Below are 57,671 nucleotides of genomic sequence, written 5' to 3' on the forward strand. Positions count from 1 at the left end.
GTAGTTCCAGTAATGGTTCCAGCACAAGCATCAGTTGTCGTTGGTGCGGTAAGTGTTCCGTTACAATCAACCGTTAGGTTTGGTAAAGTTGGAGTTGTTGGACTTAAATTGTCTAATACCGTAACAACAGCTGTGCATGTATCATTATCATTACTATCTGTAACCGTAACGGTTACTGGAGTTCCTATGTCGGAACAAGTAAAACTAGAAATATCTAATGAGAAATTTGAACCAATATTAGCGGGATCTATATCAACGGGTGTGATACTAATATTTCCTGTCGCATCTAAAAATACGGTAATGTCATTACAGGTACTAACTCTATTTTCAGAATATCCTGGTCGTAACGATACGTAGTCGTTTATCGGATTATTAAAAAATGATACGTAGTCATTATTTGTAGAAAAAATATCTGAACTTACTGGTCTAGAAAAACCTTGAATACTAAAAGTAATAACAATTAGTAATAACGTGTAGAAAGTAATTTTTTTCATAATGTTGGTTAATTTTCATATAATAATCAAAAGGCCGTCGCTAAAATCTTGGTGATTGTAAAATCGATTAGAAATGACCTAACGCTGCTATTATTAATTATGTAAACTGAGGGAGGGTCAAAAATAACCCATGGAAATGCAGTCGAGAAATTTATTCGGTAAACGGCTTAATTACTCTTTGTATTAAATTATTTTGGAGATAATAGAGTCTTTTTAAATGTAAAACATGGATAATCAGGTGTTTATGTAAAGTCATATTCAAATGTAAAACTATAAAAGGCATAACTCGTTTACTAGTACCGAGTAACGATATAAAAAATCCGACGAAATGCATTTTGCTTTTTTGAAATCCTAAAACTTTTAATTTATATGTAAAAGATTATCAAAAAAGATATTAGAATTCTTTTAATTTAAATACCAACTTCAAATTGTTTATTTAACTGAAAATACCCATGACAATGATGTATTATCAGTCAACTATTTTTTGTATCCAGTCAAAAAAAAATAGGTATCACGGATAGGTAAAAACTAAAAAAAAGTAACTTTACCGTATGGCAATACTAGGAAACATTATTAAAGGATTTATTGAGATAAAGGATACATTTTCTTCAGAGGTAGATCCTGTAGAAGCACAAAAAAACGTATTAAAGGAATTACTTAATACAGCGAAAGACACCGACTTTGGAAGGTATTATGATTTTGATAAAATTCTTAAATCAGATGATTTAACAACGGCTTTTTCTGAAAAAATTCCGTATTTCGATTATAATAAGATCCATAAGGAATGGTGGTCTAATTTACAAGAAGGTGCCGAGAATGTGACATGGCCTGGTCATCCAAAATATTTTGCATTGAGTTCAGGAACCACAGGAAAAACAAGCAAACGCATTCCAGTAACAAACGATATGATTGATGCCATTAAACAAGCAGGCATTAATCAAGTGTTTTCATTAAGTCACTTTGATTTAGAGGCTGATTTTTTTGAAAAGGAGATTATGATGTTGGGTAGTTCTACGGACTTACAAGAAAATAGTAATCATTTAGAAGGTGAAATTAGCGGGATAACAGCTAGTAATATTCCTTATTGGTTCCGAAGCTATTATAAACCAGGAGCCGATATTGCTAAAATTGATAATTGGGACGAACGTGTGCAACGTATTGCTGATAACGCGAAAAATTGGGATATTGGTGCAATTAGCGGTATTCCATCTTGGATAGAATTGATGCTGCAAAAAGTTATTGAACATCATCAATTAAATCACATTCATGAAATTTGGCCCAATTTGCAAGTTTACACATCTGGAGGTGTTGCATTTAGTCCCTATGAAAAAAGTTTTAAGGCGCTTTTAGGACATCCCATTACAGTGATTGATACATATTTGGCTTCCGAAGGTTTTATGGCTTTTCAAGCCAGACCCGAAACAAATGCCATGCAATTGGTTACAGATAATGGCATCTATTTTGAATTTGTTCCCTTTAAACCTGAATATGTAAAGCAAGATGGCTCTTTAATTCCAGAGGCACCTGCTATTACCTTACAAGATGTTCAATTGAATCAAGAATATGTTCTTATTATTAGTACGGTTAGTGGTGCTTGGCGTTATGAAATAGGAGATACGATTGAATTTACGGATATTAAACGCGCAGAAATTATAATTACTGGTCGCACGAAATTTTTCCTAAATACGGTAGGCTCGCAATTATCTGTCAATAAAATGGATGATGCTTTGCAAAAGCTTGAAGAAGCATTCAATACAAAAATCCCAGAATATACTATTTGTGCTAAGCGTTTTGAGGATGGCGAATTTTATCATAGTTGGTACCTTGGTGTGGACGATGATTTAGATGCTGAAGCTGTATCTGAAGCTTTAGATGATTTTTTAAAAGTTGCGAATAAGAATTATAAAGTAGCCAGAAGTAAAGCACTAAAAGGTGTGAAGGTTACATTAATTGATCCTGCTATTTTTTATGAATGGAATGCTGCCAACAAGAAAAAAGGGGGACAGGTTAAAATGGAGCGTGTTATGAATGAAGATAAATTCCAACAATGGGAAACCTTTGTTAGTTCGCAGTCGTAGCTTTATCTGGTATAATCCCGTCTCGTTTATTTACGATTTCCATAATCTCTTCTGGTGATAAATAATATTTTTCAATACGAAGCTTGTAAGATGGTGTAATATTGGCATTATTAAGGATAAAATCTTTCGTTTTTAAAATGTATGACTCCATGCCTTGGTTCACAGCAAAGGTGTCGGCAGCACGTTCTGCCTCGATAATATGGTTGTCAGAAATTAGATATTTTATACCAAACCAAATTAAATTTATATTACTTCGATTCTGATAATCTAAAATATGTCCTAATTCGTGGCCTATCCAACCAATTAAAATATCAGACGGAATATCTTTAGTAGAAAATTCTTTATCCGATATTTTAAATCGTTCACTGATTAAAATCACATATTCGCGATATTCTTTCGGTTTAAAAAAGCTCCCCAATTTGGGCTGTGCTAACATGGTCGATTTTTTGATATTCTTTTTAAATTTGATTTCAATACCAACATGACGTAACGCAGGAAAATAATTTAAGGCTGTTTTAACTTCATTTTCAATAGCGTTTGGAATTGTTTTTTGAGCATATTGGTTTATTGTAGACATAAATAAGATGAGTGTAAAAATGGTTTTCATAGCATATACAGTATATGAAAAAATCTTTGATTGTACTTTAGGGTTACCATAAAATTAACAGAAATACCATAAGTTACTATCCTTAATGAATGGATACATTCAGACTTCGTGTATCATTGTTTGCAGATATACCATGGGTAAATATTAATTTAGCTCTAATTTAATTCTCAAACCTAGTTACAAGTCGTGGACAAGATGTACACATTTTTAGAATGATTTTTTTGATAATTTCAACCTATAAATAGAACCCGAAAACTATAATATATTATTATATTTAAACCCAATTTCACTTTGATGTAATACCTTATACATGTCCGGTAAACAGTCATTCCGTTTTTTCTTCTTTCTTATTTTAGGGTTTATAAATCTAATGATTTTGCCGTGTTATTCATTTCAAAAAAAAGCAATAGATAGTACTTTATATTTTAGTGAGAAGGTTAATAATCCAAAACATAAAGATGACTTAATTGTGGCATTCAATTATTTCACAAACCTTAAAGATCAAAATCTAAAAGCTTCAAATTATACGCATGCCATTTACAATTTACGACAAATAGCCATTATTCAAAATAAGCTAGGATTCTTTTATGATAGCGAAGGAACGGCTATTGAAGCTTTAAAATTAGTCGATAATTTGCCAGAAGATTCAACGACTACTGAAAGCCGTATAGGAATTTATAACCAACTTGGTAAATTATATCGTCAGTTATTGGAGAATGAAAAAGCCATTACCTATTATCAAAAAGCGTTAGAGTTAGTTACAAAACAACAACATCAAATGACACTTAAAAATAATATTGGTTATGCGCTTATAAAATCAGGGAAGTTAAATCAGGCACTTATCGAGTTTGAAGACCTCCATAATTCGTTAGCAGACGTTCAAGATCCCAAAGAAAAAGCGCGCATTCTCAATAATTATGGTGTAGTACAAGGGAAACTCAATCATCCCGATGCCTTGAAATACTTACTACAAGGGCTTGCCATGCGTGAAGCTTTACAGATTAGCAGTGAAGTTATTGGTAGTTATATGGATATATCCAAGTATTATTCGGAAACAGGTGATACGATTAAAGCGGAAACATACGCCAGAAAAGCCTTTGCCTTGGCTAAAGAAACGGATAACTCTAATATTATTTCGGAAACATTGGATTTGGTAATTGGTTTTAAAAACGATTCAGAAGTACAATTGTATAAACAGATCCGTAATAGTATAGAAACAGCTAACCTTCTTACTGAAGGAAAATATGCCTCCAAAAAATACGATTTAACGCAGCAAGAAAAAATGGCGACTGCCAATTTAATTCAAGCTGAAAAAGAGAAAAATTTGAAGTTGATTTATGGGTATACGGCCATTCTTTTGGGTGTTTTTGCTTTTATATGGTTTTTAATAATCCGCCATCGCCATAAAAAGCAGAAACAATTAGAAGTCTATAATACAGAATTACGGATTTCAAAAAAAGTACACGATGAAGTGGCGAATGATGTGTATCACCTAATGAACAAACTACAGCAAGAACAGATAAACAAGGATTCCGTTTTAGATGATTTAGAAGCCGTTTATGAAAAAACGAGAGATATTTCCAGAGAATATCATGATATAGATGTGGTGAATAATTATCAAGAACTTTTAAAAGATTTAATATCCAATTATCAAAGTTGTGAGACAAATATCCTTATCAAAGGGATTTCAAAAATAAATTGGGAAGGTGTATCTGAAACTAAAAAAGTAGCTATGTATCGGGTCATTCAAGAGTTGCTGACCAATATGAAAAAGCACAGTTCGGCAACTATTGTGGTGTTTGATTTCAACAAGCAAGGTCGGAAACTGCAAGTTCAATATACCGATAATGGCATAGGAAGTAACCTAAAAAAACAAAATGGCTTGCAAAATGCGGAAAACCGTATAAATACCATAAATGGTTCTATTACTTTTAAATCTCAAATTAACGAAGGCTTCAGTGCATTAATTACAATTTAGGATGTTTAAAAAAGTAATAGTTTCAGACGATTTAATTAGTATTAATTTAGGAATGTTAACCATTCTGGATACATTAAAAATAACCAATGTCACATCCGTACAATACTGTGATGATGCATATTTGCGAATTAAAAGTGCCAGTTTAAAAGAAGAACCTTTTGATTTATTAATAACCGATTTATCCTTCAAAAAAGACCATCGTGATCAAGAATATGCCTCTGGTGAAGATTTAATTGAAGCATTACATACCAATTTTCCTGATTTAAAGATTATAGTTTACTCCATAGAAGATAGGATTCAAACTGTAAAGCGTTTGTTGAATGACTATGCTGTAAAAGCTTATGTCTGCAAAGGTAGACGAGGACTCATTGAATTAAACGATGCTATCAAGGCTGTTTCTCAAGATCACGTGTATGTTTCAGAAACAGTGTCTCAAGCGTTGAGTAAAAAATCTGATTTAGAGATCGATGATTATGATATTTTATTGTTAAAAGATTTGTCTTTGGGATTATCGCAGGAACAAATCAGTAAACAATACAAGAAAAAGGGCATGACACCTAGCAGTTTGAGTTCTATAGAAAAACGACTTAATAAACTCCGTATTCAATTTAAAGCCAAAAACGCCATTCATTTAGTGGCTATTGTTAAAGATTTAGGATTGATATAAAAAAAATGTGTGATTACGGAAATCAGTAAGGAAGTATCATAAATGCAGGTTAAGTTTGTCTTGCTATTTATTGAGATAAAAACAGGGGAGTTTTTTAAGCGCACAGATTTTGTGCGCTTTTTTTGATATAAGTAGATGTTAATTATCTTTCCTTCAAATAGAATTGAATGCTTCTTATTATTTATTAAATAGAAACCATTGAAGACCAACAAGTGTTTTGGCATCTTGAAACTCGAAATTCTTAAGTTTATTTCTAGTATCTAAAACAGGGATTTTTACTAATTGAATATCTTCTTTTTCGTTATGCATGCCACCACCTTCAAATACTTTATCCGTAGAGGCGACTTCTGTATAATAAAGTAACACGCGCTCCGAGCTTCCGCCAGGTGACACAAAAAAAGACCCGATTAAGACAAGGTTTGTTAGGGTATAGCCTATTTCTTCTTCCACTTCTATTTTTACCCGCTGTTCGGGATCTTCATCAGCCTCTAAAGAACCTGCGGTAAGTTCAAGGATCCAGCCATCTGTTTTTTTAACGGTTGGATATCTAAATTGATTGGTAAAAAGTAAGGAATCGGTATCTTTCTCATAAATTACAATTGCTACAGAGTCCCCTCTTTCAAAACAAAACCTATTTATTTCTACGCTACCAGAACTAAAGAGATCGTGTTTAATTTTAGCTTTTTTTATTCGAAAAAAATCATCAAATACCGTGGTTTCTTCAAGTATGTGGTAAGTCATAATATATACTTTATTATTGTTAGGGTGGGTGAGCCACCTGTATTAAAAATCTGTAACACACTAAACAAAAATTATTATAATATAGTGAATGTTCAAATTTATAATAAGACCATGAATGTTAATTGTTAACTATTCTAAAGGTCAATCAAGCCCTTTTTTTAGTTTTTTAAGTCAAACAGTAGTTACGGTTACGTTTTTTAAATAGCCTCAATTTAATAAAAAGTAGGTCTCGATTAAAAATTCCATTTCGATTATGGAAACCCGTAATCGAAATCTAAGTTGAAACAATATTTTTGTATTATGATATGAAATAATACGTTTTTATGTCTAATAAAGATATATTTAAATGATTACTTAAACCCCAATATACCTGTAATTGAAGAATTATCTGACTTTATTTAACCTAATAACCTAAAATTACATATCTGTAAACTCATGGCAATATTGCTAATTAATTAAAGAAAACAATAATGAGAAAAATTATTTTATCAATTCCCTTGCTTTTTGGATTTTTTGCTGTAGCTCAAAGTCAAGATTCTGAAAGGTCGAACACACTTTATATTGAAGCTTCAACAAGTGCGGCCTCAAATATTGGATTAACTTATGAAATGGTTCATACAAACAAATCTCAAAAGAAATTTTATGCCAACTCAAAAGGAAGTATTATCTATAGAATTCATTACATGGGTTCTACTTTAGAATCTAGTAATTCATGGATTAAAGATGTAGATGGCTCTGGATTTGGAGCAGAAATAGGCTCAAGAACCTATTTTAATAAAAAAGCAGCTTCTAAAGGCTTTTTTCTTGGATCTAACCTTACTTATGGAAAATTAGATTTTGATAAAAAAGATATTTCAAGAGTACCTGGCTCTAATCTGGACTTCGAAGGAACTTATACTTATTTTTCTTTCTTTTCTCCTGAAGTTGGATATAAGATATTAATAGTAGATAAAATTGCTATTAATTTACATGTTGGTACCTCTTGGCTAATAGAAGTGAAAGGAAAAGGCGATATTGATAATAAGGCATTTGACAATTGGGTTTTACGTGCAGGCCTTGCTATTGGTTATAGCTTCTAATTATATAAATAAATTAAAAACTGACTTTTCTTTATTTGAGAAGTCAGTTTTTAGTTATATAAGATACCGAGATTTAAAGAATTTTCACAAATCGCCATGACACTAGTAAAAGTATAAACGCTGTCCCCTTTAATGGACTCTTTTAATGCCTAAATCGTTTATGTGCTAGCACAACACCTAAAAAGTATAAATATGTTGTTACTAATTATTCTGTAAGGTTCAAATTGCTTTATAACGAACGTTCATTGGGTACTTATATAAAAGAATCTCGAGGTTTAGTTCAAATTGGTCGTGGTGGTATAATTGATATTTATGACTTCTTTTTTAGTGACCATTAGTAGTTTTCAATGTTTTAAAATAGGAGGATAATTAGTAAGTTTCACAAATATATTTTTTAATCATATATGGTGTGATTTTCTTCAACGTTTTCCCTGTTCCAGGATGTAATCCAATAGAGGTGAAAAACTCTAATTTACCATCCTGATTCTTTCCATACCATAAATTTTCTTTGCCATCTTCTTTGAAATATGGATAAGCGCAATCCGGAGTTGTTTTTCTGAAGTTATCAATACGGTCTTGATCATACAATTTAAGAATACCTTCTTTTAATAATTTCGCATTAAAATCAACTTCAACATAATGATCTGTTTCCCATATCATCCATTTTTGCTGTGTCACCGAATTGTAGATTATAAATGTAGTCGTTACTGCAAGCAGTAAAATAATAACAATTTTATTTTGTTGAAAAAACGATTTACTGTTAGTTGAATGGCTGGATTTTACTTTTGGAAATTCATCATTCTTGAAATCAACATAATTGTCAAATCCTAAATATTGACATAAACCATTAACTACTTTTATCTGTCTAATCTCAATATCTTTTGTTTCTTCCTTTACAGCAGAATTATAGTAATCTCTGTATGTCCTTTCTCCTAATGAGAATCCTTCAATTTCTTGAATATAATATGAAAGCTCTTCAGCTATTTTGACCGCAGAAGGGTTTTGATGGCCTTGGTTAATTAATTCATTTCGAGCTTTTTCGAAGGCATTAATTATTAATTCCTTATGCATTTAAAAGTTGTTTTAGGGAATAAAGTTACATAATTATTCATTGGAATTTTGTTGGAAATGGATTTCCTAAAAGTTTCCAATACACTTCCATTGTATTTCCATCCAAAACAAATCCGTATGCTTTCATTTGCCTCATGATTGATTTATGCCTAATCGCATAGGCTTGCGAAAATCAATTTTATTGGAGTCTTAAGATGGGTTGTGTGCCTATGAGAAGTAATCATGTAATCTTTCTTTGACTCCATACTTCTCAAGCGAGAATGACGTCTTCTCGCGGTATAGCGTGTGTTGCTGAATATTCAATTTCCAATGAAATACTTGGACAGCAATACTATTGTTCAAATTTAATTCAAAATCAAATGAAAAAATTATATGTAATACTGTTTATGATTGCCATTAATATGGCATTCTATTCTTGCACACCAACCAGTGTAGCAGATGAAACTAGCTCTCAAGCAACTGATTGTTGTGGCAATGAAGGCGATATTCCGCCTCCACCACCGCCACCACCTCCAGGAGATGATGATTAGATTGTAATCTCATATTAGTAATGTTATAAAAGGAGAATCGTATTCAGAAATGAATTGTTCTCCTTTTTTTAGTTTGTTTGCGGAATTCCGTAAAGGTATTACATTTACAAAACATATATTTGTTCGTTATAGCTAATAATCAAACAGATACCTTTTGTCTTTTGTAAACTAAATTAAAGTCGCTTTTTAGACGATAAGGTGCTTTGATAAATTAATAATGAAATATGAGATTTAACAAATATATTTATTCTGGCATTGTTTTTTTAGTGATAATTAGTTCTTCAATTGCTTTTAATACCTTTAAAATAAATAGTAAATCATCAAAAGTAAATCCAAATGTTAGTTTTACTTTCAACAATAACAACGCTTGTTCAGGACAAAATGTCTCTTTTGTATCTACAGTAACGGGAGATAGTCCTTTTACTTATGCATGGGATTTTGGAGATGGAGCTACATCTATACAAGCAAATCCAAACCATGTTTTTGTGGCTGAAGGATGTGGTGGAACACAAAGTTTTAATGTGACACTTACGGTTACAGACACTAATGGACTTTCTAGCACGACATCAGAAATAGTTACAGTGAAGGAAAAACCAGATATTGATTTCGTAGATCTTGGTGCAAATATTGGAGTACCTGACTTTGAAAATTGTAATGCAGCAGCCATAGAATATACTATTAATGTTGGAAATAGTTCGATTTCAAATAGTTGTATTACATCATACTCTATTAATTGGGGTGATGGAAATTCAGAAAATAATGTGTCATTTCCACTCACACACACCTATCAAACACTTGGATCCTTTAATATGGTTATAACCGCTTCGGGAGCTAATGGTTGCCAAGCGCAGAAAACGTATTTAGTCAAGAATTCGAGTAATCCAACAGGAGGAATTGTAACACCTGGAAATACGGTTAATTTATGTACACCTATTAACCCATTACAATTTGCCATTAGTAATTGGGGAACAAATCCTCCTGACACGACCTATGAAATAGATTTTGGAGATGGTACCGCTTTTACGTTAACTCAAAATACGTTAGAGGCATCTACCTTTTATAATAGTTCTAATCCAGGAGCATCAGCAAACTATCCAATTGAACATACTTATACAGAGTCTAATTGTCCAAATAGTAATTATACCATACTATTAGATATTATTACTTCTTGCGGAGAATCCAATTTAACTGCTGGGCCAATAACGATTTTGGAAAAACCGGAAGTGAGTTTTAATACTACAGATCCAGCATGTGTTGATGTAAATATTCAAATTAATAATACATCCAGTACAGGATATAACCCAAATTGCAGTAGTGTAGCTGATTGGTTTTGGGACATGGGAGATGGAACAACTTATACGGATTTTGAACCTGTTCATTCTTATTCTACTCCTGGAACATATACCATTTCTCTTTATGCGGAAAATTATTGTGGAGAAACGGATCCTATTACCCAACAGATATGCGTGGAAGCACCATTAATTCCTGAATTTACATCAAATAATACTGAAGGTTGTGCACCATTCACTACTATTTTCAATAACACGACAAGTACATTAAATCAATGTGGAACGCCAACTTTTGAGTGGATAATTAATTATACAGCAGGTTTTTGTGGGACATCCAATGGTGCTAATTTTATTAATGGAACCACTGCTAATTCTGAAAATCCTGAAATTGAATTTACGAATGCAGGAACCTATGAGATTATTCTTCAAGGAACTAATTCTTGCGGAATGACTTCCAGTGTACCTCAAGAAATAATTATAACTGCACCTCCACAAGTCGAAATCAATGCGATCACTGATTTTTGTGATTCTTCAGCTGTTGTGTCACCAATAGCTAATGTAAACAGTTGCAGTCCAGATAGCGGAACCTATAATTGGAGTATTAACGTGGGAACGTCACCCACGGACTGGGAATTTACGAATGGTACCAATCAAAATTCAGAATCTCCAGAGATTAGTTTTTATACATTTAATACGTATGTTTTAAGTCTTGAAGTATCTACTGCTTGTGGAACAATAACAGATACCGAAGAATTTGTAATTTCTCCTGTTCCTACTATTACAAACACTGTTTTAGACCAAACGCTGTGTTCTGGATCAACTACCGATGATATTATTCTTGCTTCTGATGATTCCAGTACAACCTATGAATGGGTAGGAACCTCTCCTTCGGGAAATGTTTCAGGTGTCATTCCGTCTGGTAATTCCGATACGATTCCAGCACATATTTTGACTTTAAATAGCGGTACAGTAGGAACTGTAATTTATACGGTAACACCCTATTTAGTGAGTAATTGTCCAGGAGATCCAGTGCAATTTACGATAACAGTAAATGCTGGCCCTTCAATTACTACACAGCCTAATGGCGGAACATATTGTATTGATGCCGTTGCTAATGTATTAACCTTTACATTGTCTAGCAATACAACGGGAACACCAACTTATCAATGGTATTATAACGATTCAGGTATAGATGATCCAACAGACCCAAATACTACAGCCGTTGCTAGTCCTGAAGGGACGCAAGCAGATTATCAACCACCTACAGATACACTAGGAACACTTTATTATTTTTGTGTTGTTAGTTTAGGCGGAACGGGAAGTTGTAGTGAAATATCTTCAATTCCAGTTGCTATAAATGTTACACCTAATATCATTATTAGTAACGAAACACCTTTAAATCAAGTTATTTGTTCAGGCGCAACTGCTGCGGATTTAAGTTTTACAGGTAATAATGGTGGTGCAGGAACGGTTATTTATAATTGGTTTCTTTCTGATGATGCTGTTATTGATGCTACAGATACTGCTGTTGGAACAAATAGTACTACGTTTTCACCTGGCGTTTTAAATACAGCAGGGATTTACTACTATTACGTAACGATTGATGTTGATGAGAATTTAGGATGTTCAGATGTTTCTAGTCAAATTTTCAGCATTGAAGTTGTTGAAGACCCAGAAGTTGTCATTACACCCACGGATCAAAATATTTGTACCAATGTGACTGCGGACTTATTAATTGCGCAAGCAACTGGAGGTATTGATTTAACAGGGGATGGCACTATAAACAATGATGATTATACTTTTCAATGGTTTTTAAATGGCTCTCCCGTTTCAGAAGTTAATGATGCGGATGCTGATGTGAGTACTTTTAATCACGATAGTACATTGCCAGCAGGCGTGTACAATTATTATTGTGAAGTTAGTCAACCCAATACTTTGGATTGTAATGGGACTAGTAATACAGTAACTATTACGGTTAATGTTGGGCCATCTATTGATTCACAACCATTAGCTGCCGAATATTGTTTAGGTGATACGATAGCTAATCTAGAGGTTATTATTAACAATACGGTTGGTGCTCCAGATTATCAGTGGTACTCCAATGATACAAATGACACAGATACACCAAATCCGATTGGTGCTAATGCAAGTACACTAGTAATACCTAATACAACAGTTGGGACGTTTTATTATTACTGTGTCATCACTTCTTCCGCAGGAGGTTGTGGCGAATTAACAACACAAATTGTTCAAATTACTATTAATCAAGTACCAGAAATTAGTGATTATGAGGCATTAATTTGCAGTGATAATGCATTCTCAATTATTCCAGATACTACAAATGGAGACATTGTGCCTGCAAATACCACTTATACTTGGCCTACACCTATAGTAAATCCCGCAGGAGCTATTAATGGTGCCATTGAAGAGTTAACACCGACTACAATAATCTCGCAGACTTTAGAAAACACGACTGTTAACCCTGCAACTGTAACATATACTGTTACACCGCAATCAGGTGATTGTATCGGAAATACGTTTGAGGTTGTCATTACGGTTAATCCATCTATATCAGTTACGGCAACACCTAATAATAATACTTGTTTTGAATCCAATGATGCCTCCATAGAAATAACAATAACAGGAGGTGTTCCATTTCCAAGTGGTAATCCATATGTGATAACTTGGAATGGACCTAATGGGTTTAGTAGTACCGATGAAGATATTTTTAATCTTGAAATAGGAACTTATACGTTGGATATTTTAGACGATGGTGGTTGTCCTTATTCTGAAATATTTGTGATTACCGAGCCAGACGATTTAGTTTTTGATTCCATAAATTTTGATCCTGAAACAATATCCTGCTTTGGCGCTAATGATGGTAGTATCGATATTAATATCATGGGAGGTACAGAGCCTTACACATATAATTGGACATTGAATGGTCAACCTTTTTCAGCAGACGAAGACGTTACCGATTTGGGGCCAGGAAATTATGAGGTTTCCATTACAGATAGCAATAATTGTGGTCCTATAACAGAATCCTTTTCAGTTATTGAACCACCTTTATTAGTGGTTTCTCCAAACACGCAAACAAATGTGCTTTGTTTTGGCGATTCAACTGGAGCTATAAATATAGATGTTGTTGGTGGCAGACCTGGTTATACTTTTACTTGGACAGGACCTAATGGGTTTGTTAGTAACCTCCAAAATATTGATGCTTTAATAGCAGGAAATTACACGGTTGTGGTTACAGATAATTCAGGCTGCTTTGATTCATTAGATTTTATTATAACTCAAAATGTTGAAATTACTATAGATGTTACAACAACAGAGATTGAATGCTATGGAGATAATGATGCATCGATTACCATAAACAATATTTCGGGTGGTATTCCGCCTTACGATATTGCATGGAGTAATTTTGGAACAGGAATGTCGCAAACCAATTTATCAGCTGGAATTTATACGATTACCATTACAGATGCAATAAACTGTATCAAAACTTTTCCTATTGAAATAGAAGAGGCGCCAATATTTTTAATAGATCCTGTAGTGACTCAAATGTCGTGTTCTGGAGAAAATGACGCAAGCATCATTCTCAATTTTCAAGGAGGTATAGATCCTGTTACCGTAGTTTGGGATGATGACAGTACCGCTGGAGTTGAAAGAAATAATTTAGCGCCAGGAATGTACTCGGTTACTATAACGGATGGAACACCATGTGTTATTCAGGACTCCTTTACCATATTTAATATTTTGCCATTACAATTATCTGCTAATATTACAAATGCGCTTGATTGTGATGATACGAATAGTGGTGCCATTAATTTACTAATTGCAGGAGGAACACCTCCTTTTAATACAGCATGGTCTAACGGTGCTGTTACGGAAGATTTAAATAATATCCCACCGAGTACTTATTATGTCACGGTTACAGATGCTAATGGTTGTCAAATAGAAGGGAGTTGGGATGTTAGTCGATTTGAACCATTAATGTTGGAGGTAGATGTTCAGTCAGAGGTTGATTGTGAAGCACAAACCGTAGATCAAACGTTTGTAGCTTTAGCAAGTGGAGGCGTACCGCCATTTCAGTTTAATTGGTCAAGCGGAACGGTTAGTGGTTTAAATAATGAAATTATGACCACGGATATTAATGGGCTTGTTGTTTTAGAAGTGATAGATAGTCAGGGTTGTAGTACCAGTTTTAATGTGAATGTAGATATTCCCGTTTTAGGTAATCCTGGTTTTGAAACAACGTCTTTTGGTTATAGTAACTATGGGGTTTTTGCCATTCAAGATCCTATTCAATTCACCAATACAGCTACAGGCGATTTTGTGAGTATTTTATGGGATTTTGGTGATGGAAATTTTTCAGCTGAAGAAAATCCAATCCATACCTATTTACAAGTTGGGAATTATGTGGTTACTCAAACTGTTACATATCCATTTGGTTGCACCTACACACAAATAATAACATTGATTGTTGAAAAAGGCTATAACCTTATCATGCCTGATGCTTTTACACCGAATGATGATGGACTTAATGATTTTTTTGGTCCAGAGCATATAGGACTTAAAAATTTAGAGCTCAATGTTTATGATACATGGGGAAGTCTTATTTATTCGGAATCAGGTGACGATTTAGAAGGATGGGACGGTAAGATTAAAAATGAAGAAGCCGAAAACGGAAACTATTATTACACCTTTAGAGCGCGTACTTTTTATGACGATGTGATTGAAAAGAAAGGTCCGTTTGTATTTATTAAATAAAAGCTAGAATGAAATTTAAACTAATACTCTATATAGTTAGCATCTTTTCTGTTTGTTCAGCTAAGGCGCAAGACCCCATTTTTTCACAAGCTAATTATGTACAAGAAACTTTAAATCCTGGATTTACTGGATTTGAAGATAACGGTAGAACGTATGCTGGTTTTTTAAGTCGCTTACAATGGCCAAATTTAGATTTAAAACTAACAACCCAATATGCTTTTGTTAATCAGTCCTTCGATTATGGTCCAAGGCTAGGTTTTGGCCTTGGTGTTAATGCTGTTTGGCAATACGAGTCCTTCAATAATTATAGTTATTATCAGATAAATATAAATTATGCACAACGTGTTAACTTAAATGGTGGTTGGTTTTTCAGGCCAGGATTAGAAGTTGGCGTTGGTAACAAAAGCAATAGTTTTAGAAATCTAACTTTGGCGGATCAAATTAATATTAACACTGGGTATATTAACCCAGTTTCTGTAGATCCTTTAAGAAATAATAGCAGCAATCCTTATTTTATGGATTTTTCAACAGGTGTGGTTTTTGAAAAAGAAGAATTTAACGGAACAACCTATTGGTTTGGTGCTTCTGTAAAACATTTAAACAGACCAAATATATCATTTGTAGAAGGCGAAAAAGTTCCTTTAAGTATATTTTACTCTATTCACGGTAATTATCGTTTCCCTTTTTTAAGGGATAATAGTGTTATGATGACGGTTAACTATATGCAGCAAAGTGAATATAACAGATTAGATATTGGTTCCTTATTTCAAGTGAGGCAACTTCTTTTAGGAATTACTGCTGCTACAAATCCAGCAAAAAATGATGATAATAGCCATATGTTAACCTCTGTCAATGTCTTTCTTGGATTAGAGCTTTCCGAATTTAGATTTGGATTCTCCTATGACCTAAACACCTCAAAAATTGGTAATACCAATGGTGTTTATGAATTTTCATTAACCTATCTTTCCAGATGCCGTAGTTGTAATACGGATAGGAGTAGAAAGCGTTAATGAGAGCATCCTCAAAAAATTATTTCGAAAATGTTACCTACTTTTAAAAAGCATAAAAACACTATTTTTACATATCGTCTTCAGTTCATAGCGGTTGTTTTATTCTTATTATGCGCCTTTAAACCAAACTTTGCTCAAAGCAAAAGGGACAAGATTTTAAATAATACGAATTTCAAATTAGTCTCCTGGAACATCCAAGACCTCGGACAATCGAAAAGCAACGAAGAAATAGCTTTTATGGCTGATGTTTTAAAAGACTTTGATATGGTAGCCATTCAAGAAGTAGTAGCCAAACATCCAGCTGGTGCACAAAAAGTTGCCAAGTTAACTGATGAATTGAATAGAAAAGGTGCAAAATGGGATTATCGGATTAGTAATCCTACCAAAAGCCCTTCGGTTTACATGAGTGAGCGCTATGCCTTCCTATGGAAAACCAGTAAGATAGATATTATAGGAAGAGCGTATTTGGATAGTGAGTTAGAAACTAAAATTTATAGAGAACCTTATATTGGTAAGTTTAAATTGAAAAAAGAAAATACGGCGTTTTACGTTGTTAATTTCCACTCCAGAAAGCATGACGACAGTCCTGAATTGGAAATACAATACTTTAAAGACTATCCAAACCGACTAAACTCAAATAACATTATTATTGCTGGCGACTTCAATTTAAACGAAAATCATCCCGTTTGGAATGATTTATACCAACAAGGCTTTAAAGCCGCATTAAAAAATAAAAAAACAACCCTAAAACGCAGCTGCAAATCAAAGGGGTATTTAAGTCATGCTATTGATAATATGTATGTTTCAAGCGGATTTTCAGTAGTAAATTCAGGCGTAATCGATTATATTGAAACCTGTAATAATTTAGAAGCCGCTCGCAAAATATCTGATCATTTACCTGTGTTTTTTCACGCACATATGAACCCAAATTAAATAGTATGAAAATTGCTCATAAGTTCCTTTTCGGACTCTCATTTAGTATATTATTAGTCTCTGCCACATCCTATAATGTCGTAAAATCAAACGTATATATCTGTGAAGGTCAGTACAGCAAAAAGTGCCATTTCTCTAAAACATGCCGAGGGCTTTCTAACTGTAAAGCATCCGTAATTAAAATCACATTAAAAGGCGCAAAGGAAAAAGGGAGAACACTTTGTGGATGGGAGGATTAATAGTTGTCAAGTTAATTTAGTACGTAGGATGTAGGAATGGATATTTATAACAAAAGATTACTTTATTTTCTTTAATATTTCTAAAAGTCTAGGTATTTTATCTACTTGTGTTTCTGTCCAAAACGTATAGTTTTTAATTGGATCATCATCATAACTATTTAGTTTAATGGTAAGCCGCCTATTTTTTTCGTGAACAAAATAAGACAGCGTCATTTCTCTAGCTTTAAAAATAAATTCTGAAGACTTGTCTTTATACCGTAATTCTAAATTCGGAATCACATTGTCTTCAATAAAACCAACAAATTCTTCAATTTCATCTAATCCAATCCAAGCAGTTTTAAACACATCAGGATTTTTAATGAACATATCTAACTGTAACGCGTTAACTGTTTTGCCTGACTTTAAATCAATAACTTCAATAGGATAAAAGTACACGTGTTCATTAATTCCAGATTTAAATTCAGCAATGGTTGTCCAATCTTTATTGATTCGGGTAAATTGTGCTTCATCAATAAATTTTCGAGTAGTAGACTCTATATTCTGGGAGAATAATACGGTTGTAAAGCTGAAATAAATAAAAAGTAGTTTTTTCATAATTTGGTTTCTGTTATAGATGTAAATAATTGGCTCTGTTATACTATATTATTCAAAAATCTTATCATACCAAGCACCTACGTCATTTTTAATTTGATCATGGTATTTGTAAATTGTTAAGGCTAAATTAAAATCTGCTCGTTTGGCTTTGTATTCATTGAGTGTAAAATAACCATAAAAATTACCGTCTTTATCAACTACAACAGGTGGTGTGTTTGAGTACGAATTCCATGGAGAATATGCGTTGTAACTATTACCGTAAGTTCCGTAAGCATTCCAGATAGAATTGGCATTATAACTGTTTCCATAGGTGCCGTATTCGTTCCAAATGGAATCCTGGTCATAACTATTGCAGTTTAAGCAGCCTAAATATACATCATGACCACTACCGCCATATAAATGTAGGGTTTGTCCAAATGTGATTGTTGTAATGAACCATGTGCAAAAGAAAAGTAACTGTCTAATCATATATTTAAGTTTTATATTCTTTGAAAAATGTGCGTATTATTGTTTATCAAAATCATATGAAACGGTCGTCACGCAGAGTCCATCATCTACTTCAATCTTATAAATTATGTTGGTTTCATAATCTTTCCATGTCATATAGTCAATTTCAACCATATGTTTTTTTAAATAAGCTACATTCGCATTCGTTTCGGAAGCAGGTTCCAGATGTTTCCATATGTGACAAACCTCTTTACCATTATCTAAAATTATAAAATAAATTACTTTATGCCTCGTAAAAGTGCCACTTGGCTCTGTGGTAAACACTTTTTTGTACACTATATATTTCGTTCCGTCATCCGTAATTCCAGCTTCATAGTTTGTTCCTTTATCTTCAATAATATCGGCTCTCGTTTGACCAATTTGAGCAAAACCTGTCTGGCTTGAAATTGTAAAAAGAAGTATAAAAGTTGAAAAGTGAATAATATGTTTTTTCATATACACTGTTTTAATTTAAAAAAAAACGATTATCTATTAAATTTCTATAGTTCCACTAATGATGATATAAAATTATAACCCATAACCAAGCTTTCCATACGGTAAACCGTAAGGCAAAAAAAATAGCATTCCATGTAAGCAACTTACGGGAATCAGTAAGAAAAGATATCCCGGAATAATTAAATTGGATACATCACGAATTTCAACGTGTTATAATTGCTAGTAAAATGCAATCTTGATTAGCTTAAACTTAATATTAATACTATTTTTAAGCTTTTAATTGAAATACCAATATGACCCATCAAAATATAAAGCAACTTGAAACCGAACTTTGGGATGCAGCCGACGATTTAAGAGCCAATTCCAAACTAACCGCAGCCGAGTACAAAGACCCATTATTAGGTCTAGTATTACTGCGTTTTGCACAAAACAGATATGAAGACGCTAAAATAGAAGTGCATAACAACTTGCCAATAAACCCGCGTACCAAAGAAAAGCGAGAAGCACGTAAGGAAGATTACACAGCAGCAGGTGCTATTATGCTGCCTGAAAAAGCAAAATACGATTACTTAGCAGATTTACCTGAAGCCGAAAACATAGCAGAAGCCATTAACAATGCTATGAAGCTTATTGAAGCCGAATATCCAGATTTAGAAGGTATTCTTCCAAAAAGCTACCAAGAGTTTGATGATAAACTATTGCGTGATTTAGTACGCGTCTTTAATAAAGACGCTGTAAAACATGCCAAAGGCGATGTGTTTGGACGTATTTACGAGTTTTTCTTAATGAAATTCTCCATGCAAGGTGCTGGAGCGCAAGAAGGCGGTGAGTTTTTTACACCACCATCTTTGGTAAACCTTATTGTAAACTTTATACAACCCAATCATGGTATTGTACACGATCCAGCTTGTGGTTCTGGAGGTATGTTTGTACAAACGGCTCATTTTATAAAAGACCATGAAAACAAAAGCGTTAACGAAGCTATTACGGTTTATGGTACCGAGTTAAAAAGCAACAACACGCGTTTAGCTAAAATGAACCTAGCCATTCATGGTATTGAAGGGAAAATTATAGAAAGCAATAGCTTTTACACCAATCCGCATAACTTAACAGGAAAGTGCGATTTTGTCATGGCGAATCCACCATTTAATGTCGATAAAATTGATGCGAAGAATAAATTTCTAGCAGATGATGAGCGTTTACCATTTGGAGCACCACTTACAGGAAAAGGCACCATTAGCAACGGAAACTATTTATGGATGCAGTATTTCCATTCGTATTTAAACGCAACAGGACGCGCAGGTTTTGTTATGGCAAGTTCAGCAACCGATGCAGGAAATGCCGAAAAACTAATCCGCCAAAGACTCATAGAATCTGGCGATGTAGAATGTATTGTAGCCATTAGCAACAACTTTTTCTACACGCGTTCTCTTCCGTGCCATGTGTGGTTTTTTAACAAAGGAAAAACCAAAGAAAACAAAGACAAAATTTTAATGATTGATGCCAGAAACACCTTTAGAAAAGTGAGCACCACCATCAACGATTTTGATGATGACCAATTAGAAGGCCTAACCGCCATTATGAATTCTTTTAGAAATAATATGTCATTGTCCACCCAAGCGTCATTGCGAGGAGGTACAACGAAGCAATCTCACCAAGAGAACGATTGGCTAAACCAACACTTCCCAAAAGGAACATACCAAGACGTAGAAGGCCTATGCAAAATAGCCACACTAGAAGAAATTAAAGAACAAGATTACAGCCTAACACCAGGACGCTACGTAGGTGTAAAGATTGACATTGATATGGATTTTGACTACCAAACACGTATGGCAGAAATTCATACCGAATTAGCACAACTCAATACCGAAGCCAATAGTTTAATGGAACAAATACAGTCTGTGAAGTTATGAGGAAAGGTTGGATGTATATTTTAGAATGTAGTGATGGCTCTTATTATACAGGAAGCACTAATAATTTGGAGTTGAGAATACAACAACACCAAAATGGAGAAGGTGCAAACCATACAAAAAAACGATTACCTGTTAAATTACTTTATACAGAAGAATTTCAACGCGTTGACGACGCTTTTTATAGAGAAAAACAAGAGCAAGGCTGGTCTCGTAAAAAGAAAGAAGCATTAATAAATGGTGATTTTGGTAAGTTGGTTCAGTTGGCTAAAAATTATACGCAGTTTCCTGATGTTATGGTGGCTTCGACAAGCTCAGCCACCGAAGAAACGACAAGCTCAGCCACCAATAATCCGTTGCCTGAGCCTGTCGAAGGGAACTCTAAATCGGTGAAGTTATGAGGGAAGGTTGGAAAAAAGCTAAAATAGGAGATTATTGTAAAGTTTTATCTAGTAAAAGGGTTTTTGCAAATGATTATGTAAAAAAAGGCATTCCTTTCTATCGTTCAAAAGAAATTATACATAAAGCATTAAACCAGTTTACTGGAGATGAAATCTATATATCTGAAAAAAAATTTAATGATTTTAAGAGTAAATTTGGAGCACCAATTAAAGGTGATATTCTTTTATCTTCCGTAGGAAATAGATCAGGTATTGCCTATCTAGTTCGAGAAGATTATGATTTCTATTTTAAAGATGGAAATTTGATTTGGATGAAAGATTTTTCAAATGAATTATCATCAGAGTATTTAGAGTATTATTTGAGGTCAGAATTAGGACAAAAAACCATCGAATCCATGATGATTGGTGCGGCGCAAAAAGCATTAACAATTGATGGAGTTAAACGAATAAAAATCAATCTTCCACCACTAAAAACCCAGCGCAAAATAGCCTCCATGTTATCGGCTTATGATGATTTAATAGAAAACAACCTAAAACGCATAAAATTATTAGAAGAACAAGCACAACTCACCTACACAGAGTGGTTTGTACGCTTTAAATTTCCTGGTTATGAGAATACGGATTTTGATGAGGTAAGTGGGTTGCCTGTTGGATGGGAGAAAGTGAAATTGGTTGAATGTGCTAATTTAGTTATGGGACAAAGCCCTAAATCAGAATTCTATAATAATGAAGAAATTGGATTACCATTTCATCAAGGCGTAAAGGATTATGGTTTTAGATTTCCAATAAATTATTCATGGTCAACACAAGGCAATAGAATAGCAGAAGAAGATTCTATTTTGTTTAGTGTGCGTGCACCTGTTGGAAGACTTAATATTGCTATTGAAAAATTAATTATTGGGCGAGGATTGGCTTCTATAAATCATAAAAAAGGTTGGAATAGTTTTCTATTATATCAACTTCAAAATATCTTTTATGAAGATAACCTTATGGGAGGAGGAGCAATCTATAATTCTGTAACTAAAAAAGATGTTGAAAGAATTAAAATAATTCATGCTTCAGAAGAAATTAATATAAAATTTAATGATTTAGCTACTATTATAGATAAACAAATTAAAAACTTAACTATACAAAACCAACACTTAAAAGAAGCGCGTGATATATTGTTACCACGGTTAATGAGTGGGATGATAGATGTGGCTTCGGCAAGCTCAGCCACCTACAACCCGTTGCTTGAGCTTGTCGAAGGCAATGATAGTTTGGGTATGGTTGCGGAGGAAAGCGATATTTATAAAAAACTTAACTAATATATGGAACATAATAAGTTAGCTATAGGGCTTTTAAAATTTCTTGAAAATTTAAAAATTGATTCTAGCATAGGGAATTGGAATTATTTAGGTAAAACTACTGATGCATTCGGGACACCTGGTGGTTCTTGGCAAGGTGAAGACGGGTTTAAATTTCAAAATAATAAAAAAACTAAAGAATATATATTAAGAAGTATTCCTAGTAATAAAAGCATATTGGTTATTGAAAGTTATCAAATTCCTGGTCAGTTATACAATATGCAATTAACGAATATACAAGTCTATAAAAACGATAGTGATTTTGGACAACTTTTTGAATCTTACAATTTAACTGCAGGATTAGGAAGAGTTAAGAAAGTTGTTGTTAAAGAGATGTTTGATAGATTAGGTTTTACGGATAACTTAATTTTTAAAATAAACAATTTAAATCCAGATTGGAAAGAACTAACTAAATCTATATTGGATTGGGCACCAATTCGTGAAGAAGTTAAAAATAAAATTAAAGAAGAAATAAACAATGAGAATATGACTAGTCCAAATATAAAAACAATTGACTTAAATGGGGCTGGACTTTATAAAATATCACATGGCTCTTTTAAAGCAAACAAAAACAAACATGTTATAGAATCTTTAAAGCAAAATAATTGGATTACTATTCATGAAAGCACTGGAAAAGGACGTGGCGATAAATTTAAAAACAATTTAAAAAATGGAGATTATGTTTATATAACTTTAGGAGGAGATGAGTTAATTGGTATTGCCAAAATCATATCAAATAAATGTGAATATATTCCAAAGGAAATTATTAATAATGAAGAGGGTTGGTTGTTTAGAGAGATAGAAATGATACAAGAGCCAATTAAAAAAGGTGCTATTCAACTAGATGATACCAGAGCTATCTACCCGAGTGGCAATACTTCATTTTTTAAAGTTAAAAGTAAAGATTTGAATGAAGCTAATCAACTTCTATTTGTGCCTTATTTTAATGTAGAATTTATTGATGGAAGAAATACAACACCAACAACTTCATACACAAATACAAAATATATGGATTCACCTTTAAATCAAATTCTTTTTGGACCACCAGGAACTGGAAAAACATATCATACAATAAATAAAGCACTTTCAATTGTTGAGGATGTTATTGACACGGATTTAAAAAAAGAAACGAGATTTGATTTAACAACTAGGTTTGATGATCTTTTAATTAATGATTGGGAAAACCCATCTGGACAAATAGCTTTTGTAACTTTTCATCAAAGTATGACTTACGAAGATTTTATAGAAGGTATAAAACCAGTAGTAACTTCAAAGAACAAAGTAATCTATGAAACGCTTCCAGGTATCTTTAAAAACATGTGCACATTAGCCAAAGAAAATTGGTTAAATGCCAATTCTGCAGAGGAGGATGAATTGTCATTTGATGATGCTTTTAATAGTTTAAAAGAAAATTGGGAAGAGGATAAAGATATGAAATTCCCAATGAAAACAGAAGGAAAGGAATATACTATTATTGGATTTACTAAATCTTCGATTCAGTTTAAAAAAGCAAGTGGTAGTATAGATCATACATTAAGTATTTCTACATTAAGAGATTATTTTTATGATAGAAGAAAAGTGAGAACAACAGGAGTTGGTATTTATTATCCAGCAATACTGAAAAAGCTAAAATCTTTTCAACCAACAGAGTTTGAGGTAAAAGAAGAGAAAAAATATGTTTTAGTTATAGATGAAATCAATCGTGGTAATGTATCTCAAATATTTGGAGAATTAATTACACTTATAGAAGAGGATAAGCGCTTAGGTAACGACGAATCTCTAGAAGTAACACTTCCGTATAGCAAAGAATCTTTTGGTGTGCCACCAAACCTTTATATTATTGGCACTATGAATACAGCAGACAGAAGTGTTGAAGCATTAGATACTGCATTAAGAAGACGCTTTAGTTTTGAAGAAATGCCACCAGATTACAGTCTTAGTCAATTAGATTACACAATTTATAATTACAACGCTTCTAGACTTCTTAAAACAATCAATAATCGTATTGAAAAACTATTGGATAAAGATCATACTATTGGTCATTCTTATTTTATTGTAGAAGATGGAAAAAATGAAGTAGAAGAGATATTAAAAGCATTTTACAAAAATATCATTCCATTATTACAAGAATACTTCTTTGGAGATTTTGGAAAAATAGGATTAGTTCTAGGTAAAGGTTTTGTAAATAAAAAAGAATGGAATAAAAACACTGAAGCTTTTGCAGATTTTGATCACGAAAGTAGTAGTGATTTTGAAGAAAGAGATATTTATGAGATTATAGATTACAGAAATAGTAATCACAATTATAAAATTGGTGATGTTGAGATGTCTTTTGATAAAGCCATTCAACTCTTAATGAAAGGTTCTATTGCATAAAACACATAAACATATTGTCGTTTTTGAACATGAAGTTCTAAGTTTGGATAAAGGTGAAAAACGAATTTCGGAAGACCAATTTAAAGCCTTACAGCATTATTATGGTTCTGGAATTCCTTTTTTTAAACTAATTCATAAAGGTGTTCAGTTTAACGAATATGTTGGTGTTATTCAAATAGGTAAAACACTTATTGAGGTTTTACCAAAAGCTGATAAAAATTCAAATTCTAAAGTAGAAGAAAATAAATGGCGTGATATTTTAATAGGTATGATGCGCGCGGTTGGTGGTTTTAATATTAAATCAACAAGTTCAAGTCATTTAAAAATAAAACCTAATACAATACTGGATTTGTATTTTGAACTATTTATCAAAGAAGTTGAATATTTATTGCATTCTGGTTTAGTTAAAAAATACAGAAAAAAAGAAGGTAATGTGTCTGCATTAAAAGGTAGTTTGCAGTATAGTAAACACATTCAACATAATATAACCCATCAAGAGCGATTTTATGTTCGTCATACAACTTATGATGTAGAGCATCAATTGCATTTTATTCTTTACAAAGCTATTCAACTCATAAAACAAATAAATACTAATGCTTTATTAAAAAGCAGAATTGGTTCTTTATTATTGAATTTTCCTGAAATGCCAGATATTAAAGTGAACGAATCTACTTTTAATGATTTGGTTTTTAATAGGAAAACTGAACGTTATAAAAAAGGAATAGAAATAGCTAAACTTTTGCTTTTACAGTATCATCCAGACATAAGTAAAGGTAGAAATAATGTGTTGGCTTTAATGTTTGATATGAATTTATTATGGGAGAAATTCATATTTAAAAGTTTACGAAAACATAAAAAAAATCAGTCACGAATAACTGCTCAAACAACTAAATACTTTTGGAAACCAGAAAAAGGAAATCGTTCTAGAATGAAACCAGATATTTGGATAGAAAATGGAGGAGAAAGTATTATTTTAGATACAAAATGGAAGAATTTGAATGGATATAATCCTTCACCTGATGATTTAAGACAAATGTATGTTTATCATGAATATTATCAAACTAAAAAAGTAGCTTTGGTATATCCTGGAATTAAAAATGAAAAACGAAATGGATTGTTTTTGCATCCAGTTTCTAGTAATCCATTAGATAAAGAATGTAGTGTCATTACTATTGAAGTAGAAAACAATATAAAGAAATGGCAAGAAAGGATAAGTGAGCAATTTAATGATTGGCTTAATTAATTTTAATTAAAACTATGAGCTAGGAATATTCCGAAGACGGTTTAATAGATTACATAACCCAAGATGTATTATAAGCGTTAGATAGATATCAATTTCATTATATATAGTGCATTAAAACGCACTATATATGTAATTTAATCGTAATAAATCATAAAATCACCCTAATAGTGCTTTAAAATACACTTATTTTATTATTATTCAATAAAATTGTATATATTTACATAAAAAGAGCCATATAATGCACTATGAAACATTAATAGAAACGGTAAAAGCACGTAGAGAGATGCTTAATGTTACCCAAGAACTATTGGCAGATCTTTCGGGTGTTGGGTTACGTACACTAAAGCAATTTGAAAGTGGTAAAGGTAATCCAACCCTAGAAACCCTAAGTAAACTAGGCAATGCATTAGGTATGGAATTAACTTTTGCTGTTAAAGATGTAACTGCTAAATAATGAGACAAGCTCAAGTAATCTACAAAAAAGAAGCTGCAGGTTTATTAACGCAGTTAGACGATGGTAGTTTCGTGTTTACCTATAATGACCAATGGTTTCATGATACTAATAAACCAGCCATTAGTTTAACCTTACCTAAAATACAACAAGAATATAAATCCACCTATTTATTTCCTTTTTTTTATAATATGTTACCAGAAGGTTCTAATAAGCAAACGGTTTGTTTTGAGAATCGTATAGATACCAAAGACCATTTTGGGATCTTAATAACTACGGCGAGATATGATACTATTGGAGCTATTCAAATTAAAAAACTAGACATTTAATGGCTGTACCAAAACTCAATTATTGTCCAGGAACGCTTAAAGAAGGTCATAGCAGCTATAGTAACACAGCCTTAAAACGCGTGTTTCAAGGAAAAAAAGTAAGTCCAATATTACCGTATGATTCACCAGCAAGTAATGAAGATACCAATGTTTTGTTTACAGAAAATAGAAAACGCATGTCTATTTCTGGTGTGCAAGAAAAATTTTCGGTCTTATTAGAAAAAAATAAAATACGCTTAATAGAAGAAGGTGAACAAGGGCAATACATTTTAAAACCAATCCCAAATGTTGGTAAAAATGCCAGCCAAATGCCAGCAAACGAACAGGTAACCATGCAAATTGCACGACAGGTATTTGCTATGGAAACCGCAGAAAATGCGCTTATATTTTTTAAAAACGGTGATCCAGCCTATATTACCAAACGTTTTGATGTTAAAGATGATGGTGCTAAATGGGCTCAAGAAGATTTTGCTTCGTTAGCTGGTAGAACACCACAAACACATGGTGAAGATTTTAAGTATGTAGGCAATTATTTGGAACTTTTCCCGATATTAAAAAAGTACACACCTGCTTATACTGTAGAATCCATCAAATTGTTTAAGCTCATTCTTTTTAATTATCTGTTTTCTAATGGTGATGCACATTATAAAAACTTTTCATTAATAGAAACACCTTTAGGAGATTTTAAATTAAGTCCTGCTTACGATTTGTTAAATAGTAGATTACATATAGACGATAAAGATTTTGCATTAGATGATGGTTTATTGCCACCAAATTTAGCACAAGGAAAAGATAATGAACAGTTCCATGTTTTAGCTGAACATGCTGGAATTTCAAAAAAACAAGCAGAAAAAGTAATTAAAGAGCTAACCTCTAAGCAAGACGCTGTGTTAACACTTATTAACGCTTCGTTTTTAGATGACAAATCAAAACGAAATTATACACAAGCCTATCAAACCCGTTTAAAAAAATTAGTAAGATTATGAGCTACGAATATTCCGAAGACGGTTTAATAGAATTGGCAACCCAAGAGGTTTTAGAAGAATTGGGTTGGGCAGTTGTTAGTGCTTGGCATAACGAATCTTTTGGAGACCTTGGGTTGTTAGGTAGGGAAGATAAAAGCGAGGTGGTATTAACACGTTACTTATTACAATCGCTTAAAAAAATAAATCCTAATCATCCAGAATTAGCCTATCAGCAAGCTATAGATAGAATTACTCAAAACGTAGCAGACCAAACATTAGGCAGCATCAATAAAGAAAAAAGTGACTTACTTAAAAATGGGGTTCCTGTTAGTTATACCAATGAAGAAGGCGAGCTTATAAAAACCAAGCTCACCGTTTTTAATTTTAATAATTATCAAGACAATCACTTTTTGGCAGTACGCCAATTAGAAGTTTTAGGAGAGCTCTATTTAAGACGACCAGATATTATTGGGTTTGTAAATGGTATTCCGCTTGTGTTTTTTGAATTAAAAGCCCATCATCAAGATTTACGTCATGCCTATTCAGATAATTTAAAGGATTATAAAGACACCATTCCACAGGTATTTCATAACAATGCATTTGTTATTTTAAGTAATGGTATGGATGCCAAAGTTGGAACCATTACCAGCCCATACAAGTATTTTCTAGACTGGAAACGTATTGAAGAAGCTGAAGAGGGCGAAGTCAGTTTAGATACCATGCTTCGAGGTACTTGTGACAAAAAGCGCTTGATGGATATTTTTGAGAACTTCTTATTATTTGACGATTCTCATGGCGATGTGGTGAAATTAATGGCTAAAAACCACCAATATATTGGTGTGAACAAAGTCATTGGAAATGTAAACAACATTGAAGATTTAGAAGGGAAGTTGGGTGTGTTTTGGCATACGCAAGGTTCTGGAAAATCATATTCCATGGTGTTTTTATGTGAAAAGATTCATCGCAAATTAGGTGGTTCATACACGTTTTTAATTGCTGTAGATAGAACGGAATTGGAAAATCAGTTATATGATACCTTTTCTGGTGTTGGTGTGGTTAATGATAAAAATGTGATTGCTGGAAAGAAAAAAGGCATGACAGGACGTGAGCATTTACGGGAGTTATTATCTGAAAATCACCGCTATGTCTTTACCTTGATTCATAAATTCTCTATAGACCCGAAATTAGAAAGTGAATATCCTTTAATTACGGATCGTAAAAATGTGATCGTTATTAGTGATGAAGCGCATAGAACCCAATCAGGAACTTACGCGCGAAATATGCGTTTTCATGGTTTGCCAAATGCGTCTTATTTAGGATTTACGGGAACGCCCATTATTAAAGAAGAGGAGGAGTTAACTAAAAATATTTTTGGTGAATATGTGTCGGTTTACGATTTTAAACGTGCTATTGAAGATGAAGCCACTTTGCCGTTACGTTATTTAAATCGTGGTGAAAAGCTGGACATTACAAATCCCGAATTGGATGAAAAAATGGCTGATGTTTTCGAAAATGAAGATTTAGACGATGACCAAAAAAAGAAATTAGAATATCTGTTTAGTCGTGATTATCCGGTTCTAACAGCAGAAGCACGATTAGATGCTATTGCGAAAGATTTAGTTTGGCATTTTAACGAACGTGGATATCAAGGTAAAGCTATGTATGTGGCTCTGGATAAACCAACGGCTATAAGAATGTATCAGCTTATTATGAAATATTGGCCTGACTATTTAAAAGAACTGGAAACGCGTATTAAAAACGCTGAAGACCAACAAGAAGCGCAAGAGTTAAGACGTAAATATAACAAGGTTAAGGAAACCGAAGTTTGTGTGGTGGTAAGTAGTGAGCAAAATGAAGTAGATAAATTCAAAAAAATGAATTTAGATATTGAGGTGCATCGCCGAAAAATAGTGGAACGGAATTTAGAAAAGGAATTTAAAGATGAAGAAAATCCGTTTCGGTTAGCCATTGTTTGCGCTATGTGGATAACTGGCTTTGATGCACCTTGTGTTTCTACCGTATATCTTGATAAACCAATAAAAGGGCATACATTAATGCAAACCATAGCAAGAGCCAACCGTGTGTATGATGATGAAAAGGAAAATGGTTTAATTGTAGATTATGGGAATGTTTATAAACAATTGGAACAGGCCTATTCTATTTATGGCGAAGGTGGTAAATCTGGAGGTAAAGGAAAGCCAACAGGAAGTCCTGTAGAGCCTATAGAAAATGTTGAGGTAGAATTGAAACAAGCTATTAAAGATGTCAAAGCTTATGTAAAGGAATTGAATTTTTCACTTCAAGAATTGAAAGACGCAAAGCCCATGTCCAAAATAGCTAAAATTAAAGATGCTGTGGATTGTGTGTGTTTAAATGAAACCACCAGAACCACATTTGAAATGATGGCTCGTAATGTGTTTAGAAAATATAAAGCGTTGTTTCCATCGGATACCTTAAAGAAACACGTGTCAGATTTTAATGCTATTGAAGCCATTTACACGACATTGAATCAGAATGTCAAGGCTGCTGATGTCACACAAATTATCATGGACTTACAAGCTATTGTAAGTGATAGTATAGTTATTCAAGATCCAGGCGTTCAAGAACCACTGGATGATGTTTATGTCGATTTATCTTCATTAGATTTTGATAAGCTACGTGCAGCTTTTGCAAAAACACCACGCAAAAACACCTTGGTTTTTAATTTACAAAATGCCATTGAACAGCGTTTGGAACAGATGTTAAAGGAAAATCCGCTACGTATTGAATTTTACGACCGTTACAAAGAAATCATAGATATTTACAATAATGGGAAAAACTTGGAGGACACCATAAATGCTTTTAATAATCTAAATACTTTTATTCAAGATTTATCTTTTGAAGAACAACGTGTGGTACGGGAGGAACTAAACGACCAAGAAACACTTGCGATATTCGATTTGCTAAAAGAAGGTAAAGAATTGTCCACTAAAGAACTAAAAGCTGTTAAGAAAGTAGCCACAAAAACCTTGGAAACCTTAAAGTCAGAAAAACTAAAAATTGATAATTGGCGAGAAAGCAGACAGATAAAAGCACAAGTTAAAAGTGCTATTTATGATAATCTATTATACTTACCACAAGACTTTTATTCGGACGAAGAAGTAGGCATCAAAACAGCCAATGTGTACCAACATATTTATTCCAGTTATTATGGTGGTGGGAAGAGTGTTTATGCCCAAGCTGTTTAATAGATGCGATCTGGTTTTATATTTGTTTTTTTGTTCTGTCAATGAACAAACTTATAATAAGCCAAAAACCAACAAGGACATCCACAATGTTCCAAATTTCTCTACCAAGTGCTATTTTAAAAAACGGTTGAAAGAGTAGTGCAAGTGCACCGTAAATAATCATTTCTGTATTCTTGTTTTCTCCATTTGCTTGGTATGCCATGATTCCAAAGCCGATTAATGATATAAAACGTACAAATTGATAAAACCCATATGGCATATCCAATAAGCATAAAAACAGCAAAATGGCTAAAACGATTTTAAGTACTCTATTCATAAATTAATTTAATTTAATATGTCAAAGTTGAAATGTAATAGCTACTTGAATATTCACCATACAGGCTTTCTGTTCCTGCAAAATTCCTAACATTGGATGCACTTACAGAAGCAGCAACTTTATAAACGCCACTTTTTAAATGTATTGTCTTTGTTTGATTTGGAGGAATACTTATTTTTTTAATATCTGGGCCACTATAACGTAAAGTTAATGTGTACTTTGTGTCATTTTTTATATCCATTACCGATTGGCTATTATTTCTAGAGCCTAGTAGTTCAGAAGCAGGAATCTCTCCGTATTCGCCATCGAATATTTCAGTGACTTCGAGAGCAATAATTATTTTTTCAATGTCATTTTTCTTTGGATGATCTGGATAATCCTCCAAGAATTTTTTCCATTGATTAGATGATTCGCTTTCAATAGCTGAAGCATAGGCTTCCTGTTTTTCTTTTTCTTTTAACTCGGAAATTTTATTGTTAGCTAAAGTATTATGTTCTTTAACCTTATTTTGATTTACGTAATCTTCTAATTCATTAATGTCTTCAGCATTTTTAATAAGCTCTTCTATTTTAATGCTTGCGGCAATTGATATTTCAGGATTTATATTATTTTCAATTAAAATGAGTATAGTTTTAATGTTTGTTGCTTCATTAATTTTAATTATGATAAGTCTTATTTTAGAAGTTTCTAATAATTTTTGTGCCTCAAGAGTCTCGTCGTAAGTAGCGTAACGACTAATTAAATCTTCTAAATTTAAAATCGCATTTTCATAGTCTTCTTTTTCATAAAACGTTCGCGAAAGTGATAGTAACTTCTTAACCGAGTCATACTCTTTTTTTTGAAATTCTTCTATGTTGTATTCAGGTAATTTATTGTCTCTTTTACAACTTGTAAGAGAACATAATATAACGGCAATACTAATAAATATTAAACGCATCTGTGCTTGTTATTAGATTATAAAACTCGTTGGTTAACACAATTAATAGTGTGGATATTACTAGCCATAAAATGGCTTGTATAAGAACATTATTTGCTTTTATAAAAAAGGTTATTAATAGCTTACTTAAGATATATGAGATTAAAAGTAAAATTACGTTTAAAACGAAAACAATCGAACAAACACTAAACACATAAAATAGACTTTCTTTATTGTTAATTTGATATGAGATAAAGTTAACAAGTGGTTTTATTAAAATAAATAATGAAATGAAAATTGATAAATTACCAGCCAGAAGAAAAGGTAATTTGTCCTTAATTTCGTTTTCCTTTAAAGCAAAGGTTTTAAATCCTTTATAAATAATAACTCTATTTAAAAGGATTAATGATACCAGATAAAAAAATAGTATAAATACTAGCATGACTGAAAATTCTGATGTTTCCATAGTTTGTTATTTTAAATTTAATGTCCAATAATTAGTGTTTCGTATTGGCTTTGAAATTCTACCCATTTCAAATCCTGTGTTTGTTGTTTCCCATAAATAATAGCGTTTTCCATTAGATACTTTATATGTTAATCCTGCAATATTTTTGGTTATATGAATCCCTAAAAGTGAATGTTTGTAATAATCACTTCCAAAAATTGCAACATCATAATTATAGTGTTTTAAGAGCGAATAAAGTAAAAGTGTCCTTGAGTCACAATCTGCCTTTAAGTCTTTTAAAAATTCAGCAGGCGATTTTATACCGTACTTTATATATCCCTGACAAGGATTATTTTGAAGTAACTCTCGAATAGACTGATCCTGATAATCGTAAGGGTTACAAGAATCATCTAATATCGCATAATAAGGAATGCTTTGTATCATTGATACGATAACATCTGGAAATTTCTCATACGAAATGGTGTTTTTAGCTTTTATAGAATCTAATGATTGATAGATAAAATATAAGGATTCTTCTGATTCGGTATGCAATGTATTTAGTAAGCTATTATAATCTTGTTCAGTTCTTAAGTATGGGAAAGACTGTTTAACATTATTCTCATAAGTAACATAATCGCTATTTACTTTTAAGTAAGTGCTGTAATTATTCTCGTCAAAATCTTTCCATTCAACTAAATGAATATAATCTATCGATGTATTTTCTTTTACTTTTTCTATTGTTTTAGGAACTTCTGTTGGGTTTGGTGGTGTAAAATTATTACTTGAATTTGATGATGTAATAGTTGTTAAATTATATATGGATAGAATAATAATTCCTAGAAAAAGTAAATTAAAGAGATAACCTAAAATATTAAAACGCCCCAAAACTTGAAACAATTTTGGGAGTAACCATAATGCAACAAAAAAACCAATAATCCATAGACTATACCAACCAAAAGCTGAAATTAATGCAACCAATATGCCTATGAGAATTGCTGCATAAATGAGATACCCAATAATTTGGAATATTACACCTATACCCTCAAATAGCGACTCTAAACATCCAACGTTTTCTGTTTCTGGAGTGTTGTTTCCTAATCGTGCATTGGAACCGTAAGCTTGTTTTACACTTTCTATTATCGAGCCTAACTTGGTTGTATGCTGTGCTTGAAATTCGGTAAAAACAGCTTCAAAACGTGTGTCTTTTTCAACTACAAAATGGACTTCTTCAGTATCAAATTCACTAAAATCTTCTTTCCATTTAATAAATGAAGCGTTTTTATTTGGTTTGGCTTTTATTTTAATTTTTTCCCCAATAGCATAATATTCTTTTTTAGGATTAATTTCTATGGTGCCATCACCTATAACATTTGGAAATAATTCATAAAATGTTACCTTTTCAACTTCTTCTCGTTTATTCTTTTTAAGACCATAAACTGTTACATTTAGAGTAGAAAATATTTTTCCTTGATCTTTTATCGTGTTAAACCTATCAATTTTAAGCTCGCCATTTTCTGTAACAAAATTATCGTCGCAAATAATCTTATCGTAATTTGCGTTAAAGGCTAATTGTTTATCATTATCGGTTACATAGGTTGGAATAGTATAAGGTAATTGCAGCGCAAAAACCCGATCTCTATTTATACCAAAAGGGATATTTGGTGCAATATGTTTTTTTGTAACATAAAGTTTAGTAGATAGTATATTTTCTATTGAAAATTTCTCATTCTTTTCAGATAATCTAGTCCCAGAAAATTTAAGTTCTAAATTCCCTTCTACATAATTGTAGTCTTCATAAACGATTACGGTTTCAATTATTTTCATTGAGCAACCATTTAGAGAATTCTGAATCGTTTTGTAATTCTAATCCTTTAATTTTTATTGTATTAAAAGGAGGGTCTTGGTATTTAGTTTTCCAAGATAAATTTAAAGTTTCATATTTTTTTCTTAATATTTGATTGTATTCTTCAACAAAATTTTGATGATGTTTTAATATAAGTTCACTTTGAATTCTTTTTTTATTTTTATAATAATTGGAACTTAATGCTATTCGAGATTTAATTAGTACTGGAGAAATGAAAATGAGGATAAAAACACCCGAGAAAATCCATATGAACCAAGTAGCTTTACTCGTATCCATTAATATCATTTTTTTAATAAAAAAATTTCTTGAGTATTGATATTCAACGTAGTTTTTTAATCTTTCGTTCTTCTCGTTTTGAAATCTACTAACTTCATCACTTAAAATATTTTCAGATAGGTTTAGATCTTGTCTTTCTTTTAATTTATATACATATTCATTATTTAACTTTAGGTTTCTCTGTTCTATTTCTTTTACAATATTTTCATTTAAAAGAAAATCTACCTTATTAGAAAACATACTATATTCTATAGGCTGTGACACAATAACACCAAGAAAGACTAAAAAACCAATACGAATTATGTAAGAGCCAATTTTTCCAGTTATACTAGTGTCTTTAGTAGGTAAAACATTTTTTGTAAGTGTATGTAGAATAAACAAATAGAGAAATAGAATTACAAAGGCAAAATAGATACCTATTAGTAATCCGAAATAGTACGATTCTAATAATTCGTAAACTCCATAAGTAAAGCTTATACCTGTAATTAATAAAACAAACAGAACGAAAAGCCCAATGATACTGAATTTAACCCTAGTTTCTTTACGGCATTCAGATAGTATATATGGATCCTCACCAGCAAACCACCAAAGAAATTTATTATGTTCTAGAAATTTTAATTTCATTTAGGAATACTTAATAAAATCCTCTGGTTTTTCGTCTATTTTCTTCTTCTCGGCGGCTTCAAATTTTTCGATTGCGTATTTAGTTATTCTAATTTGGGCATCGTGAAATTCTTTTTTCTCCTGAATTTCTTTTTCTGCATTTAAAAACCGTACTAATTCTCTTTGCACACCTTGTTTATCTTCATAATAATCTTCTTCAATATAAATGCCACTATGTGCTAATTCTAATGCTTTGTAGTTGCTTGACATATAATCGTAAGGAGATTTAATAAGCATTAGTTTAAAGAATATTGGGGTAAGTTCTATAGCTAAAAATAAAAGCATCAAGAAAATGGAAACGGTTGGATACTCCTCTTCGGCTATTGTTATTCTTTCTGCTAATCCATCTAACCCAGATAAACCAACGCTAATATTATCTATCTCTTTGTTTTTTGCTTCTACATAACCTTTAATTTCTATATTCAAATCAGCAATTAGAGGATCTAATCTTAATCGCCTATTGTCTCTATCTAGTTTTCTATCTTGCATTATAGCTTTTAATTGTCTTGCTTCTGGTCCAAATCCAGGCGCAGTTGGGTCGACCATTTCAGCGTTAAAATTAATTTCTGAATTCGTGTAGGCTTCTTCAGCCTTATCAATTTCTCGTTGATATTTAGCAATGGCAGCATTTTTTTCAGAAATTCTAGAAACATACTTTTCTTCAATCGTTTTTACTGCATCCTCTTTCAATCTTTCTTGTTTTACCTGTAGTTTGGCATCTATTTCACCTTTTAAAATTCTAATTTCTAATGGTTTTGAAATAGAAATAGCAATAATACAGCCCATAATAATTCTAGGTAAAGCACTTTTTAATTCTCCCCAAGTAATTGCTTCACTACCATCGCCAGTTCCTGTACTGGTAACAATAAAACGGTCTATATTATAAATAATTAAACCCCAAACAAGACCGAAAACCAAAGCTATTAGTGTTGTTTGGATATCTGTGTTTTCTGTAAATCCAACAAGATTATTGATGCCTTCAGTACCACCAGTTTTTTCCCAAAGTTCAGAAACATCTGAAGCTTTTGGCTTAAAAATGGTATAAAAAGCATAGCCTCCAGATAAACCAGCCATTATGGCTGTTGCAACTACAATCCCTCCTAGGCAGAAGTATTTAATTTGGTCGCTATAAGTTGCTTGCTTTAAAATAAATTGATCTCCACCTGCTGCTTTCCAAAACAGCTTCATAATCCAAGATGGTTTAGGGGTTTGGTACGTTTGATTGCTCATTAATGGTTAATAATATTAGTTGCGTTATAGTTTTGATTTATTAATCTGGAATCTAATTTTAGTCGTTTAGTAATATTTTTTGAAAATGGCTTCTCTAACTTTTTTGAGTAAAGAAGCTATTTCTGAATAATTAAAGAGGATAGGTTGAATCTTTTATGTGAAATTGTGTTAATTGCTCGTATAGAATTCAATACAATACGGCTTTCAAAATCAGGTAAATTAACATCTATTGGTTTTGCTTCAACCTCAAGAAAATGAGTTTGATTATTAAAGAGGCCAACAAGTTTTAGTTTTACAGAATTAGATTCTTTAAACGGTGATACTAAATATGTGTTTTGTTTTGGAACTAAAACATCATTAATATAGATTTTTTTACAGTTTTTATAAATCAGTGTTAAGTGGTATAATTGTTTGTTGTTACTATCAAAATCACAAATGTGTGATTTAATCAAATTGCATTTCAATTTATTTATGATAGTTTTTAGCATTTTTATTTCGTCGAATCCCTATTTAACTCATGTTTTTTTTAATTTATCAATAAATTGCAGTTTGTTATTTCCTACTAATTTTAAATCTCTAAAATAGAAACTAAAATAGAAACTAAAATCAATCTAAAAAATACGTAGAACTACGTAATTTTTAACTCGTTGTTACATAATGATAAATATAAAGAAGCTATTTTTATAATAATTACGGTTACCCGTAAAGCGGTAAAAAAGAATAAAAAACTTTACCAGTAATAGTATCAAAATAAGGTTTAGCACCTTGAATGTTAAGAGGTGTTATTTTTAATGGCATGTTACCGTTTTAATTACACTTGGATATTGGTATTATCTCTTTTGGTTTCTGGTCTGTTTTGTTGTTCCTAAAATTAGTGTTGTAGGTTTTTTTATGCCTTCTATGTTTGACACTTAGAGGCATAAAAAAAGTCCTGTACTTCCGTACAAGACTTTTACTGATGTAGCGAGACCGAGATTTGAACTCGGGACCTCTGGGTTATGAATCCAACGCTCTAACCAACTGAGCTACCTCGCCATATTCCTGTTGTAACAGGAGTCTCTTAATTCAAAGCGGTTCATACCGCTTTTTAAGGCTGCAAATATAACAACTAATTTATTCCGTGCAAATAAAAAACAACATAAAATATTTATAAAAAATAGTTTTAATTCTCATAATTTAATGTATATATTGAGCGCATAAATTATTCAACTATGGACGAGAAAGTAAAATTTGAAATGGAGTTTCCTATACAGGCGTCACCGCAATTATTATATCAATATATATCAACGCCTTCAGGCCTTTCGGAATGGTTTGCAGAAAATGTAAATTCCCGTGGCGAACTATTCAAATTTATTTGGGATGGCAGTGAAGAACAAGCACATTTAATTAGTAAAAAAAGTGGCGAACGTATTAAATTTCGTTGGGCTTCCGATGAAGGGGAACCGTATTATTTTGAAATACGTATTCAAGTGGATGAAATTACCAAAGATGTGTCTATTATGATTGTCGATTTTGCTGAAGAAGATGAAGTGGATGAAGCTAAAATGCTTTGGGAAAATCAAATTTCAGATTTAAAACAAGTATTGGGTTCAGCTTAAGGTGGTTTCTATTATAAAACATATCTTTGTCCCGAATTTTATTCGGGACTTTTTTTATGGTTAATTTTAACGGAAATTTGACAGCTGATGTCAATATCATATCACTTAATAATCGTGGCTTTGCCTACGGTGATGCTGTTTTTGAAACGTGCAAATACTCACATGGGAAACTTTTGTTTTGGGAGGATCATTATTTTCGTTTAATGGCTTCTATGCGTATCATGAGGATGGAAATTCCTATGGATTTTACCATGGAATTCCTGGAAGCCGAAATTCAAAAGACGCTTTCTGAAAATAAGCTTGAAAATAATACGTCTCGTGTTAAATTAACCGTGTTTCGTGGTGAAGGTGGTCTGTATAACCCAACCAGTAAAGAAGTGGGATTTGTTATTTCTGTCAGCGCATTAGATGCAGATTTTTATTTGATGAATGATGGGGATTATGAAGTAGATCTATTTAAAGATTTTTATGTGTCGCCTAGTTTGTTATCCACCCTTAAAACGAATAATAAAGCGATTAATGTAGTAGGTAGCGTTTATGCTGAAGAAAATAATTTACAAAATGCTCTGTTACTTAATACGGATAAAAAAGTGGTTGAAGCTTTAAATGGAAATTTATTTTTAGTGAGTGGGCATGTTATTAAAACACCACCACTTTCTGATGGTTGTTTAAAAGGAATTATGCGGAAACAAATTATAGAGCTCATTGCACAATTGCCCGATTATGAACTTGAAGAAGCATCCATTTCACCATTCGAATTGCAGAAAGCCGATGCCTTATTTATAACCAATGTTATAGTTGGTATTCAGCCTGTTAGCAAATATCGTAAAAAGCTTTACGACCACGCGGTTGCCAAAATGCTATTACAAAAATTACAAGTAAAAATTAGACTATCTAATTAAAGGTAGGATCTTCGGGTGCGTTAGACCAAATGGTATATTCACCACCAAATTCTAACATTTTTTCTTTCCAAAACGTCTCATAGTCCTTTTCTATGATGTTTTGTTTATAGATGTTTTCTGTTACCACCCAAGAGTTGGTTTTTAACTCATTGTTTAATTGATTAGATTCCCAACCCGAATACCCCAGAAAAAAGCGGATATTTTTCTCATTAATCTCATTATTGGCAATTAATTCCGCTACTTTATTAAAGTCGCCTCCCCAATATATCCCTAAAGAAATCTCAACACTATTTGGGATTAATTCTGGAACTTTATGGATAAAATACAAATTATCTTGCTCTACAGGACCGCCATTATAGACTTTAAAAGTGGCATCTAATTCAGGTATGAGGTCGCTAATGGTGTACTCCAAGGGTTTATTTAAAATAAATCCAATAGAGCCTTCATCGGTATGATCGGCTAATAAAATAATGGAACGATTAAATGAAATGTCACCAATAATAGAAGGTTCAGCAATTAGCAAATTTCCTTTTTTTGGTTGTGTTGAAATCATATAGTGATAGATTTTCTATTATAAATCTAATATTTTTTTAGTTAAAATCAAACACTTCTTATTATTAATAACTAAAAAAGGTCTTCATATGGAAGACCTTTAATACTTATAAATTAAGCGATAATTAGTTTACTGCTCTAGATAAATCTGAACCAGCTTTAAACTTAACTACGTTTTTAGCTTTAATTTTGATAGTTTTTCCTGTTTGTGGATTTCTTCCGTCTCTTGCAGCTCTTCTAGAAACTGACCAAGAACCAAATCCTACTAAAGAAACTCTGTTACCTTTTTGTAAAGCTCCTTCAATTTCAATTAACGCACACTCTAAAGCTTTCTTTGCAGCTGCTTTAGTAATTCCTGCGTGTTCTGCCATTGCATCGATTAAATCTGTTTTGTTCATAATTTAAAGTTTAATTATTAATAAATTGTTGGTTAAACATTTTTGTTAAATCCTTTACAAATTTATACGGATTATCGTACCATGCAAGTAATAGCAAGGGAAATACCTAAATTTGTTGATAACTTAACCGATTTGTTAATAAAGCATGTGTATTTCATCGATGTTTTTGAAATGTGAGCATTCATAAGGGGTTAGAGCATTTTGGCATCTTGGTGAAATTCATAGCCATTTAAGAGGTCATTTGTAGTCATTTTTCGCTTACCTGGCAACTTCAATTCATCAATAAATAGATAACCATCTGTTACGGCTACTTTTAGGTTTTTTTTACTTGTAATAATTTTACCAATTGGATGGGTGTGCGTTTCCACTTCCATATGGGTTTCATAAATTTTTATTTCTAACGTGTCTTCATAATTCTTTAAATAACACCAGGCTCCTGGATATGGGTTCAAGCCACGTACCTTATTATGTATGTTTTTTAAGGTGTCCGTCCAATCTAGTTTGCAATTATCTCTATGTAGCTTATTAGCATCCTTTAAAGCGCTAGAGTCGCGTTGTGGTGTGGCTTCAACAGTACCGTTTTCTATACGTTTTAAAGTTTCAATTACCAATTGACTACCTGTAAGCATTAACTTATCATGTAAGGTGCCTGCATTATCTGTTTCTTCTATGGCAACTGTTTTTTGCATAATCATATCGCCAGTATCAATCTTATCATCTATAAAAAATGTAGAAACACCCGTTTCGGTTTCACCATTTATAAGAACCCAATTTATTGGTGCAGCACCGCGATAGTTGGGTAATAGAGACGCATGAAGATTAAAAGTACCTAAAGCAGGCATTCTCCAAACAGCTTCTGGTAGCATTCTGAAGGCAACTACCACTTGTATATCTGCTTGCAATGCGTGTAAGGTTTGTAAAAAATCTGGATTTTTTAAATTGGTGGGTTGTAATATAGTTAAACCCTGTTTTTGTGCATATTGTTTAACAGCCGATTCGTTTATTTTCCGGCCACGTCCTGCGGGTTTATCAGGAGCAGTAATAACACCTACTACGTTATAATTATTAGCTAAAATGCCTTCTAATATGGCTACAGCAAAATCTGGTGTGCCCATAAATACAATACGTAAGTCGGTTTTCATAAATGAGATAATTTATATGTGTTGATTTTTGTTAAGGTTATAATTTGATGTTCTAACAATAATTTTATAGTGTTATGAATATCTTGTTCTGGAAAATTTAATACTTCTGTTAATGTTCTAGACGAATAATCTGTTTCTTCTAATTTGCTAATAATAGCATGTTTAATGGTTTTAAAATCTGCTGCTGGCTTCTTCATGTCCTTGCTTGCAACACATACCGAACACACACCACAATCAGTCACATTTTTTTCTCCAAAATAGGTGAGGAGTTGCACACTTTTGCAGATGGTATTATTGGATATGTATTTTAAAACATCCGATACCTGCTTGTGTTTTAATTGATTTTGCTGATTTATAATCGGCGTAATTCGGTTAATGGTTTTTTCGTCTTCACGTGGTTCTAAAAAGGTAACTTGTGCGTCAGTTTTAGAGATTTGCAAACTAATAATAGTATCTTTTTCTAATTTCTGAAGCGCTTCAATTAAATGAGTTTCGGTTACAGATGCTTTATCGGCAATTTTACTGGTGTTAATGTTGGTTTCATTTTCAAAAATTCCACCGTAACTTCTTAAAATGGATTTTACCATATTATTCAAATAGTCATGATTTTCCAAATACCGAAACAACTGCTTATCTGAAACGATAAATTGAACTTGAGTTTGCTTGTTGAATTGTTGGCTTAATGAAATGATACTGGTTCTGTCTAGAGTTTGAATGGCATTATAAGCTATAAGTGGATTAAAATTATAGGTTTTACAAAAATGATTAAAATTAAAATCTGCAACAAAGCCAACGCCCTCACCATAGGATATTTGAAAATAATTACAGAGCTTTCTATAAAGTTGCTTCATAAAATCCACACTTGGCAGTACTTTTAAAAACTGATCTTCTAATTTACTTTTGTCCGTATTATTTTTTAAAATTACGGCAAATGCTTTGTCGCCATTTCTGCCAGCACGACCTGCTTCTTGGAAGTAGCTTTCTAGACTTTCCGGTAAATTTAAATGAATAACTGTTTTTACGTTGGGTTTGTCAATTCCCATTCCAAATGCATTGGTTGCCACCATGATTAGTTTTTTCTCACATAGCCAATCTTGAAGCCTATTGTCTTTTTCTAAATTAGAAAGTCCGCCATGGAAAAAGGTTGCTGAAAACCCTTTCTTTTCTAAAAATTGGCTGATTTCTATGGTAGCTAATCGATTCCTGACATATATAATTGAAGGCTTGTTATGTTTCTTTAAAATGCGCTCTAAATGATAGTGTTTATCCGTTGCATCAAAAGTCATGTAAGCTAAATTATCCCGTTTAAAGGACTGTTTGAGAACTTTAGGACTAATAAAATCGAGTTCTTTAATAATATCTTCTACCACTTCAGGAGTTGCTGAAGCTGTTAGTGCAATACAATTTACAGTAGGTTGTATTTCACGGAGTAGGGCAATATTTTTATAAGCTGGACGAAAATCATTTCCCCATTGCGAAATACAATGTGCTTCATCTACAGCGATTAAATTAACTGGCATTTGCCGAATCCGATCTTGAACCAATTCTTGTTGCAAACGTTCAGGTGATAGGTATAAAAACTTATAATTGCCATAAATACAATTATCCAAAAGGGTATCCAATTCATGATATGGAATCCCACTTGTAAGCGCTATAGCTTTAATTCCTTTGCTTTGTAAGGCTTGTACTTGATCTTTCATGAGCGCTATTAGTGGCGAAATAACAATGCAAATACCGTTTTTAGCCAAAGCTGGGACCTGAAAGCACAACGATTTTCCGCCACCCGTTGGCATTAAGGCAAAGGTATCTTCGCCATCTAAAACAGCTTGAATTACGCTTTCTTGAAGCGGTTTAAAACTGGTATAATTCCAGTAGCGCTCCAGTATATCAATGGGCTGTTGCATTATATATTTTTAACAACATTCAGAATAAAATCTGTCCGATTTTCAACGGTATCAAAGGGTACATCTAATAGCTTATAACCGTATTTACTGTAGGTTTTTAGTAAATTGTCATGAATTTCAATAGCTTGATTAAAATTTTCATAACGTTCACTATCACTTACAAATATGTCTTGCCATGGTTTTAAAATAAAAGCCAGGTCATAATTATGGTTTTTGCAGCTTTCTACAAATTTTTCAGGATACGAATCACCAATAAAATCCATATATGCCAAAACGTCTGGAATGCCACGATCAAGAAAAACAAAGCTTTCATTTTGGGTATTAGCCTCGTTAAATTGATCTTCCCGACCTTTTAAAAGTAATTCACTAAATAAAAGTGGCTGGGTTAAAAACAGCTGATCTATACCGTCTTCTCTAGCTTTTAGAGTTATTTGACGGGATATTTCGTCAAGGCATACATACCCACGATTCTTCAATTCATTAATAATGGAGGTCTTACCAGTTCCGGGACCTCCTGTAATTACGATCTTCTTTATTTTCAAATTGGCAAGATTTTGGATGTAAAAATCGTAATTAAAAAGGAAACTAAAAAATGACAAGGAAATACTATCTTTGTTTTATTAAAAATTGAAAATGGAAGAGCATAAAAAAACAGAAGCTTTTTACGAAAAGTTAAAAGTTCAATTATACGATACGGCCGAATGGCCATCACAGTATTTATTTAAATTCATCGTTGAAACAAAAGGCGATGCTATAAAAAATATTGAAGCTTTATTTGATAACATGGGTGCGGTTATAAAAACGAAAGAGTCCTCAAAAGGAAAATACACAAGTGTTTCAATTCATGTAGTTATGGATGCACCGGAATATGTTATATTTAAATATAAAGAAGTTACAGAAAACGTTAAAGGCGTTATTAGTCTTTAGTTTTTTTTTGTACTTTGCGCAGACACAAAACTACGTGTCTTAAGTCAACTCTACACACATACATATTTTGATAGATCATTTAGAATACAATTCAGAACGTGAGCATTTAATTATACCAGAATACGGACGTCATCTACAAAAGATGATAAACTATGCTAAATCGCGTGAAACAAAAGAAGAACGGAATAAACTAGCCAAGGCTATAATTTCTGTTATGGGAAATATTCAACCGCATTTACGAGATGTTCCTGATTTTCAGCATAAATTATGGGATCAGCTTTTCATTATGTCTAATTTTGAATTAGATGCAGATTCACCGTATGAAAAACCATCTAAAGAAACGTTGAATGAACGACCAGATCATTTGCCATATCCGCAGAATTTTCCAAAATATCGTTTCTACGGAAATAATATAAAAATCATGATTGATGTTGCCAACACCTGGGAAGAAGGCGAGCTTAAAGAGGCGCTAATCTATACGATTGCCAATCATATGAAAAAGTGTTTTTTAAATTGGAATAAAGACACGGTTGAGGATGATGTTATTTTCGAGCATTTACGAGAACTTTCAGGCGGAAAAATTAATTTATTAAATGCAGATGAAGATTTAACAGATGCAACAAGTTTAATGCGCAGTAAATCTAAATATAGTTCTAAAAGTTCCAGTAATAAAAAGAATCATCAGAAAAAAAATAATTCAAATAGAAGTAGAAAACGCTATTAAAATTCAGCATGGGTATATTTAAAATTGAAGGAGGTCACCAATTAAAAGGGAAAATTCAGCCTCAAGGAGCTAAAAATGAAGCGTTACAAATATTATGTGCTGTATTATTAACACCCGAAAAAGTAACTATTCATAACATTCCAGATATCGTGGATGTTAATAAATTAATCGATTTATTAAAAAATTTAGGGGTTACTATTGAACATATTAGCCAAGGCACTTACACGTTTCAAGCAGATTCTATTAACCTATCTTATTTAGAGTCTGAAGCCTTTAAAAAGGATGGTCGTGGTTTACGTGGGTCTATCATGATTGTTGGTCCTTTATTAGCCCGTTTTGGTAGAGGTTATATTCCAAAACCTGGTGGTGATAAAATTGGTAGACGACGATTAGATACACACTTTGAAGGGTTTATTAAATTAGGCGCTAAATTCCGTTATAATAGAGAAGATTATTTTTATGGTGTAGAAGCAGATAAGCTTAAAGGTGCCTATATGCTTTTAGATGAGGCTTCTGTAACAGGGACTGCTAATATTGTTATGGCTGCTGTTTTAGCTGAAGGACAAACAACTATATATAATGCCGCTTGCGAACCTTATTTGCAACAATTGTGTAATATGCTGAATAGGATGGGAGCGAAAATAAGCGGAATTGGTTCCAATATGCTTATTATTGAAGGTGTTGAGAAATTGGGTGGTACCACTCATACGATGCTTCCTGATATGATTGAAATAGGAAGTTGGATTGGCCTTGCAGCTATGACCAAAAGTGAATTAACCATTACAAATGTTAGTTGGGATGATTTAGGACAAATTCCAGACGTGTTTAGAAAACTGGGCATTACGGTTGAAAAGCAAGGTGATGATATTCATATTCCAGCTCATAAAGATGGCTATGAAATTCAGAATTATATAGATGGTTCCGTTTTAACCATTTCTGATGCTCCTTGGCCAGGCTTTACACCCGATTTATTAAGTATTATTCTTGTAGTTGCAACGCAGGCTAGAGGTAGTGTATTAATTCATCAGAAAATGTTTGAAAGCCGTTTATTCTTTGTCGATAAGTTAATTGATATGGGAGCGAAGATTATCCTTTGCGATCCGCATCGTGCGGTTGTTATTGGTCATGATTTTAAATCGCAATTAAAAGCAACTACCATGACATCGCCAGATATACGTGCTGGTGTTTCTTTATTAATTGCTGCGCTTTCTGCCAAAGGAACGTCTACCATTCATAATATAGAACAAATAGATCGTGGGTATGAAAATATTGATACGCGTTTACGAGCAATAGGTGCTAATATAGACAGATATAAAGAAAATGATTAAATAAAAGAGTCTTAATTGTTTTGACAAAAAAAATGCTTCTAATTAATTTAGAAGCATTTTTTTATAATAATGTATACTGGAAATTTATTTTTTTATAATTTTTCTCATAACCGTTTCTCCATCAATTTGAAGTGCAAGCATGTAAATACCAGATGTTAATGATTGCAAAGAAATTTGTTTATTCAAAGGTAAAGCTTGATTTGCTCTCAAGACTTTTCCAGAAATGTCATACATAGTGTAAGAAACATCAGAATTTCTATTAGCGGTTTCAATAGTTACAAAATTAGTTGCAGGATTTGGAAACATCCGTAATTTAGAAATTGAATCAGGGTTTATAGTACTTAACGTAGAGCCTTCACGAATATTTAAGGACTGATTAATTGTTGGATTTAATAATTCATCTACATTTCCAGAAGGCCATTTAACAACAATTTTTGTTATTGCGTTGGCAGTTCCCAGTCCAAAATGTGTTTTTAAGGAATTCATGATACCGTAACTTTCACCTGAACGAACCTCGCGAATTTGTTTTCCCCAAGCACCATAGATCTCAATACGTGCACCAATCCCGTTTATATTGCTAGTTGTTCCTTCTAATAGAATTTCACTCCAATTGTTAGTGCTATTTCCCGTATTAAAATAAAGTCTATCAGGTCTGCTGCTGCTAGGTCCATTGTAACCAGAAGCAAACCCAGCCATAACATCCACAAAACCATCATTATTTAAGTCGCCTACTGCCGCACTTTGAATTCTATTAGCGCCAAATGGTAACGGAAAGGGATTAGGTAATTCTGTAAAGGTTTTATCACCATCATTTTTATATAATTTATGAATACCATTTCTGGTAGTTACAAAAATATCTATAAAGGTGTCATTATCAAAGTCCTCCATAATAACTTGAATACCACCATCATTTAAATTATCTAAAGACGTAGCAATACCTGAAGCAGCTGTAATATTGGTATAATTACCCGTGCCATCATTTTCAAATATCATACTGGTAATATCATGATTAATTAACACACAATCCAAATCACCATCATTATCAATATCTTCAAAAGCAGCTGACCAAGACTGTGCTAAAGGCACTAAACCACGAGCGGGACCAACTTCAGAAAAATTATTGTTACCATCGTTTTCAAATAGTAGATTAACACGTCTACCATCATTAGGGTTACTAACACCTAAACGACATTTAGAGATGTATAAATCTAAATCGTCATCATTGTCATAGTCTATCCAAATACTGCCATAATTTCCAGAGTTATCAGAAGGTATGGTGGAAACAGCATTAATTAAGCCGTTGTTTTCAGTCATAATGCCATTACCATCATTACTAAAAGCTTTTGATAATCCAACATCATGGCACGCAAAAATGTCAATTGTCCCATTGTTATCAATATCCGCAAAATTTAAATTTTGCACAAAAATGTTAAATGTAAGCGTGGTAGAGTTGTAGTCCGTACCATTACTGTTTGCGGTATACAGTTTTAAACCGTTGTAGCTACCACCCGTTAATAGATCATTGAAGCCATTTCTATCAACATCAGCAATAGCTAAACCCCATTTAGATCCACCAGTGCTTCCATAATTAAATCGTGTAAAATTACCATTGGTGTTTTGGTATTCTATTTCTAAAGACGAGGCATTGTCTAATCGAATAATATCGTCTAGTCCATCTCCATTCATATCGGTAACACCAATAGCGACACCACTATATAATGAAGCATTTACTAAAGCGGAATTACCACTAGTAAATGAAATTTGAGCCATACTGAATCCAGGGATTAGTATCAGTAGTAAAAGTAGTTTTTTAATCATTCCATATATTTTTATAAACTAAAGATACTATAAAACTTATAAAAAGGGTTTAATATTCTGATTATGTGTTTATAAAAATCGATTTTATGTATATTATAAAAAAAAAGATGCCAAACGTATTGCTTGGCATCCTACAAAATTGATTAATAGCTAAATTAAAATCTTCTAATAGCGCGAACTATACGCTCATCTAGTTTGTTTTGAAATTCAATTCTTTTTGCATAATTATCCCAAACAAAAGCGGCATAAGCGTAAGGAACATAGGTTTCAACAGAACTCCAATAAAAACCAGATCCTAATACTTGTCCACCATGCGATGAAAGTTCAGAATTTATAAGGGTTTCAGACGCAAATAGTAGAGATAACTCATTAGTCGTTGGTAAATACCAATCGCCATAGGCTGGTGCGTTTGAACCCGACACAGGTAATCCATCGTATCCAGTAGAATAACCTAAACAAGCTTTGGCTGCGTAATTATCATCATTCAAGTACCCTAAAATGGTATATATCATTTGGGTATTACTGGCACCATCAAAAATACCACTAAACTGAACACCTGTTCTAATATTGGTACCTTCTGGCCACCATTTCATGGCATTACTAACATTTTGCAAAGACACAACAAGTCCATGCTCACCACTTGGATCTACATAAAAAACAATACCTCCATGAGCATAGTCACCAATAGCATATTTTTTGACACCGTTGGCTGCATGCAATGCATATGGAACACTTAATAATTGATTTGTTCCTGTAATACTATAATTATTACCTCCTGTAATATCTGATTCTGTTTTTATAAAAAAGGTGCCAGAACTCCAATCAATTGCTGAAAAATCATCACTGGTTGATCCTGTACCTATTTCTAATGATACGAGGCCATTAATATTTGTAGTTGCTGATTGTGTTTCTGTGTAAACAGCTGACCCATTTATGCTTCCTGCTAAAATAGAAATTTGCATACCTATAGATTGGTTTGTTACCAATGTGCCATCAGAGCTTCTAATAATGGCTTGATAACTCATTTTTTGAGGTGTTTGTGAAAAAGCGATACTCACCCAAAAAAGCATATTAAATAATACGAGTTGTTTAATTTTTTTTTGAAATTTCATGGTTAAGTTATTTTAATAATTGGTTAAAAATTTATTGATTTTAGAGTGTATTTACCCTGTCAATTATCAGTTTTCTAGATAATTGAATGGATAAGTGAAAAGTGTTAGATTTATTTTTTGATAATTTTGTAGCTTTTTACTAAATCATTTTTTTTGTAAATGGTTAAAACATAGGTTGCTTGATTCAGTTTACTGACATTGAGTGGCGATTTATTTTGAGTTAAATATCCTTTAGAAATTATACGCCCATTAATGTCCACAAATTGATACCGCAAGTCAGGATTTTTAGAAATATCGGTTGAAATAAAAAAGGTATTGGTTGTCGGATTTGGATAGGCTTTTATATCAAGATCTAAATGGAATAAATCATTATTTAAAGTTTCTGAAATCTCAAACGCCTGCTGCAGGCCTTGTTGAATGGTGTTAGAACCATTAGATTCTGATAAGTAAAATGTTTGCCCAATTGAATAGCTAATTTCTCCATTTGTATTTGAAGCAATCCCTCCAGTGGTAACAGTGTCTTGTTGCCCAAAGGAAGAATAAATAGCTAATGTGCAGGTTAGATAGGTAAGTAGATTTTTGGTTGTCATATTAAAGATTGTTAATTAGTTTCATGATATACACGGGAAAGTGCTTTGGTTAATAAAGGGTTAAAGTCATCTTTGTATTGTTTAACACCTTGTCCCATAAATTTTTTAAAGTCTTTTTCAAAATGCGATTGATCGAAGTACTCATAGTCTTTAGTTAACGAATCAATGGAATCATATTTGTTTTCTAAAAGCTCACGTATAATATGATTAAACCTAACTAAACATATAAACCGATATGGTGAAGCACCAACTTCTTTATGAAATATACGTTCAATTGTTCTAGAACTAAATGGAAATTTTTCACTTAATTCAATAGTTTCCAACAATCCCTTTTTATTAAAAATATAATCTACCATAGGTTGAGAATCTAAAGGAACCATCCAATTAGAATAATAACTTTCCAAGGACTTATCAACTAAAGCGGTTATTTTCTCTATTTCATTTTCATTTTCAAGCGCAACATAAAGTGTATCTAAAATTTCAGCAGGAATATAGTCGTATAAATCTATTAGTTTATTTCGTTGATTTTTTGTGATTAATTTGGTAATGTTATGGAATGCTCCATTAGGTAATTCTATACTTATCCAAGAACTATTAGTTGCTGCTTTAACAGAAAAGAAATCGCCAGTACATTTTGTAAAAATTCTAGGAATAGCAATATACTCACCTTGGTTATTTCGAGCTTCAAAGTACCCATAACGAATCATAATATAACTATATCCGAAATCATTAATAACTTGAGGTGCTGCCTCACAGTTATAATTTATTCGCACTATGTCGTTAAAGAATGAATGCTCGAAATTTGGTTTATTTATAAATTCCATAGTTGTTTTCTGATTTCAAATATAATTGTGCTGTTTTTCTTACCTCTGTAAATTTCCGACAAAACTAAAAATTTCATTAGGTAATCATAAAAAAGGCAAATTATATAAAATAATTTGCCTTCATATTTATTAAAGTTATTACGTTTTAACTTACTGCTTCTTTATAAACTTTTAAACAGCGCTCTCGTGCTTCTTTATGATCCACTATTTTTGAAGGGTAGGTTAGTTCTTGAAATTCGGGTACCCATTTATTGATGTATTTTAAATCTTTGTCAAATTTTTCTATTTGAGTAGTTGGGTTAAATATTCTAAAATACGGAGCAGCATCTACTCCAGAACCTGCAACCCATTGCCAATTTCCAATGTTACTAGCCATTTCATAGTCATGTAATTTTTCAGCAAAATAGGCTTCGCCCCAACGCCAATCAATTAGTAAATGTTTGCATAAAAAACTGCCAACCAACATGCGAACCCGATTATGCATAAAGCCCGTTTCGTTTAATTCACGCATACCAGCATCTACTAGCGGATAGCCAGTTTTTCCTTGACACCAAGCCTCAAATTCAGTTTCGTTATTCCGCCATTGTATGTTGTCATATTTGGGTTTAAAACTTTCTGTAACCGTGTGAGGAAAATGCCAAAGTATTTGCATGAAGAATTCGCGCCAAATAAGCTCTTGCCAAAATACCTCATTTTTTTCTGCAATGGCTTTTTTTACCATTTTTCGAATACTTACGGTTCCAAACCGTAGATGTGGACCTAAACGCGAAGTAGCATCTTTGGCAGGGAAATTTCGCTTTTCCTCGTATTCTTGAATTAAAGTAGGTGTAACATCATATGGTGCTATGGCTTGTTTTGATTTTTTAAAACCCAAATTAGATAACTCCAAATTCGGTAACCGCGTGTTTTTTACTAAATTGTCGAGATAGCTATTGGTATAATAAATTTCTAAATCAATGGATTTAAACTTCTCTTTCCAGGTTTTCATAAAAGGTGTGTAAACGCGGTAGGGATCACCATCATCTTTTACAACCTCATCTTTTTCAAAAATTACCTGATCTTTAAAAGTTTTGAAGGCAACATCATTTTCTTTTAAAATTGATGCTATTGCCTGATCACGTTTTATAGCATAGGGCTCATAGTCATGATTGGTAAAAACGGTATCAATTTGGTAGCTATTACAAAGTTCTTTAAAAATGTCTTTGGGTGTACCATGGTAAATAGCTATGCTACTATTATGTTCGTCTTGTAGTGTTTTGCGCATAGTTTGCAACGTGTTGTAAATAAACGTCACACGTGCATCATTTTCAGGAAGCGAATCTAAAATTTCCGAGTCGAAAATAAAAATAGGCAAAACAGGATAATCACTTTTTAATGCTTCATAAAAGCCTCGATTATCATCCAAGCGCAAATCTCTTCGGAACCAAAATATATTTAAGGGTTCTTTCATACTTACAAAGTTCCAAATAATTCAATTAACTTTTTCTGACGATAAGCAAAAATTTCTTCTAATTTCGGCTTTACAATTAATGGATGTGCCATTTGACCTAAAATACCCATAGGGACTTTATAATCGATAATATCTTCCATTTCCACACCACCATCAATAGGCTTTATAAAATGTTTATGATGCCATAATGCATAAGGTCCAAACCGTTGTTCGTCTACAAAATATGCTTTATCAATTACGTGTGTAATTTCTGTTACCCACTTGGTTTTAATACCCAAAACAGGTGTAACAATATATTGAATTAACTGACCAGCAAACATGGGTCTATCTGCTCCAGAAAGTATATGAAAGCCCATATAATCTGGAGTAATGATTTTTAGGTTTTTTGGATTTGATAAAAAATCCCAAGCCTGATCAACAGAAATAGGCAAGTTTTGTTTTTTGTGTAAGGTGTATATTTTCATTAATTATAGAGTAAAACGTAAAGGTTTAACGAGGTTGCTATACAAAGCCAAATCATGTAAGGCAATAATAAATAGCGCCATGAATTCATGGCATCCATGCGGTATGTGAAAAAGAAATAGAATACAATTAGTGTTAGTAAAACTATGGTTATTAATGCCATAAACACTAAATGTTGGTTGAAAAACAGAAAATTCCAGGCAATATTTAAAATGACTTGACTTGTAAACACACCAATTAGTATTGGCGATTTGTAATCTTTAAATAAATAGGATAAATATACCGAAAAGCAAATCATTATGAAGGTCCAAGCTGCACCAAATACCCAACCAGGTGGTGTCCAAGGCGCCTTATTTAAATTGGTATACCAAGACGATGTTGCGCCATCACCCATAAGCCAACTTCCAATAGCTAGGCTCCCGAAATTAATAACTAAAAACAGAATTAACAAAGGCGCAAATTTCATATTATTTTTTTTGTAAAGCTTCTATTTTGTCAGCAATTTGTTGCGCTTCAGCATACTTTAAGTCACTTGCTTTTCTATCAGTTGTAGATAACCGATGCCAGTCTTTCATAACTATTTCGTATTGCTTTTGAAGCTTTTCAATTTCTGATTTTGATTTAAACAGTCCAAACATCTTTATAAATTTAAATTTCTTGTAATTTTACCACTCATTGGATTGGTTACAGAAAAAAAGTAATCTACTAATTGTCCGTTTTCATCAACTAAATACTTTTGAAAATTCCATTTTACGGTAGAGCTGGATGTACCATTTAGGTCTTTATTAGTAAGCCAGTGGTATAATGGGTGTTGATTACTGCCTTTAACATCTATTTTTTCAGTCATTTGAAATGTTACACCGTAATTGGCTTGGCAAAACGTTTGGATGTCTGAAGCCGTTCCAGGTTCTTGACCTCCAAATTGATTACAAGGCACACCAACAATCATTAAGTTATTTTTATAGGTGTTGTATAGTTTTTGTAAATCCTCATATTGACCTGTAAAACCACATTCTGAAGCTACATTTACAAATAAGATGTGCTTGCCTTTGTAATCCGAAAGATTAATAGGTTTGCCATCTAAACCGTTGATTGCAATATCATAGATAGATTTCACAGTATTTGTTTGTGCTTGATTTTTATTAAATAAACTAAACATAATAACGAGTATAAATAGGTGTTTCATAAATTATATTTTGAACGATACGATACCACAGTCCATTTCAAAAATCTGACCTGAAATAGAAGCTGCTTGATCAGACAATAAAAATGAAGCCATTTGAGCCACTTCAGTTGGGTTTAGGTATTTTTTTAATGGATGACGATCGGTGATATTAGATATCATTTTCTCGTTTCGCAATAAATTAGAAGCCAATTCGGTATCTGTAACTGTAGGAGCAATAGCATTTACGCGAACGGTAGGTGCTAGTTCAGCACCAACAGATTTTACCAAGCCTTCTACAGCCGATTTTGCTGCAGCTACACTGGCATGATAAGGCATTCCTAATTTTGCGGCAACCGTACTAAAAAACAGCATAGCAGGCTTGTTTCCTTTTTTAATGATGGGTATGTATTTCTGCATTGCTTTCACAGCACCAATGACATTAATTTCAAAATCGGAACGAAAATCGTCTAAATCCAACCGTCCAATGGGTTTTAAGTTGATGCTTCCCGGACAATAAATTAAACCATCTGCTTGCTCCAAATCTGGTAAATCATCTTGCAAAATATCCACAGTGTGGTGTGTAAGATTATCATGATTGAAAGCTGGTGTTGATCGGCTTAAATTAATTACGTTATGCTGGTCCAATAAGTTTTCAGTAATAGCACGGCCAATGCCTTTACTGCCACCAATTATTATAAAAGTTTTCATGAAAATATCTAGATTATGCTGTTAAGGGTCTGCCTTTAAGGCGTTTTTCAACTTTTTGCTTAATAGCTGTTAAACGTTTCATGATATCCATGATTCGAGAATCTTTCTTTTTTTTATAAATCTGATTCAAATCTAAAATGATTTCTTTGGCTTCTCGCGATATTTTAATTCTGTCGCTAGTTGATAAAGATTTTAGTTTGGTTTGCTCAAATTCTAGAGCACGTTCTATTGTATCCATAATTTAATGATTTAAATAGTTTTGTAATTCAATTATTTTTTCAGGCGTATTGAAAACACCACCATAATAGGCGGTTACGGTTGCCGAGGTATCATCTTTTATTCCTCGGGAAGACACGCACAAATGCTTGGCATCAATAATTACGGCTATGTCTTCGGTTTCTAAAATAGTTTTGAGTTCGTTGGCTATTTGATTTGTTAAGCGCTCTTGCACCTGTGGTCTTTTGGCAAAATATTGCACGATTCGGTTTAGTTTAGATAAGCCTATTACTTTGCCAGAAGAAATGTAGGCTACATGTGCTTTCCCAATTATAGGTACAAAGTGATGTTCACAATTGGAGTAAAAGGTAATATTTTTTTCTAGAACCATTTGGTTATAACGGTACTTATTTTCGAATAAGGCAATTTTTGGCTTGTTTTTAGGGTTTAAACCTGAAAATATTTCTTCAATATACATTTTAGCCACACGATCTGGTGTTCCTTTTAAGGAGTCGTCTGTTAAATCTAATCCCATAACATCCATGATTTCTTCAAACAAGACCGAAATGCGTTGTTTTTTTTCTGAATCAGACAGCTTAAAAGCATCTTTTTTTAATGGCGTTTCTAATCCAGTAAATAAATGATCGTCACCAATCATTTCCGTAGAAAAACCATTTAAACTGTTATTCTGTTGATTTTTGGATACTGTAGATTCTATTTTCATACTCTCTTTTTTATTACGTGCTGTCCATATTAATAAATGGCAAAGCACTATTAACGTTTACTTATTTTATTGTGGGTAATCTGTTTTTGCCTACTACATTTAAAGCGCCCTTTACTAAACGAACGCAATTTTTCATGCTTGGTTTTTCTGCCTTGAACACGTTTACGCCACATTTTAAAACTACTTGGTTTCATTTCGCGTCGCATGATGTTAATAACGTCTTGCTCTTCTAATCCGAATTGAAAGTGAATGGCCTCAAATGTTGTGCGGTCTTCCCAAGCCATTTCAATAATCCTATCCGTTTCTCGTTCAGTAAATTCTGTCATGTGTCCATAAAATTAAAGCGTTCATCATAAACAACTTTAGCATTTAATAAGCGATTAAAAAAAGCTTTATTTTCTTTAAACGTTTTATTGTTTTTAAAGTTGATAAATTTGCCTTGTGCATGGATACTGGCGCCATTTGTTTTGTAAATTACTAATTGATAATATGGAATTATCCATGAAAAATTTTGTAATCCTTTATTAATAAATATAATTATACCACCAGAGCGCATTTCTATGTTGGCATAGTTAATATCATCAACACGATTCAAGTAGGGTTGTAAATTAGGACTAGCCTCATTAATTATCATCCGCTTGGAACCAATGCCTTTTAGCTTAATAGCTTCAAAAAAGGTATAGGGCTTGCCTATAAGGTCAGTGATTATTTTCTTGTGTTCTTTTTCGTGATATGTACTATTTAATATCAATGTATTGTTATTTGATATCAAATTTACAAAATGTTTAACAAAGATCATTATAAGTTAAACAAAATTTAACAACATCGTTTTTTGAAGGTGCTTAATCTTTGTTGTCAATCATTCGGGAGCGATTGTTAATAGTGTGTTTGTTTAATATTCGGAAACTTTCATTTCGTACTTCTGAATTATTTTTCATGTTCCAAAGTATATCACTTGCTTGTTTTCGTCGTGATTTTAAATCAACAATAGGGAAGGGGTAGGTTACACCTAATTCAAAATTATTGAATTGCTGATCTAACGGTGTCATAAGATAGGGTTCATGAACAAATGGTAGCTCTAAATTCCGCAATTCTGGAACCCAACGTTTAATAAATGTACCATCTGGATCGTGTTCTAAACTATTTTTTATAGGATTGTAAATTCGTAAATTATTAATACCTGTTTCTCCAGCTTGCATTTGTAATTGTGGAAAATGAATACCTGGCTCAAAATCTAAAAATTGTTGAGATAAATGCTTGGAAGCATCTTGCCATGGTTGCCACAAAATATGTGTAAAGAAAGACACTAATAAGGCACGCATTCTAAAGTTTATATAGCCGGTTTCATTTAGACAACGCATACTGGCATCTACAAGTGGAAAACCTGTTTGTCCTGTTTTCCATGCTACTTGATACTGATTTGAAATAGATTTTTTTAACTTATGGTACCCTTTATTAACACTCACTTTTTCCATGACATGTTCCATTTCAAATTTCTGAATAAAATGCGCCTGCCATCGTAATCGCGACCGAAAGGCTGATAATTGCTTCGTAAATCTAGAGGACTCATAATTGGCTTTTGAAGCCTGATATACTTGTCTTACGGATAAGTTTCCCCAAGCAATATATGGTGATAAGCGACTACAACTTTTTCTTGATTTTTCAGGTTTTGAAATATGAAACATATAATCCTTATGTCTTGTATGTAAAAAGGATTGTAAATATTTGTTCGCTGTTTTCGTTCCACCCTGTTGAAATGGTTTGTCTTTTAACGTTTCTAAATTTGTTGTTTGGCATTGGTTTTCCAATTCGTGAATAGCATCTATATTTAAAAAGTCTGATATTTTAGCTGTAAACTGAATTAATGGTTGACTCATGATGTTATTCCAATTTTCAAACCAAAGGTCTCTGTTTTTAAGACCGCGAATAACCCCATTTTGGATGCTCTCATGCCACGCAATCAAATTGTTTTTACAATAGCGTTTAAAAGCTTTGTCTCGATCAAATGTTACCTGAATACCTGATTCTTGATGAGAAAACACTTGCTTTATTTGATAGGAATTGGAAATTAAATTACAGGCTGAAATGATATCGGAATTTATGGCGAGAATTTTTGTTTCATAGACTTTTAAAGCGCTATTTAA

The 57,671-nt window shown here is 32.6% G+C and carries 54 protein-coding genes, 1 tRNA gene and 1 pseudogene (1 of these 56 running past the window's edge); 22 read left to right on the forward strand and 34 right to left on the reverse strand.

All coding sequences use genetic code 11. From position 1 onward, the window contains the following. Positions 1–494: pseudogene (locus BM239_RS06135) on the reverse strand (hypothetical protein); the annotation flags it as partial. A gap of 551 nt (positions 495–1,045) precedes the next feature. Between BM239_RS06135 and BM239_RS06140 the strand changes: the two are divergent. Then, on the forward strand, positions 1,046–2,572 hold the full coding sequence (locus BM239_RS06140; protein WP_092206802.1) for a GH3 family acyl-acid amido synthetase: 1,527 nt from the start codon (positions 1,046–1,048) through the stop codon (positions 2,570–2,572). On the opposite strand, the gene BM239_RS06145 is transcribed toward BM239_RS06140, so the two are convergent. Next, positions 2,556–3,179, reverse strand: coding sequence for a hypothetical protein (locus tag BM239_RS06145; RefSeq protein ID WP_245758201.1), 624 nt, complete (start codon positions 3,177–3,179; stop codon positions 2,556–2,558). The two genes, BM239_RS06140 and BM239_RS06145, sit on opposite strands and share 17 nt — an antisense overlap. Positions 3,180–3,489: 310 nt before the next feature. Between BM239_RS06145 and BM239_RS06150 the strand changes: the two genes are divergently transcribed. Beyond that, on the forward strand, positions 3,490–5,157 hold the full coding sequence (locus BM239_RS06150) for a tetratricopeptide repeat-containing sensor histidine kinase (RefSeq protein ID WP_092206803.1): 1,668 nt from the start codon (positions 3,490–3,492) through the stop codon (positions 5,155–5,157). Position 5,158: 1 nt separating this feature from the next. Further along, positions 5,159–5,824: a DUF5932 domain-containing protein gene (locus BM239_RS06155; protein ID WP_092206804.1), complete on the forward strand. Its 666-nt coding sequence runs from the start codon at positions 5,159–5,161 to the stop codon at positions 5,822–5,824. A gap of 177 nt (positions 5,825–6,001) precedes the next feature. Here BM239_RS06155 and BM239_RS06160 read toward each other — a convergent pair whose 3' ends face one another. Then, positions 6,002–6,565: an NUDIX domain-containing protein gene (locus BM239_RS06160; RefSeq protein ID WP_092206805.1), complete on the reverse strand. Its 564-nt coding sequence runs from the start codon at positions 6,563–6,565 to the stop codon at positions 6,002–6,004. Between the two features lie 470 nt (positions 6,566–7,035). Between BM239_RS06160 and BM239_RS06165 the strand changes: the two genes are divergently transcribed. Beyond that, the gene (locus BM239_RS06165) at positions 7,036–7,644 is read left to right on the forward strand and encodes a hypothetical protein (protein ID WP_092206806.1); all 609 of its coding nucleotides are present in this window, start codon (positions 7,036–7,038) and stop codon (positions 7,642–7,644) included. 369 nt (positions 7,645–8,013) lie between these two features. Here BM239_RS06165 and BM239_RS06170 read toward each other — a convergent pair whose 3' ends face one another. Continuing rightward, a complete protein-coding gene (locus BM239_RS06170; RefSeq protein ID WP_092206807.1) occupies positions 8,014–8,715 on the reverse strand; it encodes a hypothetical protein in 702 nt (233 codons plus the stop codon). A 359-nt stretch (positions 8,716–9,074) separates the two neighbouring features. Here BM239_RS06170 and BM239_RS15400 point away from each other — a divergent pair, with 359 nt between their 5' ends. The 4 genes from BM239_RS15400 (at position 9,075) to BM239_RS06190 (ending at position 17,250) form a co-directional block, all read left to right on the forward strand. Further along, positions 9,075–9,245: a hypothetical protein gene (locus BM239_RS15400; RefSeq protein WP_177208993.1), complete on the forward strand. Its 171-nt coding sequence runs from the start codon at positions 9,075–9,077 to the stop codon at positions 9,243–9,245. Between the two features lie 224 nt (positions 9,246–9,469). Continuing rightward, the gene (locus BM239_RS06180; RefSeq protein WP_092206809.1) at positions 9,470–15,307 is read left to right on the forward strand and encodes a PKD domain-containing protein; all 5,838 of its coding nucleotides are present in this window, start codon (positions 9,470–9,472) and stop codon (positions 15,305–15,307) included. Between the two features lie 8 nt (positions 15,308–15,315). Continuing rightward, positions 15,316–16,317, forward strand: coding sequence for a PorP/SprF family type IX secretion system membrane protein (locus BM239_RS06185; RefSeq protein WP_092206810.1), 1,002 nt, complete (start codon positions 15,316–15,318; stop codon positions 16,315–16,317). A 30-nt stretch (positions 16,318–16,347) separates the two neighbouring features. Continuing rightward, positions 16,348–17,250, forward strand: a complete 903-nt coding sequence (locus tag BM239_RS06190; RefSeq protein ID WP_092206811.1) for an endonuclease/exonuclease/phosphatase family protein — start codon at positions 16,348–16,350, stop codon at positions 17,248–17,250. Positions 17,251–17,546: 296 nt separating this feature from the next. Here the strand turns inward: BM239_RS06190 and BM239_RS06200 are convergent, their stop codons facing one another. Genes BM239_RS06200 through BM239_RS06210 form a run of 3 tightly spaced genes read right to left on the reverse strand, consistent with a single transcriptional unit; the run spans position 17,547 to position 19,025 of the window. Further along, positions 17,547–18,083, reverse strand: coding sequence for a hypothetical protein (locus BM239_RS06200; RefSeq protein WP_092206812.1), 537 nt, complete (start codon positions 18,081–18,083; stop codon positions 17,547–17,549). A 48-nt stretch (positions 18,084–18,131) separates the two neighbouring features. Then, entirely contained in the window at positions 18,132–18,551 is a 420-nt protein-coding gene (locus BM239_RS06205; protein ID WP_092206813.1) for a hypothetical protein, read from the reverse strand. A 36-nt stretch (positions 18,552–18,587) separates the two neighbouring features. Continuing rightward, the gene (locus tag BM239_RS06210) at positions 18,588–19,025 is read right to left on the reverse strand and encodes a hypothetical protein (protein WP_092206814.1); all 438 of its coding nucleotides are present in this window, start codon (positions 19,023–19,025) and stop codon (positions 18,588–18,590) included. A gap of 293 nt (positions 19,026–19,318) precedes the next feature. On the opposite strand from BM239_RS06210, the gene BM239_RS06215 reads away from it, so the two are divergent. The 9 genes from BM239_RS06215 (at position 19,319) to BM239_RS06255 (ending at position 31,273) form a co-directional block, all read left to right on the forward strand. After that, positions 19,319–20,938: a type I restriction-modification system subunit M gene (locus tag BM239_RS06215; protein ID WP_092206815.1), complete on the forward strand. Its 1,620-nt coding sequence runs from the start codon at positions 19,319–19,321 to the stop codon at positions 20,936–20,938. After that, complete coding sequence (locus tag BM239_RS06220) at positions 20,935–21,336, forward strand: GIY-YIG nuclease family protein (RefSeq protein WP_092206816.1); 402 nt, start codon at positions 20,935–20,937, stop codon at positions 21,334–21,336. The genes BM239_RS06215 and BM239_RS06220 overlap by 4 nt, the downstream gene beginning before the upstream one ends. Continuing rightward, positions 21,333–22,643, forward strand: a complete 1,311-nt coding sequence (locus BM239_RS06225; protein WP_092206817.1) for a restriction endonuclease subunit S — start codon at positions 21,333–21,335, stop codon at positions 22,641–22,643. Before BM239_RS06220 ends, BM239_RS06225 begins: the two co-directional genes overlap by 4 nt. Before the next feature lie 3 nt (positions 22,644–22,646). Next, positions 22,647–25,058: an McrB family protein gene (locus BM239_RS06230; protein ID WP_092206818.1), complete on the forward strand. Its 2,412-nt coding sequence runs from the start codon at positions 22,647–22,649 to the stop codon at positions 25,056–25,058. Then, complete coding sequence (locus tag BM239_RS06235) at positions 25,051–26,301, forward strand: McrC family protein (RefSeq protein ID WP_092206819.1); 1,251 nt, start codon at positions 25,051–25,053, stop codon at positions 26,299–26,301. Before BM239_RS06230 ends, BM239_RS06235 begins: the two co-directional genes overlap by 8 nt. Before the next feature lie 238 nt (positions 26,302–26,539). After that, positions 26,540–26,755, forward strand: a complete 216-nt coding sequence (locus BM239_RS06240) for a helix-turn-helix domain-containing protein (protein WP_092206820.1) — start codon at positions 26,540–26,542, stop codon at positions 26,753–26,755. Beyond that, positions 26,755–27,081, forward strand: a complete 327-nt coding sequence (locus tag BM239_RS06245; RefSeq protein WP_092206821.1) for a HipA N-terminal domain-containing protein — start codon at positions 26,755–26,757, stop codon at positions 27,079–27,081. The genes BM239_RS06240 and BM239_RS06245 overlap by 1 nt, the downstream gene beginning before the upstream one ends. Next, entirely contained in the window at positions 27,081–28,067 is a 987-nt protein-coding gene (locus BM239_RS06250; protein WP_092206822.1) for a type II toxin-antitoxin system HipA family toxin, read from the forward strand. The genes BM239_RS06245 and BM239_RS06250 overlap by 1 nt, the downstream gene beginning before the upstream one ends. Continuing rightward, the gene (locus BM239_RS06255; RefSeq protein WP_092206823.1) at positions 28,064–31,273 is read left to right on the forward strand and encodes a type I restriction endonuclease subunit R; all 3,210 of its coding nucleotides are present in this window, start codon (positions 28,064–28,066) and stop codon (positions 31,271–31,273) included. The genes BM239_RS06250 and BM239_RS06255 overlap by 4 nt, the downstream gene beginning before the upstream one ends. Before the next feature lie 16 nt (positions 31,274–31,289). Here BM239_RS06255 and BM239_RS06260 read toward each other — a convergent pair whose 3' ends face one another. The 7 genes from BM239_RS06260 to BM239_RS06295 all read right to left on the reverse strand — a co-directional run bounded on the left by BM239_RS06260 (position 31,290) and on the right by BM239_RS06295 (position 38,018). Then, the gene (locus BM239_RS06260; RefSeq protein WP_092206824.1) at positions 31,290–31,589 is read right to left on the reverse strand and encodes a DUF6804 family protein; all 300 of its coding nucleotides are present in this window, start codon (positions 31,587–31,589) and stop codon (positions 31,290–31,292) included. Positions 31,590–31,602: 13 nt separating this feature from the next. Beyond that, positions 31,603–32,526: an outer membrane protein assembly factor BamD gene (locus BM239_RS06265; protein ID WP_092206825.1), complete on the reverse strand. Its 924-nt coding sequence runs from the start codon at positions 32,524–32,526 to the stop codon at positions 31,603–31,605. Positions 32,527–32,977: 451 nt separating this feature from the next. Further along, on the reverse strand, positions 32,978–34,774 hold the full coding sequence (locus tag BM239_RS06275; RefSeq protein ID WP_092206827.1) for a DUF2304 domain-containing protein: 1,797 nt from the start codon (positions 34,772–34,774) through the stop codon (positions 32,978–32,980). After that, complete coding sequence (locus BM239_RS06280) at positions 34,761–35,714, reverse strand: DUF4407 domain-containing protein (protein WP_092206828.1); 954 nt, start codon at positions 35,712–35,714, stop codon at positions 34,761–34,763. The genes BM239_RS06275 and BM239_RS06280 overlap by 14 nt, the downstream gene beginning before the upstream one ends. Further along, the gene (locus BM239_RS06285; protein WP_092206829.1) at positions 35,715–36,983 is read right to left on the reverse strand and encodes a DUF4407 domain-containing protein; all 1,269 of its coding nucleotides are present in this window, start codon (positions 36,981–36,983) and stop codon (positions 35,715–35,717) included. A 116-nt stretch (positions 36,984–37,099) separates the two neighbouring features. After that, positions 37,100–37,435 (reverse strand): hypothetical protein, encoded by a 336-nt coding sequence (locus BM239_RS06290; RefSeq protein ID WP_143094897.1) that lies wholly within the window; start codon positions 37,433–37,435, stop codon positions 37,100–37,102. A 509-nt stretch (positions 37,436–37,944) separates the two neighbouring features. Next, positions 37,945–38,018: transfer RNA gene (locus BM239_RS06295), tRNA-Met, on the reverse strand. 176 nt (positions 38,019–38,194) lie between these two features. Between BM239_RS06295 and BM239_RS06300 the strand changes: the two genes are divergently transcribed. Both BM239_RS06300 and BM239_RS06305 read left to right on the forward strand, forming a co-directional pair. Continuing rightward, positions 38,195–38,581, forward strand: coding sequence for an START-like domain-containing protein (locus BM239_RS06300; protein WP_092206831.1), 387 nt, complete (start codon positions 38,195–38,197; stop codon positions 38,579–38,581). 56 nt (positions 38,582–38,637) lie between these two features. Continuing rightward, a complete protein-coding gene (locus BM239_RS06305) occupies positions 38,638–39,483 on the forward strand; it encodes an aminotransferase class IV (protein WP_092206832.1) in 846 nt (281 codons plus the stop codon). On the opposite strand, the gene BM239_RS06310 is transcribed toward BM239_RS06305, so the two are convergent. The 5 genes from BM239_RS06310 to BM239_RS06330 all read right to left on the reverse strand — a co-directional run bounded on the left by BM239_RS06310 (position 39,476) and on the right by BM239_RS06330 (position 44,021). Continuing rightward, entirely contained in the window at positions 39,476–40,036 is a 561-nt protein-coding gene (locus BM239_RS06310) for a YqgE/AlgH family protein (RefSeq protein WP_092206833.1), read from the reverse strand. The two genes, BM239_RS06305 and BM239_RS06310, sit on opposite strands and share 8 nt — an antisense overlap. 124 nt (positions 40,037–40,160) lie before the next feature. After that, positions 40,161–40,433: an HU family DNA-binding protein gene (locus BM239_RS06315; protein ID WP_092206834.1), complete on the reverse strand. Its 273-nt coding sequence runs from the start codon at positions 40,431–40,433 to the stop codon at positions 40,161–40,163. A 191-nt stretch (positions 40,434–40,624) separates the two neighbouring features. Then, on the reverse strand, positions 40,625–41,575 hold the full coding sequence (gene fmt, locus BM239_RS06320) for a methionyl-tRNA formyltransferase (RefSeq protein WP_092206835.1): 951 nt from the start codon (positions 41,573–41,575) through the stop codon (positions 40,625–40,627). Then, positions 41,572–43,479, reverse strand: coding sequence for a RecQ family ATP-dependent DNA helicase (locus tag BM239_RS06325; protein ID WP_092206836.1), 1,908 nt, complete (start codon positions 43,477–43,479; stop codon positions 41,572–41,574). The genes fmt and BM239_RS06325 overlap by 4 nt, the downstream gene beginning before the upstream one ends. Further along, positions 43,479–44,021, reverse strand: coding sequence for an AAA family ATPase (locus tag BM239_RS06330; RefSeq protein ID WP_092207504.1), 543 nt, complete (start codon positions 44,019–44,021; stop codon positions 43,479–43,481). The genes BM239_RS06325 and BM239_RS06330 overlap by 1 nt, the downstream gene beginning before the upstream one ends. A gap of 91 nt (positions 44,022–44,112) precedes the next feature. On the opposite strand from BM239_RS06330, the gene BM239_RS06335 reads away from it, so the two are divergent. From BM239_RS06335 to murA, 3 genes are all read left to right on the forward strand, one after another. Then, positions 44,113–44,406 (forward strand): DUF493 family protein, encoded by a 294-nt coding sequence (locus tag BM239_RS06335; protein WP_092206837.1) that lies wholly within the window; start codon positions 44,113–44,115, stop codon positions 44,404–44,406. 67 nt (positions 44,407–44,473) lie between these two features. Next, positions 44,474–45,130, forward strand: a complete 657-nt coding sequence (locus BM239_RS06340; protein WP_092206838.1) for a DUF4290 domain-containing protein — start codon at positions 44,474–44,476, stop codon at positions 45,128–45,130. An 8-nt stretch (positions 45,131–45,138) separates the two neighbouring features. Further along, positions 45,139–46,458, forward strand: coding sequence for a UDP-N-acetylglucosamine 1-carboxyvinyltransferase (gene murA / locus BM239_RS06345; protein WP_092206839.1), 1,320 nt, complete (start codon positions 45,139–45,141; stop codon positions 46,456–46,458). A gap of 84 nt (positions 46,459–46,542) precedes the next feature. On the opposite strand, the gene BM239_RS06350 is transcribed toward murA, so the two are convergent. The 15 genes from BM239_RS06350 to BM239_RS06415 form a co-directional block, all read right to left on the reverse strand. Continuing rightward, positions 46,543–48,276: an FG-GAP-like repeat-containing protein gene (locus BM239_RS06350; RefSeq protein WP_092206840.1), complete on the reverse strand. Its 1,734-nt coding sequence runs from the start codon at positions 48,274–48,276 to the stop codon at positions 46,543–46,545. A 155-nt stretch (positions 48,277–48,431) separates the two neighbouring features. Next, entirely contained in the window at positions 48,432–49,388 is a 957-nt protein-coding gene (locus tag BM239_RS06355; protein WP_092206841.1) for an Lcl C-terminal domain-containing protein, read from the reverse strand. Positions 49,389–49,498: 110 nt separating this feature from the next. Continuing rightward, positions 49,499–49,978, reverse strand: a complete 480-nt coding sequence (locus tag BM239_RS06360; protein ID WP_092206842.1) for a T9SS type A sorting domain-containing protein — start codon at positions 49,976–49,978, stop codon at positions 49,499–49,501. An 11-nt stretch (positions 49,979–49,989) separates the two neighbouring features. Next, positions 49,990–50,802: a helix-turn-helix domain-containing protein gene (locus BM239_RS06365; RefSeq protein WP_092206843.1), complete on the reverse strand. Its 813-nt coding sequence runs from the start codon at positions 50,800–50,802 to the stop codon at positions 49,990–49,992. A 145-nt stretch (positions 50,803–50,947) separates the two neighbouring features. After that, a complete protein-coding gene (locus BM239_RS06370; RefSeq protein WP_092206844.1) occupies positions 50,948–52,252 on the reverse strand; it encodes a cryptochrome/photolyase family protein in 1,305 nt (434 codons plus the stop codon). A 2-nt stretch (positions 52,253–52,254) separates the two neighbouring features. Beyond that, entirely contained in the window at positions 52,255–52,716 is a 462-nt protein-coding gene (locus BM239_RS06375) for an SRPBCC family protein (RefSeq protein WP_092206845.1), read from the reverse strand. Further along, on the reverse strand, positions 52,716–53,180 hold the full coding sequence (locus tag BM239_RS06380; RefSeq protein ID WP_092206846.1) for a TspO/MBR family protein: 465 nt from the start codon (positions 53,178–53,180) through the stop codon (positions 52,716–52,718). Before BM239_RS06380 ends, BM239_RS06375 begins: the two co-directional genes overlap by 1 nt. 1 nt (position 53,181) lies before the next feature. Continuing rightward, positions 53,182–53,352, reverse strand: a complete 171-nt coding sequence (locus BM239_RS15305; protein WP_143094898.1) for a Lacal_2735 family protein — start codon at positions 53,350–53,352, stop codon at positions 53,182–53,184. A gap of 2 nt (positions 53,353–53,354) precedes the next feature. Beyond that, positions 53,355–53,873: a glutathione peroxidase gene (locus BM239_RS06385; RefSeq protein ID WP_177209010.1), complete on the reverse strand. Its 519-nt coding sequence runs from the start codon at positions 53,871–53,873 to the stop codon at positions 53,355–53,357. A 30-nt stretch (positions 53,874–53,903) separates the two neighbouring features. Further along, positions 53,904–54,587, reverse strand: coding sequence for an SDR family NAD(P)-dependent oxidoreductase (locus BM239_RS06390; RefSeq protein ID WP_092206848.1), 684 nt, complete (start codon positions 54,585–54,587; stop codon positions 53,904–53,906). 13 nt (positions 54,588–54,600) lie between these two features. Beyond that, the gene (locus tag BM239_RS06395; RefSeq protein ID WP_092206849.1) at positions 54,601–54,825 is read right to left on the reverse strand and encodes a hypothetical protein; all 225 of its coding nucleotides are present in this window, start codon (positions 54,823–54,825) and stop codon (positions 54,601–54,603) included. Between the two features lie 3 nt (positions 54,826–54,828). Continuing rightward, positions 54,829–55,527, reverse strand: coding sequence for a GTP cyclohydrolase I FolE (folE, locus tag BM239_RS06400; protein WP_092206850.1), 699 nt, complete (start codon positions 55,525–55,527; stop codon positions 54,829–54,831). Positions 55,528–55,577: 50 nt separating this feature from the next. Next, positions 55,578–55,853: a TIGR03643 family protein gene (locus tag BM239_RS06405; RefSeq protein WP_092206851.1), complete on the reverse strand. Its 276-nt coding sequence runs from the start codon at positions 55,851–55,853 to the stop codon at positions 55,578–55,580. Then, positions 55,850–56,299, reverse strand: a complete 450-nt coding sequence (locus BM239_RS06410; protein WP_317042724.1) for a hypothetical protein — start codon at positions 56,297–56,299, stop codon at positions 55,850–55,852. Before BM239_RS06410 ends, BM239_RS06405 begins: the two co-directional genes overlap by 4 nt. Before the next feature lie 70 nt (positions 56,300–56,369). Beyond that, positions 56,370–57,671, reverse strand: the 3' portion of a protein-coding gene (locus BM239_RS06415; RefSeq protein ID WP_092206852.1) for a cryptochrome/deoxyribodipyrimidine photo-lyase family protein. The gene runs 195 nt beyond the window's last position; the window shows 1,302 of its 1,497 coding nt (coding positions 196–1,497); its start codon lies beyond the right edge, outside the window — the gene reads right to left on this strand; the stop codon is at positions 56,370–56,372.

The organism is Algorimicrobium echini (assembly GCF_900115185.1).
GTDB classification, from domain to species: Bacteria; Bacteroidota; Bacteroidia; order Flavobacteriales; family Flavobacteriaceae; genus Algorimicrobium; species Algorimicrobium echini.

Excerpts from the sequence above, each read along its gene's own strand:
- BM239_RS06140 (WP_092206802.1), top strand. The coding sequence starts at position 1,046 with ATGGCAATACTAGGAAACATTATTAAAGGATTTATTGAGATAAAGGAT.
- BM239_RS06145 (WP_245758201.1), bottom strand. The coding sequence starts at position 3,179 with ATGAAAACCATTTTTACACTCATCTTATTTATGTCTACAATAAACCAA.
- BM239_RS06150 (WP_092206803.1), top strand. The coding sequence starts at position 3,490 with ATGTCCGGTAAACAGTCATTCCGTTTTTTCTTCTTTCTTATTTTAGGG.
- BM239_RS06155 (WP_092206804.1), top strand. The coding sequence starts at position 5,159 with ATGTTTAAAAAAGTAATAGTTTCAGACGATTTAATTAGTATTAATTTA.
- BM239_RS06160 (WP_092206805.1), bottom strand. The coding sequence starts at position 6,565 with ATGACTTACCACATACTTGAAGAAACCACGGTATTTGATGATTTTTTT.
- BM239_RS06165 (WP_092206806.1), top strand. The coding sequence starts at position 7,036 with ATGAGAAAAATTATTTTATCAATTCCCTTGCTTTTTGGATTTTTTGCT.
- BM239_RS06170 (WP_092206807.1), bottom strand. The coding sequence starts at position 8,715 with ATGCATAAGGAATTAATAATTAATGCCTTCGAAAAAGCTCGAAATGAA.
- BM239_RS15400 (WP_177208993.1), top strand. The coding sequence starts at position 9,075 with ATGAAAAAATTATATGTAATACTGTTTATGATTGCCATTAATATGGCA.
- BM239_RS06180 (WP_092206809.1), top strand. The coding sequence starts at position 9,470 with ATGAGATTTAACAAATATATTTATTCTGGCATTGTTTTTTTAGTGATA.
- BM239_RS06185 (WP_092206810.1), top strand. The coding sequence starts at position 15,316 with ATGAAATTTAAACTAATACTCTATATAGTTAGCATCTTTTCTGTTTGT.
- BM239_RS06190 (WP_092206811.1), top strand. The coding sequence starts at position 16,348 with ATGTTACCTACTTTTAAAAAGCATAAAAACACTATTTTTACATATCGT.
- BM239_RS06200 (WP_092206812.1), bottom strand. The coding sequence starts at position 18,083 with ATGAAAAAACTACTTTTTATTTATTTCAGCTTTACAACCGTATTATTC.
- BM239_RS06205 (WP_092206813.1), bottom strand. The coding sequence starts at position 18,551 with ATGATTAGACAGTTACTTTTCTTTTGCACATGGTTCATTACAACAATC.
- BM239_RS06210 (WP_092206814.1), bottom strand. The coding sequence starts at position 19,025 with ATGAAAAAACATATTATTCACTTTTCAACTTTTATACTTCTTTTTACA.
- BM239_RS06215 (WP_092206815.1), top strand. The coding sequence starts at position 19,319 with ATGACCCATCAAAATATAAAGCAACTTGAAACCGAACTTTGGGATGCA.
- BM239_RS06220 (WP_092206816.1), top strand. The coding sequence starts at position 20,935 with ATGAGGAAAGGTTGGATGTATATTTTAGAATGTAGTGATGGCTCTTAT.
- BM239_RS06225 (WP_092206817.1), top strand. The coding sequence starts at position 21,333 with ATGAGGGAAGGTTGGAAAAAAGCTAAAATAGGAGATTATTGTAAAGTT.
- BM239_RS06230 (WP_092206818.1), top strand. The coding sequence starts at position 22,647 with ATGGAACATAATAAGTTAGCTATAGGGCTTTTAAAATTTCTTGAAAAT.
- BM239_RS06240 (WP_092206820.1), top strand. The coding sequence starts at position 26,540 with ATGCACTATGAAACATTAATAGAAACGGTAAAAGCACGTAGAGAGATG.
- BM239_RS06245 (WP_092206821.1), top strand. The coding sequence starts at position 26,755 with ATGAGACAAGCTCAAGTAATCTACAAAAAAGAAGCTGCAGGTTTATTA.
- BM239_RS06250 (WP_092206822.1), top strand. The coding sequence starts at position 27,081 with ATGGCTGTACCAAAACTCAATTATTGTCCAGGAACGCTTAAAGAAGGT.
- BM239_RS06255 (WP_092206823.1), top strand. The coding sequence starts at position 28,064 with ATGAGCTACGAATATTCCGAAGACGGTTTAATAGAATTGGCAACCCAA.
- BM239_RS06260 (WP_092206824.1), bottom strand. The coding sequence starts at position 31,589 with ATGAATAGAGTACTTAAAATCGTTTTAGCCATTTTGCTGTTTTTATGC.
- BM239_RS06265 (WP_092206825.1), bottom strand. The coding sequence starts at position 32,526 with ATGCGTTTAATATTTATTAGTATTGCCGTTATATTATGTTCTCTTACA.
- BM239_RS06275 (WP_092206827.1), bottom strand. The coding sequence starts at position 34,774 with ATGAAAATAATTGAAACCGTAATCGTTTATGAAGACTACAATTATGTA.
- BM239_RS06280 (WP_092206828.1), bottom strand. The coding sequence starts at position 35,714 with ATGAAATTAAAATTTCTAGAACATAATAAATTTCTTTGGTGGTTTGCT.
- BM239_RS06285 (WP_092206829.1), bottom strand. The coding sequence starts at position 36,983 with ATGAGCAATCAAACGTACCAAACCCCTAAACCATCTTGGATTATGAAG.
- BM239_RS06300 (WP_092206831.1), top strand. The coding sequence starts at position 38,195 with ATGGACGAGAAAGTAAAATTTGAAATGGAGTTTCCTATACAGGCGTCA.
- BM239_RS06305 (WP_092206832.1), top strand. The coding sequence starts at position 38,638 with ATGGTTAATTTTAACGGAAATTTGACAGCTGATGTCAATATCATATCA.
- BM239_RS06310 (WP_092206833.1), bottom strand. The coding sequence starts at position 40,036 with ATGATTTCAACACAACCAAAAAAAGGAAATTTGCTAATTGCTGAACCT.
- BM239_RS06315 (WP_092206834.1), bottom strand. The coding sequence starts at position 40,433 with ATGAACAAAACAGATTTAATCGATGCAATGGCAGAACACGCAGGAATT.
- fmt (WP_092206835.1), bottom strand. The coding sequence starts at position 41,575 with ATGAAAACCGACTTACGTATTGTATTTATGGGCACACCAGATTTTGCT.
- BM239_RS06325 (WP_092206836.1), bottom strand. The coding sequence starts at position 43,479 with ATGCAACAGCCCATTGATATACTGGAGCGCTACTGGAATTATACCAGT.
- BM239_RS06335 (WP_092206837.1), top strand. The coding sequence starts at position 44,113 with ATGGAAGAGCATAAAAAAACAGAAGCTTTTTACGAAAAGTTAAAAGTT.
- murA (WP_092206839.1), top strand. The coding sequence starts at position 45,139 with ATGGGTATATTTAAAATTGAAGGAGGTCACCAATTAAAAGGGAAAATT.
- BM239_RS06350 (WP_092206840.1), bottom strand. The coding sequence starts at position 48,276 with ATGATTAAAAAACTACTTTTACTACTGATACTAATCCCTGGATTCAGT.
- BM239_RS06355 (WP_092206841.1), bottom strand. The coding sequence starts at position 49,388 with ATGAAATTTCAAAAAAAAATTAAACAACTCGTATTATTTAATATGCTT.
- BM239_RS06360 (WP_092206842.1), bottom strand. The coding sequence starts at position 49,978 with ATGACAACCAAAAATCTACTTACCTATCTAACCTGCACATTAGCTATT.
- BM239_RS06365 (WP_092206843.1), bottom strand. The coding sequence starts at position 50,802 with ATGGAATTTATAAATAAACCAAATTTCGAGCATTCATTCTTTAACGAC.
- BM239_RS06370 (WP_092206844.1), bottom strand. The coding sequence starts at position 52,252 with ATGAAAGAACCCTTAAATATATTTTGGTTCCGAAGAGATTTGCGCTTG.
- BM239_RS06375 (WP_092206845.1), bottom strand. The coding sequence starts at position 52,716 with ATGAAAATATACACCTTACACAAAAAACAAAACTTGCCTATTTCTGTT.
- BM239_RS06380 (WP_092206846.1), bottom strand. The coding sequence starts at position 53,180 with ATGAAATTTGCGCCTTTGTTAATTCTGTTTTTAGTTATTAATTTCGGG.
- BM239_RS15305 (WP_143094898.1), bottom strand. The coding sequence starts at position 53,352 with ATGTTTGGACTGTTTAAATCAAAATCAGAAATTGAAAAGCTTCAAAAG.
- BM239_RS06385 (WP_177209010.1), bottom strand. The coding sequence starts at position 53,873 with ATGTTTAGTTTATTTAATAAAAATCAAGCACAAACAAATACTGTGAAA.
- BM239_RS06390 (WP_092206848.1), bottom strand. The coding sequence starts at position 54,587 with ATGAAAACTTTTATAATAATTGGTGGCAGTAAAGGCATTGGCCGTGCT.
- BM239_RS06395 (WP_092206849.1), bottom strand. The coding sequence starts at position 54,825 with ATGGATACAATAGAACGTGCTCTAGAATTTGAGCAAACCAAACTAAAA.
- folE (WP_092206850.1), bottom strand. The coding sequence starts at position 55,527 with ATGAAAATAGAATCTACAGTATCCAAAAATCAACAGAATAACAGTTTA.
- BM239_RS06405 (WP_092206851.1), bottom strand. The coding sequence starts at position 55,853 with ATGACAGAATTTACTGAACGAGAAACGGATAGGATTATTGAAATGGCT.